The 57,671-nt window shown below is 62.0% G+C and carries 48 protein-coding genes and 1 tRNA gene (2 of these 49 cut by a window edge); 35 read left to right on the top strand and 14 right to left on the bottom strand.

Annotation, left to right across the window (positions count from 1 at the left end; all coding sequences use genetic code 11):
- The 4 genes from QRX41_RS06685 to QRX41_RS06670 form a co-directional block, all read left to right on the top strand.
- Positions 1 to 253, top strand: the 3' portion of a protein-coding gene (locus QRX41_RS06685) for a GNAT family N-acetyltransferase (protein ID WP_313839493.1). It extends 215 nt beyond the left edge of the window; only the last 253 of its 468 coding nucleotides appear in the window; its start codon lies off the left edge, out of view; the stop codon is at positions 251 to 253.
- Positions 250 to 1,170 carry a ribonucleoside hydrolase RihC gene (gene rihC / locus QRX41_RS06680; RefSeq protein WP_198189557.1) on the top strand — a complete coding sequence of 307 codons (921 nt, stop codon included), beginning with the start codon at positions 250 to 252 and terminating at the stop codon, positions 1,168 to 1,170. The genes QRX41_RS06685 and rihC overlap by 4 nt, the downstream gene beginning before the upstream one ends.
- Before the next feature lie 37 nt (positions 1,171 to 1,207).
- Complete coding sequence (dcuC, locus tag QRX41_RS06675) at positions 1,208 to 2,587, top strand: C4-dicarboxylate transporter DcuC (RefSeq protein ID WP_198189556.1); 1,380 nt, start codon at positions 1,208 to 1,210, stop codon at positions 2,585 to 2,587.
- Between the two features lie 350 nt (positions 2,588 to 2,937).
- Entirely contained in the window at positions 2,938 to 3,963 is a 1,026-nt protein-coding gene (locus QRX41_RS06670) for a LacI family DNA-binding transcriptional regulator (protein ID WP_313839490.1), read from the top strand.
- A 183-nt stretch (positions 3,964 to 4,146) separates the two neighbouring features.
- On the opposite strand, the gene QRX41_RS06665 is transcribed toward QRX41_RS06670, so the two are convergent.
- Together QRX41_RS06665 and QRX41_RS06660 are read right to left on the bottom strand one after the other, a co-directional pair.
- Positions 4,147 to 5,574 (bottom strand): MFS transporter, encoded by a 1,428-nt coding sequence (locus QRX41_RS06665; protein WP_396176799.1) that lies wholly within the window; start codon positions 5,572 to 5,574, stop codon positions 4,147 to 4,149.
- 60 nt (positions 5,575 to 5,634) lie between these two features.
- Entirely contained in the window at positions 5,635 to 6,591 is a 957-nt protein-coding gene (locus tag QRX41_RS06660; RefSeq protein ID WP_313839488.1) for a nucleoside hydrolase, read from the bottom strand.
- A gap of 471 nt (positions 6,592 to 7,062) precedes the next feature.
- Here QRX41_RS06660 and ileS point away from each other — a divergent pair, with 471 nt between their 5' ends.
- Positions 7,063 to 10,407 carry a mupirocin-resistant isoleucine--tRNA ligase gene (gene ileS / locus QRX41_RS06655; protein ID WP_313839486.1) on the top strand — a complete coding sequence of 1,115 codons (3,345 nt, stop codon included), beginning with the start codon at positions 7,063 to 7,065 and terminating at the stop codon, positions 10,405 to 10,407.
- 144 nt (positions 10,408 to 10,551) lie between these two features.
- Here the strand turns inward: ileS and QRX41_RS06650 are convergent, their stop codons facing one another.
- Positions 10,552 to 11,499, bottom strand: coding sequence for an aldo/keto reductase (locus tag QRX41_RS06650; RefSeq protein ID WP_313839484.1), 948 nt, complete (start codon positions 11,497 to 11,499; stop codon positions 10,552 to 10,554).
- Between the two features lie 166 nt (positions 11,500 to 11,665).
- Between QRX41_RS06650 and QRX41_RS06645 the strand changes: the two genes are divergently transcribed.
- Complete coding sequence (locus tag QRX41_RS06645; RefSeq protein WP_045924053.1) at positions 11,666 to 12,634, top strand: SPFH domain-containing protein; 969 nt, start codon at positions 11,666 to 11,668, stop codon at positions 12,632 to 12,634.
- 52 nt (positions 12,635 to 12,686) lie between these two features.
- Here the strand turns inward: QRX41_RS06645 and QRX41_RS06640 are convergent, their stop codons facing one another.
- Together QRX41_RS06640 and murI are read right to left on the bottom strand one after the other, a co-directional pair.
- The gene (locus QRX41_RS06640; protein WP_313839482.1) at positions 12,687 to 13,538 is read right to left on the bottom strand and encodes a patatin-like phospholipase family protein; all 852 of its coding nucleotides are present in this window, start codon (positions 13,536 to 13,538) and stop codon (positions 12,687 to 12,689) included.
- A 68-nt stretch (positions 13,539 to 13,606) separates the two neighbouring features.
- Positions 13,607 to 14,392, bottom strand: a complete 786-nt coding sequence (gene murI, locus QRX41_RS06635; protein ID WP_313839480.1) for a glutamate racemase — start codon at positions 14,390 to 14,392, stop codon at positions 13,607 to 13,609.
- 67 nt (positions 14,393 to 14,459) lie between these two features.
- Between murI and dapF the strand changes: the two genes are divergently transcribed.
- Positions 14,460 to 15,425 carry a diaminopimelate epimerase gene (gene dapF, locus QRX41_RS06630; protein WP_306221867.1) on the top strand — a complete coding sequence of 322 codons (966 nt, stop codon included), beginning with the start codon at positions 14,460 to 14,462 and terminating at the stop codon, positions 15,423 to 15,425.
- Here dapF and QRX41_RS06625 read toward each other — a convergent pair whose 3' ends face one another.
- Positions 15,426 to 16,034 (bottom strand): vitamin K epoxide reductase family protein, encoded by a 609-nt coding sequence (locus tag QRX41_RS06625; RefSeq protein ID WP_313839478.1) that lies wholly within the window; start codon positions 16,032 to 16,034, stop codon positions 15,426 to 15,428. It lies immediately after the preceding gene.
- Between the two features lie 71 nt (positions 16,035 to 16,105).
- Between QRX41_RS06625 and QRX41_RS06620 the strand changes: the two genes are divergently transcribed.
- Positions 16,106 to 16,993: a PHP domain-containing protein gene (locus QRX41_RS06620; protein ID WP_313839476.1), complete on the top strand. Its 888-nt coding sequence runs from the start codon at positions 16,106 to 16,108 to the stop codon at positions 16,991 to 16,993.
- 64 nt (positions 16,994 to 17,057) lie between these two features.
- Here QRX41_RS06620 and QRX41_RS06615 read toward each other — a convergent pair whose 3' ends face one another.
- Complete coding sequence (locus tag QRX41_RS06615) at positions 17,058 to 17,297, bottom strand: DUF3107 domain-containing protein (RefSeq protein ID WP_024627268.1); 240 nt, start codon at positions 17,295 to 17,297, stop codon at positions 17,058 to 17,060.
- A gap of 89 nt (positions 17,298 to 17,386) precedes the next feature.
- Positions 17,387 to 19,048: a phosphotransferase gene (locus tag QRX41_RS06610; protein ID WP_313839474.1), complete on the bottom strand. Its 1,662-nt coding sequence runs from the start codon at positions 19,046 to 19,048 to the stop codon at positions 17,387 to 17,389.
- Positions 19,049 to 19,151: 103 nt separating this feature from the next.
- Between QRX41_RS06610 and QRX41_RS06605 the strand changes: the two genes are divergently transcribed.
- Positions 19,152 to 20,642 carry an ATP-dependent helicase gene (locus QRX41_RS06605; RefSeq protein WP_045924060.1) on the top strand — a complete coding sequence of 497 codons (1,491 nt, stop codon included), beginning with the start codon at positions 19,152 to 19,154 and terminating at the stop codon, positions 20,640 to 20,642.
- Between the two features lie 46 nt (positions 20,643 to 20,688).
- On the opposite strand, the gene QRX41_RS06600 is transcribed toward QRX41_RS06605, so the two are convergent.
- Complete coding sequence (locus QRX41_RS06600) at positions 20,689 to 22,326, bottom strand: zinc-dependent metalloprotease (protein WP_313839472.1); 1,638 nt, start codon at positions 22,324 to 22,326, stop codon at positions 20,689 to 20,691.
- 94 nt (positions 22,327 to 22,420) lie between these two features.
- Between QRX41_RS06600 and QRX41_RS06595 the strand changes: the two genes are divergently transcribed.
- Positions 22,421 to 23,287, top strand: coding sequence for a S16 family serine protease (locus QRX41_RS06595; protein WP_313839470.1), 867 nt, complete (start codon positions 22,421 to 22,423; stop codon positions 23,285 to 23,287).
- Positions 23,288 to 23,338: 51 nt separating this feature from the next.
- Positions 23,339 to 23,755 (top strand): DUF3052 domain-containing protein, encoded by a 417-nt coding sequence (locus QRX41_RS06590; protein WP_045924062.1) that lies wholly within the window; start codon positions 23,339 to 23,341, stop codon positions 23,753 to 23,755.
- A gap of 119 nt (positions 23,756 to 23,874) precedes the next feature.
- Here QRX41_RS06590 and QRX41_RS06585 read toward each other — a convergent pair whose 3' ends face one another.
- Positions 23,875 to 25,419 (bottom strand): MDR family MFS transporter, encoded by a 1,545-nt coding sequence (locus QRX41_RS06585; RefSeq protein ID WP_313839469.1) that lies wholly within the window; start codon positions 25,417 to 25,419, stop codon positions 23,875 to 23,877.
- Positions 25,420 to 25,550: 131 nt separating this feature from the next.
- Between QRX41_RS06585 and QRX41_RS06580 the strand changes: the two genes are divergently transcribed.
- The 9 genes from QRX41_RS06580 to QRX41_RS06540 all read left to right on the top strand — a co-directional run bounded on the left by QRX41_RS06580 (position 25,551) and on the right by QRX41_RS06540 (position 36,100).
- Positions 25,551 to 25,624 (top strand) — tRNA-Val (locus tag QRX41_RS06580).
- A 100-nt stretch (positions 25,625 to 25,724) separates the two neighbouring features.
- Positions 25,725 to 27,428 (top strand): DivIVA domain-containing protein, encoded by a 1,704-nt coding sequence (locus tag QRX41_RS06575; protein WP_313839468.1) that lies wholly within the window; start codon positions 25,725 to 25,727, stop codon positions 27,426 to 27,428.
- Positions 27,425 to 28,699, top strand: a complete 1,275-nt coding sequence (gene dxr / locus QRX41_RS06570) for a 1-deoxy-D-xylulose-5-phosphate reductoisomerase (protein WP_313839467.1) — start codon at positions 27,425 to 27,427, stop codon at positions 28,697 to 28,699. Before QRX41_RS06575 ends, dxr begins: the two co-directional genes overlap by 4 nt.
- Positions 28,696 to 29,925 carry a flavodoxin-dependent (E)-4-hydroxy-3-methylbut-2-enyl-diphosphate synthase gene (ispG, locus tag QRX41_RS06565; protein WP_180335377.1) on the top strand — a complete coding sequence of 410 codons (1,230 nt, stop codon included), beginning with the start codon at positions 28,696 to 28,698 and terminating at the stop codon, positions 29,923 to 29,925. Before dxr ends, ispG begins: the two co-directional genes overlap by 4 nt.
- 101 nt (positions 29,926 to 30,026) lie before the next feature.
- The gene (locus QRX41_RS06560) at positions 30,027 to 31,679 is read left to right on the top strand and encodes an alpha/beta hydrolase family protein (protein WP_313839466.1); all 1,653 of its coding nucleotides are present in this window, start codon (positions 30,027 to 30,029) and stop codon (positions 31,677 to 31,679) included.
- 15 nt (positions 31,680 to 31,694) lie between these two features.
- Positions 31,695 to 32,417: a DNA repair protein RecO gene (gene recO / locus QRX41_RS06555; RefSeq protein ID WP_313839464.1), complete on the top strand. Its 723-nt coding sequence runs from the start codon at positions 31,695 to 31,697 to the stop codon at positions 32,415 to 32,417.
- 3 nt (positions 32,418 to 32,420) lie between these two features.
- Positions 32,421 to 33,215: an isoprenyl transferase gene (locus QRX41_RS06550; protein WP_313836876.1), complete on the top strand. Its 795-nt coding sequence runs from the start codon at positions 32,421 to 32,423 to the stop codon at positions 33,213 to 33,215.
- A 168-nt stretch (positions 33,216 to 33,383) separates the two neighbouring features.
- Complete coding sequence (locus tag QRX41_RS06545) at positions 33,384 to 34,814, top strand: amidohydrolase (RefSeq protein ID WP_313839462.1); 1,431 nt, start codon at positions 33,384 to 33,386, stop codon at positions 34,812 to 34,814.
- An 89-nt stretch (positions 34,815 to 34,903) separates the two neighbouring features.
- Positions 34,904 to 36,100, top strand: a complete 1,197-nt coding sequence (locus tag QRX41_RS06540) for an MFS transporter (protein ID WP_229133121.1) — start codon at positions 34,904 to 34,906, stop codon at positions 36,098 to 36,100.
- 241 nt (positions 36,101 to 36,341) lie between these two features.
- Here the strand turns inward: QRX41_RS06540 and QRX41_RS06535 are convergent, their stop codons facing one another.
- The 4 genes from QRX41_RS06535 to QRX41_RS06520 form a co-directional block, all read right to left on the bottom strand.
- A complete protein-coding gene (locus QRX41_RS06535) occupies positions 36,342 to 37,865 on the bottom strand; it encodes a glycoside hydrolase family 32 protein (RefSeq protein ID WP_313839460.1) in 1,524 nt (507 codons plus the stop codon).
- A gap of 50 nt (positions 37,866 to 37,915) precedes the next feature.
- Positions 37,916 to 39,208, bottom strand: a complete 1,293-nt coding sequence (locus tag QRX41_RS06530; protein WP_313839459.1) for an MFS transporter — start codon at positions 39,206 to 39,208, stop codon at positions 37,916 to 37,918.
- Between the two features lie 277 nt (positions 39,209 to 39,485).
- Positions 39,486 to 40,559: a LacI family DNA-binding transcriptional regulator gene (locus QRX41_RS06525; RefSeq protein WP_313839457.1), complete on the bottom strand. Its 1,074-nt coding sequence runs from the start codon at positions 40,557 to 40,559 to the stop codon at positions 39,486 to 39,488.
- Between the two features lie 61 nt (positions 40,560 to 40,620).
- Positions 40,621 to 40,956 (bottom strand): MTH1187 family thiamine-binding protein, encoded by a 336-nt coding sequence (locus tag QRX41_RS06520; RefSeq protein WP_313839455.1) that lies wholly within the window; start codon positions 40,954 to 40,956, stop codon positions 40,621 to 40,623.
- A 198-nt stretch (positions 40,957 to 41,154) separates the two neighbouring features.
- On the opposite strand from QRX41_RS06520, the gene QRX41_RS06515 reads away from it, so the two are divergent.
- From QRX41_RS06515 to priA, 15 genes are all read left to right on the top strand, one after another.
- A complete protein-coding gene (locus tag QRX41_RS06515) occupies positions 41,155 to 42,672 on the top strand; it encodes a glycine--tRNA ligase (RefSeq protein WP_101432105.1) in 1,518 nt (505 codons plus the stop codon).
- Positions 42,659 to 43,837, top strand: a complete 1,179-nt coding sequence (gene dusB / locus QRX41_RS06510) for a tRNA dihydrouridine synthase DusB (protein WP_396176798.1) — start codon at positions 42,659 to 42,661, stop codon at positions 43,835 to 43,837. Before QRX41_RS06515 ends, dusB begins: the two co-directional genes overlap by 14 nt.
- Positions 43,838 to 44,068: 231 nt before the next feature.
- Positions 44,069 to 45,241, top strand: coding sequence for a cell division protein FtsZ (gene ftsZ / locus QRX41_RS06505; RefSeq protein WP_313839454.1), 1,173 nt, complete (start codon positions 44,069 to 44,071; stop codon positions 45,239 to 45,241).
- 18 nt (positions 45,242 to 45,259) lie between these two features.
- Entirely contained in the window at positions 45,260 to 45,727 is a 468-nt protein-coding gene (locus QRX41_RS06500) for a cell division protein SepF (protein WP_029677902.1), read from the top strand.
- A 41-nt stretch (positions 45,728 to 45,768) separates the two neighbouring features.
- On the top strand, positions 45,769 to 46,053 hold the full coding sequence (locus tag QRX41_RS06495) for a YggT family protein (protein ID WP_045924075.1): 285 nt from the start codon (positions 45,769 to 45,771) through the stop codon (positions 46,051 to 46,053).
- A gap of 91 nt (positions 46,054 to 46,144) precedes the next feature.
- Complete coding sequence (locus QRX41_RS06490) at positions 46,145 to 47,449, top strand: DivIVA domain-containing protein (RefSeq protein WP_313839453.1); 1,305 nt, start codon at positions 46,145 to 46,147, stop codon at positions 47,447 to 47,449.
- Positions 47,450 to 47,461: 12 nt separating this feature from the next.
- Positions 47,462 to 47,992, top strand: a complete 531-nt coding sequence (locus QRX41_RS06485; RefSeq protein WP_045924077.1) for a signal peptidase II — start codon at positions 47,462 to 47,464, stop codon at positions 47,990 to 47,992.
- Positions 47,989 to 48,918: an RluA family pseudouridine synthase gene (locus QRX41_RS06480; protein WP_313839451.1), complete on the top strand. Its 930-nt coding sequence runs from the start codon at positions 47,989 to 47,991 to the stop codon at positions 48,916 to 48,918. Before QRX41_RS06485 ends, QRX41_RS06480 begins: the two co-directional genes overlap by 4 nt.
- Positions 48,919 to 48,961: 43 nt before the next feature.
- A complete protein-coding gene (gene dnaE, locus QRX41_RS06475; protein ID WP_313839450.1) occupies positions 48,962 to 52,519 on the top strand; it encodes a DNA polymerase III subunit alpha in 3,558 nt (1,185 codons plus the stop codon).
- Positions 52,520 to 52,601: 82 nt separating this feature from the next.
- A complete protein-coding gene (hisD, locus tag QRX41_RS06470; RefSeq protein WP_313839448.1) occupies positions 52,602 to 53,999 on the top strand; it encodes a histidinol dehydrogenase in 1,398 nt (465 codons plus the stop codon).
- Positions 53,996 to 55,144: a histidinol-phosphate transaminase gene (locus QRX41_RS06465; RefSeq protein ID WP_313839447.1), complete on the top strand. Its 1,149-nt coding sequence runs from the start codon at positions 53,996 to 53,998 to the stop codon at positions 55,142 to 55,144. The genes hisD and QRX41_RS06465 overlap by 4 nt, the downstream gene beginning before the upstream one ends.
- 99 nt (positions 55,145 to 55,243) lie before the next feature.
- Entirely contained in the window at positions 55,244 to 55,846 is a 603-nt protein-coding gene (gene hisB, locus QRX41_RS06460) for an imidazoleglycerol-phosphate dehydratase HisB (protein WP_313839446.1), read from the top strand.
- Entirely contained in the window at positions 55,843 to 56,595 is a 753-nt protein-coding gene (locus QRX41_RS06455; RefSeq protein WP_045924082.1) for a hypothetical protein, read from the top strand. The genes hisB and QRX41_RS06455 overlap by 4 nt, the downstream gene beginning before the upstream one ends.
- Positions 56,596 to 56,626: 31 nt before the next feature.
- Positions 56,627 to 57,376: an imidazole glycerol phosphate synthase subunit HisH gene (gene hisH, locus QRX41_RS06450; RefSeq protein WP_313839443.1), complete on the top strand. Its 750-nt coding sequence runs from the start codon at positions 56,627 to 56,629 to the stop codon at positions 57,374 to 57,376.
- Between the two features lies 1 nt (position 57,377).
- On the top strand, positions 57,378 to 57,671 hold the start of the coding sequence (gene priA, locus QRX41_RS06445; protein ID WP_313839441.1) for a bifunctional 1-(5-phosphoribosyl)-5-((5-phosphoribosylamino)methylideneamino)imidazole-4-carboxamide isomerase/phosphoribosylanthranilate isomerase PriA. 438 nt of this gene lie beyond the right edge of the window; the window shows 294 of its 732 coding nt (coding positions 1-294); the start codon lies at positions 57,378 to 57,380; its stop codon lies beyond the right edge, outside the window.

The raw sequence follows: 57,671 nt of genomic DNA, 5'->3' as shown, positions 1-57,671 counted from the left end.
GCTGCCTCATTATCGCCATCAGGGCGTTGGCAGCGCTGTTCTTCAGGCTCTACTTGGTCGAATTAGTCAAGACGCTTGCGAGCATGCTTACGTGGGGCTTATGGCCACTCCTGGCAAGGAAGGTTTCTACGAGGAACATGGATTTATTCGGCGGCCTGGTCCGGATCTAGGTAGCGGGATGGTCCGCTTCCTGGATGGAGCCTATAGGTCACAGTTATCAACTAGAAGCAAATCAAAGGAGCAGGAATCATGAATCCAACACCAGTCATCATCGATACTGATCCAGGAATTGACGATGCCGTCGCCATTGCCCTGGCGCTATTTTCGCCTCAGCTGGATGTGCGATTGATTACCACAGTGGCCGGCAATGTCGGCTTGGACAAGACGACGCCGAACGCTCTGCGGCTGTTGACGTATTTCGAGCGTCGCGTCCCAGTAGCCCAGGGGGCACCTGCGCCTCTGCTGGAACCTTTCGTGGATGCCAGCGATATACATGGAAAGACGGGAATGGAGGGCTTCGACTTCCCTGAACCTGATCGTTCTCTGTTGCTGAAGGAAAACGCAATCGAGGCCATGCGCAGGGAAATCATGGATTCGTCCGAACCAATCACCCTGGTGACTATCGGACCGTTGACAAATATCGCCCTCCTGCTCAAAGTGTACCCCGAGGTCACCAAGGGAATCGGACGAATCGCTATGATGGGCGGCTCCACAGCCCGCGGCAACCGCGGTGTTATGTCCGAGTTCAATGTGGCCACGGATCCGGAGGCCGCGGCTATCGTATTCGGGGCGGGAATCCCCATCGTCATGGCAGGTTTGGATGTCGGTCTTAAGGCTTTGGTCATGCCTGAGGACAGTGCTCAGCTGCCCGCAATGGGAAAAGTAGGCACAATGACCCATGACCTGTTCAAGAAGTACCGCGGAGGAAGCTTTGCCACAGGTCTGAAGATGTACGATCCCTGCGCAGTCGCATGCATCCTGGCCCCCGAGCTCTTCGAGTTCGCCGAGACCTCTGTTGAGGTGGAGCTTGCGCAAGGTCCGACTCGCGGCTGCACGGTCGTTGACTTGAAGGGTTATCGGAAGCGCACAGCTAACGCTTCCGTGGCTGTCGATGTGGATTCCGAAGGATTCCGGGCCTGGTTCCTGGACGGCATGAGCAAGTGCATTTGATTACAAAGACCAAGATCAAGAAAGAGAGAATCACAAAGTGATTGCGGAAATCGTTCTGGTGCTGGTCGTCCTGGTGGCGATCGGGTACCTAATCATTAAGAAATACAATCCGGCCCTGACTCTGATTATCGGGGGCCTGGTCCTCCTCCTAGGTGCCTGGGCACTGGGACATCCTCTGTATGCAGCGGGCAAGGGAACCGGTTTCGGTCTCTTCGATGTCTTCATGGTTTTCAAGGACACCATTCTGGACCAGCTCAAGGCTGCAGGTCTGGTCATCATGGTGCTGTTCGGCTACTCAGCCTACATGAACACCATTGGGGCTAACCAGGTCGCCGTTAACTACATGGTCAAGCCCCTTCGTCACATCAAGCACAAGGCGCTCATCGTGCCGGCGGTTTTCCTGCTGGGTAATGTTATGTCTCTCGTTATTCCCAGTGCATCCAGCTTGGCAATCATCCTCATGTCCATCCTTTACCCAGTGCTGGTGGGCATGGGGCTTTCCTCGCTGACTGCTGCGGGTGTGATTGCCTGCACAGCCACAATCATGCCCACTCCTCTGGGTGCTGATAATGTTATCGCCGCCAAAACGCTCAAGTACGATCTGATCGAATATGTCGGCAACAACGCCAAGATCGCCATTCCTTCCCTACTGATTATGGCCTTGGCTCACTATATCTGGCAGAAGTGGTGCGATCGTCACGAGGAGAGCACGGGTGTCGCTGACCCCGTCGAGCATGATGCGAAAGCTGTTCGTGACACAACGGGAATCCCTGGATACTACGCTTTTCTGCCCCTGCTACCCCTCATTCTGATCCTTGTCATCGGTATCGCGGCCATGTTTATCAAGGGTCTGACCATGGATATCGTGGTGCTGACTTTCATCTCCTTCTTCATCGCAGTCATCATCGAGGCCGTCCGGCACCGCTCCTTCAAGGAGATCCAGGGATCAGTTGTTGAGATGTTCACCGGTATGGGTCGTGGCTTCAGTCAGGTGGTCATCCTGGTCTGCGGCGGCTCCCTCTTCACCACCGGTGTTCAGAAGCTGGGGCTGATTGATGCTCTGACCCATTCGGTGGAAGGGTCCACCGGGGCCGGCCTGACCGTGGCTCTTATCTTCGCCCTGGCTACTTGCTTGTTCGGCTTCCTGTCCGGTGGCGGTCTGGCCATGTTCTACGCGGTCATCGCCCTGGTGCCTGGAATCGCTGCTGCTGCGGGTGTCAACGGCATCCTTATCGCCATGCCCATGCAGCTGATCGCCAACCTGGCCCGCGGCATATCCCCGGTGGCGGCGGTCATTATGATCGTGGCGGCCAGCATCAAGGTGGAGCCCACCAAGGTGCTCAAGAGGACCAGCGTGCCCAGCATCGTGGGCATCGTCAGCGTACTGATCTTGTCAGTCTTCCTGCTGCCCTACTGATTGCTGTTGTAAACCAAGCAAAGGCCTCCCTTGTGTCGATTCAGTCGATCTTGGGAGGCCTTTAGTCAATTTTGGCATAACCCACTAATTCAGACTGTTTTATTCATATTGATTTACAGAAGTGATGGCCAGTGTAACTATATAATGTCCACAAGAAGAAGCGGATTGTGTTAGGGTCCCTTGTAGGTTTCTAGACATTTACCCTGAATACAGAAATGCACAGTGCCGGTTTACTTTTGACAAAACTGATGAATGAATTCTCAGCTGCTGTCGTGCTCATATGACATTCAACAAAGACTTCGGGTTATGCTTAAACTGTTACACACTTGGTCAATTCAGAAAGAGTCTTTATGGGATTTGTGACTATTCGCGATGTGGCACAAAAGGCAGGCGTATCCATCGCGACCGTTTCGCAGATCTTGCACGGGAAAGGCCGATTTTCCAAGAAAACCAAAAAATTGGTCATGAATACGGTTGACGCTTTGGGGTATATTCCTGACTCAAGGGCCCAAGCCATCCGTATGTCTGATTCTAAGATGGTCGGTTTGTTGGTACCTGATTTGCGAAACAGATATTTTGCGGATCTGGTCAGTTCCATGGAAAATATTCTCTATGAAGAAGGCTTCAACACGCTTATCGGTACTTCTGCTGAAAACGTGGAACGTCAGGACTCATTCATTACCAATATTTTAGGGCAGAGATTTGATGGGTTAATTATTATTCCACAAGGAGTAGAATCCGCAGGTTTGAAGGCTCTGGTAAAGCGAAATATTCCCACGGTCTTTGTAGACCGTCGTGTGCCCGGTATGGACACAATTCCATATGTGGTTTCAGATCCAAGGCCAGGTCTGGTTGAGGCGATGCGTGCCCTTTATGCCGACGGACATAGGAAAATCGCTTATCTTGCTCATCCATCCTTGAAGTCTTTTAGCTTGAATGAACGTGCGGAAGCATTTAAAAAGTTAAGCCCCCAGTTCTTCGGAAAGTCGGGTTCTCTGATTCTGTCGAGTGACGGCAAGAGCGGATCGCTCGAAATGGGACTGAACCGGATTGAAGAATTTGGAGCTACTGCACTCATTTTCGGGTATTCGCCAGATGCTATTAGTTGTTTGGGCATTTTCCATGATCGTGGGATCAAAATAGGTCCCTGCATGTCGCTTATTTCTTTTGATGACATTGATGTCTTCAATCTTATGACGCCCAAAATCTCGATTATCTCCCAGCAGGCCGAGAAAATGGGGCGCAGAGGAGTCGAGATGTTACTTGAAATGATAAGGAATGGAGTAAGTGGTCTGGGGGCTATGATGAGTATTCCCACCATTTTCATTCACCGTGAATCGGTAGGGCCGGCTCCAGCTTCGGGCTCACATCACTGAATGGAATTTGAAAAGCGATTCAAGCCTTGTTTCAGTCCAGTTAATAACTGGATAATATTCCTCGATGCTATTAGAATGACGCTAAATATTAAATGAAACCGGTGCCGATATGCTTATCGACACCGGTTGGTAGTTCATTGGACTCAACAATCGAACAGATCGTGGCCACGAACGTATTGTTTATTACTTGCTCTCGCTATAAATCTTCTTGTTGAAAGCGAAGTAGATAAGAAGGCCAACGACGATCATACCTGCATCAATCAAGAAAAGATTGGAATAATTGGCTGCGAATCCAGTAGTTCCGTTGATGCTGCCTATGGATAGTGTTGGGGAACTCATCAGACCGCCTATGATGGCGATACCAATGGAACTGGAGACGTTCATAGCCAGGTCGTTCATGCCTACGCCGCGTCCAGACTCATCCTTAGACAGGGTGCCAAGAACTGTTGAGACCAGTGGCGAGTAGAGGAAACCGCCTCCACCGTAATAAATGCAGCCTGCAATGGTCAAAGCAATCGGTCCTAGATTGACGCAGAAGACGGCAAGAACAAAGCCGAGTATTTTCATGCAGCCCGCAGTGATGATTGCGGCCCGACGACCGATCTTGCCAACGATCCACCCTGAGCAGATTCCTACAGTGGCCCCTACGACGAAAGCCCAGACGATGTGCAGTGATACCTGTGAAGTGGTCAGGTGGAACACCTTGGTGCTTATTCCGTTAAAGAGCGGGGAGAAGGAATAGTTGGGCAGATAGAAGAGCAGGAGCAGAGATATTGCCATCAGCCAGCGTTTGTTGCGGAAGAAAGCCGGAGTTACGAAGGGATTGCTTGCCTTGTGGATGTATATAGCGAAGACGATGAAGAGAACGGCAGAAGCAGCAAGCATCCACCAGCTCTTGTAGGAGAAGAAGAGGGTAATGAAAGCTGTTGCTAGGCCGAAGATCGTGAAGCCGATCACATCGACTTTTTCACCGTTTCCAGTTTTATTTGGAAGATTCTTAAGAAGAAGGGGTAGGAAGAGGACCGTCACGGCCGGGATCAGGAATAGATACTGCCAATGAATCGAAGTTAAGAAGCCAGCAGCGAAGACGCCGATGGCTGCTGAGATCTGATACCCAGCGGTAAAGATCCCGAAAAATATGACCTTAAGCGAATCTTTAAGATATTTTGTTGCCACTACCAGATAGACGGAGCCGGCTACCTGCTCGCCAGCCGTCTGGATAGCTCGGGCTACAATGACCGTCCATATATTAGCAGTGAAATAGTAGTTGGCTACAAATCCGAGAATCGAACCGAATACCAGCAAGGTAATGCCTACAACTACCAATTTTTTGAGTGAGACGAAATCTCCCAGCGATCCGTAGATGAAGCATACGATGCCGAGAACGATACTGGGAATCGCCGTTATCAAGGAGGCTTGCCCTGGTGCTCCAACGCTTTCTCCAATTTCCTGGAAGACCAGATTGAATCCTTGTAGGCATAAAGTACCCAGGACGAAAGTGATGAGTAGCGGAATTAAGGCTTTGACAGCCATGTCGCTTGTTATCTCCGCTTGTTGAGAGGAACTCTGTGATTGCGAGCCGTTCTTAGCTGCAGTCGTGCTGTCTGACATGATTGCTCTTATTCTCTCTTTATTATCTGTATCAGTTAACGGGTTTACCGCTGTCTGTCTTTATTGCTGTTCAGAGACAACTAGGGAGGTTCTGGTCATGAATTCATCCAGGAAACGTTCCACATCTACCTTGATGGCCACTTGAGTGGTCTTGGTAGCATCGTTGAGCCTATCCTTGTCTCCAATAGTTCTTCCTCTAGTGGCTCCGTCAGTCTCAACTTTCAAGTTGACATCCAAGGTCTTGACCAATGTGGGATCAACGGCTACTGCCACGGCCAGGGGATCATGTAAACCGCAACCTCCCAAGCCCGGAGACGTAAGCTCATAGGCGTGGATGTAGTAATCCGTCATGTCGCTAAGAAAAGCGGCGGCAGGGGTTCCCAGCGCTCGCCATTGCTTGGTTTCATTTGTCGTCAGCAAAGTTTGCAAGGTAACGTCAAGACCCACCATGGTGCATTGGGCTCCGGATGTGAACAGTGCATTAGCTGCTTCGGGATCTTGAGATATGTTGGCTTCACGCCATGGCGCCACATTGCCTGTAACCGTCAGTGCGCCTCCCATGATCACGATTCCTCCCATGATTTCCTTGATGGAAGGGTCCTGTTTCACGGCCGCGGCGATATTGGTCAGTGGTCCCGTAGCTACATAAGTCAGATCTTTGCCGTACTTATGAGCTGAATTGATAATAAAGTCGATCGCTGATGATGCTTCTTGGCAGCGAGGCGAATCAGGTATTGTTACATCGCCGATTCCATTTTTACCATGGATCAGCCGTGATCCCTCCAAGACCTCGAAGGTGTTCTTGTTGGTTGCATGGGGTAGACCAGCGTAAACAGGGACTTCTGCATGACCAAATAAATCGGTGATAGCCAGGTCGTTGCGGATTCCTTGGCTCATGGTTACGTTGCCGTAGGTTGCTGTAATGCCGATCAGTTCTGCCTCTGGGCTTCCAAGAGCGTAGGCGATGGCAAGGGTGTCATCAATTCCGGTATCAAGATCGAGTATGAACTTCCTCAATTGTTAGCCTTTCCAATAGCAGCAATGAGTGAATACAAAGCATCTGCGCTCCCTCTAAGCATCTTTGCCTCACTTGCATTCTTTAAAACAAAGAAGATAAAACCTTTTATCGTCTCTGTGGTGAATAAATTATCAAACTGGATTTAACTTGTCAAATTTCTGGGTGAAAGAGGTGAGGAGCAACAGATCTTCATAGGTGTTTCCGCAAGGTGAATGAGCGGGAAGAAATGGTAGATGGGTGGTGTATTCTTAACAAGCAATGGGCCTTGATCCGTTATCAGCGGGGAGCCTTCGGAAGAACGGGCTCGCTTGCGGCGATCCTCAGTAGAACCGACGGGCGGGCCCGCATAGCCCAGTTCAAGCGGTCCGGCGCAGGTCATTGGCCGGGCAAGCGAGGTGGTACCGCGGTGGGCCCCATAGGTCCCTCGTCCTCGACATGGCGACATGAACGACCAGCGAGGAGCGTGAACGGTGAATCAGACCACTGATACCTCAGATGCGACAAAACGGGATGGCGCAGTCTATCCCAAGGCGGTGGTGGACCCGGCTCTGGCCAAGGTGAAGCCCAATCCCTCCTTCCCCCATATGGAGGAGTCCGTTCTGGACTACTGGGACCATGACGACACCTTCAACAAGTCAGTAGACCGTCGCCCTTCCGGCGATCATGCCGACAATGAGTTCGTCTTCTTCGATGGCCCGCCCTTCGCCAACGGCCTGCCCCACTATGGACACCTGCTGACCGGCTACGTCAAGGATGTCATTCCCCGCTACCAGACCATGAAGGGCCACAAGGTCAAGAGGGTCTTCGGCTGGGACACCCACGGTCTGCCTGCCGAGCTGGAGGCGCAGCGTGAGCTCGGCATTGACAGCGTGGATCAGATCGAGCAGATGGGCATCGAGAAGTTCAACGACGCCTGCCGCGCTTCAGTGCTCAAGTACACCAGCGAGTGGAAGGACTACGTCCACCGTCAGGCCCGCTGGGTGGACTTCGACCACGGATACAAGACCCTTGATGTCTCCTACATGGAGTCGGTCATGTGGGCCTTCAAGACCCTCTACGAGAAGGGCCTGGCCTATGAGGGCTACCGGGTGCTGCCTTACTGCTGGAAGGATCAGACCCCGCTGTCCAACCATGAGCTGCGCATGGATGCCGATGTCTACCAGGACCGCCAGGACACCACCGTCTCCGTGGCCGTCAAGCTCAGGGACGAGGACGCCTATGCCGTCTTCTGGACCACCACCCCCTGGACCGTCCCCACCAACCTGGCCATCGTGGTCGGCGCTGATATCGAGTACTCGGAGGTCAGTCCGGTCTCCGGGCCCTTCGCCGGCAAGCGCTTCTACATCGCCACGGCCCGTCTGGGCGATTACGCCAAGCAGCTGGGGGAGGACTACCAGGTGGTCCGCACCCTCAAGGGGTCAGAGATGGAGGGCTGGCGGTACTGGCCGGTCTTCCCCTACTTCGCCGGAGAGCAGGCTGAATCCGAGGGCGGCACCCCCGGCCCCAATGCCTATACCATCTACACGGCCGATTACGTCGACACCGTGGAGGGTACCGGCCTGGTCCACCAGGCTCCCTATGGCGAGGACGATATGAACACCCTGAACGCCAAGGGCATCCGCAGCGTGGACGTGCTCGATGCAGGCGCGGTCTTCACCGAGCAGTGCCCCGACTACCAGGGCCTGCAGGCCTTCGAGGCCAACATGCCCATCGTCCGCAACCTGCGCGCAGGCGATGGCCCCCTGGCACAGATCCCAGCCGAGCATCGGGCCCTCCTCTTCCAGGAGAAGAGCTACGTCCACTCCTACCCCCACTGCTGGCGTTGCGGCACCCCGCTGATCTACAAGCCGGTCTCCAGCTGGTTCGTCTCCGTGACCAAGATCAAGGGCCGCCTCCTGGAACTCAACCAGCAGATCAACTGGATCCCCGGAAACGTCAAGGACGGCCAGTTCGGCAAGTGGCTGGCCAATGCCCGCGACTGGTCCATCTCCCGCAACAGGTTCTGGGGCTCGCCCATTCCGGTCTGGGTCTCGGACGATCCCAAGTATCCTCGGGTGGACGTCTACGGGTCCTTGGATGAGCTCAAGAAGGACTTCGGCCGCTACCCGACTGATGACAAGGGGCAGATCAACATGCATCGGCCCTGGATCGACCAGCTGACCAGGCCCAACCCTGACGACCCCACCGGCAAATCCACCATGCACAGGATCACCGATGTGCTGGACTGCTGGTTCGAGTCGGGCTCCATGCCCTTCGCCCAGTTCCACTACCCCTTCGAAAACAAGCAGTACTTCGAGGACAGGGATCCCTGTGATTTTGTGGTCGAGTACATCGGCCAGACCCGCGGCTGGTTCTACACCATGCACATCATGTCCACGGCCCTCTTCGACCGCCCGGCCTTCAAGAACGTGATCTGCCATGGCATCGTCCTGGGCTCCGACGGCCAGAAGATGAGCAAGCACCTGCGCAACTACCCGGATGTGAACGAGGTCTTCGACAAGTACGGATCCGACGCCATGCGCTGGTTCCTGATGAGCTCGTCCATCCTGCGCGGCGGCAACCTGGTCGTCACCGCCGATGGCATCCGTGACACGGTCCGCCAGGTCATGCTGCCGGTCTGGAGCTCCTACTACTTCTACACGCTCTATGCCAACGCGGCCAACAAGGGCGCCGGCTACCAGGCCCAGGCGCTGACGCCGGAGCTTGTGGCCGACCTGCCGGAGATGGACCGCTTCCTGCTGGCACGCACCCGTCGTCTGATCCAGTCGGTGCAGAAGGCCCTGGACGACTTCGCCATCTCAGAGGCCTGCGATGCGGTGACCGACTTCATCGATGTGCTGACCAACTGGTACATCCGCAACAACCGCGACCGCTTCTGGGGCGAGGACCACCAAGCCTTCGACACCCTCTACACGGTTCTGGAGGCCTTCGCCCGCCTTCTGGCCCCCCTGGCGCCCATGGAAGCCGAGCAGATCTGGCGGGGCCTGACCGGTGGCGAGTCGGTCCATCTGGCCGACTGGCCCTTCCTGGCCGACGAGGCCACCGGGCAGGAGACCGAACTGGGACAGGTCCTGCGTGACGATCCTGCCCTGGTAGCCGCCATGGAGAAGGTCCGCGAGGTGGTTTCGGCCACCCTGGCCCTGCGCAAGGCCGAGCAGATTCGCGTCCGCCAGCCCCTGTCCCTGCTGACCGTGGTGGTTCGTGACCCCGACGCGGCCCGCTCCTACGTGGACGTGCTCAAGTCCGAGCTCAACATCAAGGACGTGGAGTTCTGCACCCTGGACCAGGCCGGCCGGCATGGTCTGCGGATCATCCACGATCTCAAGGTCAATGCCCGTGCGGCCGGACCCCGGCTGGGCAAGCAGGTCCAGTTCGTCATCAAGGCTTCCAAGCAGGGCGACTGGTCCGAGCAGGACGGCCACGTGGTCGTCACTACCCCCGACGGAGCGGTGGCCCTGGAACCCGGCGAATACGAGCTGGACAACCGGATCGAGCAGGAGGATGGCTCCCAGGCCGACCGGTCGGCCTCCGCGGCCCTGCCCACCGGCGGCTTCGTCATTCTCGACACCCAGCTGGACGACGATCTCCTGGCGGAGGGTTATGCCAGGGATCTGATCCGCCAGGTTCAGGATGCTCGGAAGACCGCTGGCCTGGACATCGCTGACCGGATTCGGCTCACCCTGACCCTCCCCAAGGAGGATGCCTCCAAGGCTCAGCAGTTCAGCGACCTGATCGCCCGAGAGACCCTGGCCACCAGTCTGACCGTCAATGCTGGCAATCTGGACCAGCCGCAGGTCGACCTGGTCAAAGCCTGATCATAGTTGCATAAAAAGGGCTTCAGGGCTTCCATCTGATAGGAGATGGAAGCCCTTTTTCATACGACCTGCCTGGCTAGGTGCTCGTCTGCGCCACGCTTGGCCGTGCGGCTGGCAATATTGCGATGGAGCGCCGGCTGTTGATCAGCCCTTGACCTTGTCGCTGACCTGGTCCAGGGTCTGCATATCCTGGTCGCTCAGTTCCAGATGGGCAGCGGCCAGAAGGGCCGGCAGCTGCTCGGGAGTGCGTGCAGAGGCGATGGGGGCTGCGATCCCAGGCCTATGGTTGAGCCAGGCCAGGGCTACGGTGGCCAGCTCGACCCCGTGGGCCTTGGCGATGCCGTCCATGGCAGCGACCACGTCCAGTCCCTCCTGGGTGAAGAAGTCCTTGACCATGCCCTCGCGCTTTTTGCCCTTGAGGTCGTCCATGGTCCGGTACTTGCCCGTCAGGAAGCCCGAAGCCAGCGAGAAGTAAGGGAAGACCGCCAAATCCTCGTCCTTGGCGACCTGCATAAGGCCGCCCTCATAGGTCTTGCGGTAGACCAGGTTGTATTGGGGCTCCAGGGCTACCGGCAGGGTCAGGCCCTCCTTGCGTGCAATGCTGAACCATTCACGGATCCGGTCCGGCGTGTAGTTGGACACTCCGATGGCCCGGACCTTGCCCTCCTTGACCAGCTTGTCGAAGGCTGCCGCAGTCTCCTCCAAGGGGGTGGAGCTGTCGTCGAAGTGGGCGTAGTAGAGGTCGATCACATCCAGACCCAGCCTGAGCAGGGAGGCGTCGGCGGCGGCCTCGATGTTCTTGGCTGAAAGACCGGAGTACTGGGGGTGCTGGCTGACCTTGGTAGCCACCAGGACCTTGTTGCGGTTGCCGTTCTTGGCCAGCCAGCGGCCTAGGACGATCTCGGACTCGCCGCCGGAGTGGCCTGGGGCCCAGGCCGAGTAGACGTCGGCTGTATCGATCAGGTTGCCCCCGGCTTGCGTGTAAGCGTCCAGGACCTGGTCAGACTCGGATTCGTCGCTGGTCCATCCGAAGGTGTTGCCGCCCAGGATCAGGGGGAAGATTTCGGCGTCGATGCCGCGTAGTTTTGCCATATTCATCCTTTCGGGTTGAAGGCTTGTTAAACCGAGTCTATTACGGCTTATGCGCCCGAACCGATTATCCAGACGAGTCCATCATGTATGGTGATGAGAGGATAGGCCGGAATGGTGCGGTTCTCAGGTCCGGCCCCAAGGGTTTTAAGCTCGAAGGAGAACACTCATGCATCTGGGCATCGCCATTGTGATCGCCGTGCTGGTCCTGGCGCTGATCATCTTCCTTCTGGGGATTTTCGTGGTGCCCCAGCAGCAGGCGGACGTCATTGAGCGCTTCGGCAAGTACCACCGGGTGGCGCTGGCGGGCATCCACGCCAAGATCCCCCTGGTGGACCGGATAGCCGCCAAGACCAACCTGCGGGTCAACCAGCTGAACGTCAAGCTGGAGACCAAGACCAAGGACAACGTCTTCGTCACCGTGGAGGTCTCCACCCAGTTCCGGGTAGAGGCGGCCAACGTGTCTACGGCCTACTACGAGCTGGTCGACCCGGCGGGCCAGCTGCGCTCCTATATGGAGGACGCCCTCAGGTCCGCCATTCCCGCCCTGAGCCTGGACGACGCCTTCGCCCGCAAGGACGATATCGCCTCCGATGTGCAGCAGACCGTGGGCCAGGAGATGCAGCGCTTCGGGTTCTCGGTCATCAAGACCCTGGTCACGGCTATCGACCCCTCCGCCCAGGTCAAGCAGGCCATGGACTCCATCAATGCAGCCCAGCGTGAGAAGGAAGCCACCAGGGAGCGTGCCGAAGCCCGTCGGATCGAGATCGAGACCCAGGCCAGGGCCGATGCCGAGAAGACCAGGATGCAGGGTGAGGGCCAGGCCAACTACCGACGGGAGATCGCCAACGGCATTGTGGACCAGATCAACAGTCTGCGGGCCGTGGGCATGGATATCGATGCGGTCAACAATGTGGTGCTCTTCAACCAATATCTGGATGTGATGCGCTCGCTGGCCGAGTCCGACAATGCCAAGACCCTGGTTCTGCCTGCGGCGACCCCCGGTGGTTACAACGAGCTCTTCAACCAGATGACCGCAGCGCTGATGACCGCCCAGAGCACCCAGGGCAGTGCGGATCCCCGCCACGGCCGCAGGAGTGCGGGCGCAGAGGGCGGGGCCGGGACGCCGGCTCTGTAAGGCCGTGTCCTAAGAAGCAATTTCCGCATGGCAGGTCCTGCGAGGTCGGGTTTCAGCTTTCCAGGAAGTCGGCTATGGTCTCGGCGGCCCGATAGCCCTTGTCGTACATGGCGTTGAGTCCCTTGAGCGACTTGCTCAGCGTGGTCAGTCCGCACAGGCTGTCAGGGGCCAGGATGAGCACCCGACCCTCCTTTTCGGCCTGCTTGGCCAGGGCCACCTCGTCGTTGTAGGTGCGGTAGCGCTCCATCAGGCGCTCGCCGGCCGCCGGATAAGTTCTGGCCAGGATCCGGGCCGGCAGGACATCCTTCTTCTGTTCGCGCAGAATATCCCTCTGGCGGGTCAGGACCAGGACGATGCGCTCGTAGCCCTCGTCCATGGCCTTGCGGACCGGGACCGGGTCGGCGATGCCGCCGTCCAGATAGGGCACCCCATCGATCATGTAGGGCTTGTTGGCCACCGGCACGGTGGATGAGGCCTTGAGGATGTCATAGTTGTCCTGGGCCAGGTCGGACTTGTCAAAGTAGACGGTGGATCCGTCAGTGGCCTTGCAGGCGACTACGGTGAACAGGGCCGGATTGGCCTTCAGAGCCTGGTAATCCAGCGGGCATTCCCCGTCGTGGGCCGACAGTTTGCCATAGACGTAGTCCAGGTCGACGAAGGTGTGCTTGGTCAGGAAGTTGCTCACGCTCGCGTACTCCTTGCGGGAGGAGTAGACGGTGTAGAAGCGGTAGCAGCGTCTGAGCTGGCCTGACAGGAATGAGGCCAGATTGGCGCTGCCGGCCGAGACCCCGTAGCAGTGATCGAAGGTGATGCCCTGCTCCATGCAGCGGTCGAAGACGCCGGCGCCGAAGATGGACCGGTAGCCGCCGCCTACGTCGATGACGGCTGTTCTTTTGCGTGCCATGGGCACCTCGTTTTCTGACAGATATCCGAGCTTGATGACAGCTTATGCGTGAACGTTGGACAAGCCGTTCAGGGGCGGCAGGAGGCCAGCAGCCGCTTGGACAGATCCAGCATGGCCGGTGAGGGATCGGAGTTGGCGATCTCTACTCTGCCGGTGCCGGGGCCCGGGTTGAGGGCATCGGCCTGGGCCAGCAGATCCTTGAGGTGGCGGGCCGTCCCAGGGTTGCCGTCGATCAGCGCCAGGCCTGGCGGGCAGATGCGGGCGATGGACTGGCGGAAGAAGACGAAGTGGGTGCAGCCCAGGACCAGGGCATCCAGGGTCTGCAGGTCATAGGGATCCAAATAACGGTGCAGGGTGGCATCGACCAGGGCCTGGTCATTCAGCCTGTCAGACTCCACAATGGTCACCAGGTCTGGGCAGGGCTGGGTCAGGATGGTGTGCCTGTCGGAGAACCGTGCCATCAGGCGTGAGAACTTGGCCTCCTTCAAGGTCAGCGGGGTGGCCGTGACCAGTACCCGCTGGGGTCGGCCTCCGCCACGTGTGCAAGCCAGCTTCAGGGCCGGCTCCATGCCGATGACCGGGACCGGGTAGCGTCGGCGCATTTCATCCACGCAGACGCTGGTGGCGGTGTTGCAGGCGATGACCATGGCCTTGACGCCCTGGTCCATGAACCGGTCGCCAATGACCTGGCAGCGCTGGGTGATCTGATCCGGCTTCTTGATGCCGTAGGGGGCGTAGGCGGAATCGCCAAAGTAGAGCAGGTTTTCTTGAGGAAGGAGGTTGCGGATGGCTGCAGTGACGCTCAGACCGCCGAGTCCGGAGTCGAAGATCCCGATCGGTGCATCTGATGTCATCTGATCCGCTCCTTTCGCAGCCGAAGAACCACCCTAGCCTGTCGCCGAAGGGCCGTACGCTACAAGCATGAGTATTCCCCGGACTGTTTACAAAATGCAAGCCACCGGCAACGATTTCGTGGTCTACGCCGATCCCCGGGGGGATCTGGAGCCTACGGCCGACCAGGTGCGCTGGCTGTGCGACCGTCATTTCGGAGTCGGAGCCGACGGGGTCATCCGGCTGACCCACCCGGCCGATGTCAGCGACCTGAACCAGGAGCAGGTGGATGCCTGCGACCGTTTCGGCTGCCAGTGGTTCATGGACTACCGCAATGCGGACGGTTCCTTGGCTCAGATGTGCGGCAACGGGACCCGGGCCATCACCCTCTTCGCCCAGAAGCAGGGGCTGACGCCGACTATGGAAGGCGCCTCCTTCCTGCTGGGGACCCGGGCCGGGGTCAAGCGGATCGTCTCGCGCAGTCCGATGAAGTGCGACGGCGATCATGTGTTCAAGGTCAAGGTCGGGGCCTGGCGGATGGGGCCGGTGGGGCAACAGCTGGTCGACGGCGGAGCCCTGGGAGGCTCGGCTCCTGGCACCATGGTGGATATGGGCAATCCTCATGCAGTCGTCCTGACTGCAGTCGCTGCCGAATTGGAGGCCGGTGGACTGCCCGGGACCGTGACCGAACTGCTGGCTAGGACCGACCTGCCCGATCCGGGCGATCTGGACCTGTCGGCCCCGCCGCGGGTCAGGCCCGGGCTGGCTGAGGGGCAGAATGTGGAATTCCTGCGTCTGGATGCCCTGGATGCCGACAATGGCAGCGGTCGGGCCACCATGAGGGTCTATGAGCGTGGGGTGGGCGAGACCCTGTCCTGCGGTACCGGTCTGTGCGCCAGCGGCGTGCTCTTGCGAGCCCTGACCGGGGTCGACCATTGGACCATCCAGGTGGGCGGGGGCCGTCTGAAGGTGGACGTGGATTCGCAGGATGTGTGGCTGACCGGACCGGCCAGAATGGTCGCCCGTCTGACCCTGGAGCATGTGCCAGACTGCTGATCAGCTGAAGAGGGCGGATCCTTCCACAGCCAGGACGGTAGTGGCCAGGGCGACCAGCCAGACCAGGTCGACCATCAGATCGAAGTGCTGCTGATAGTAGGTCAGCAGCCATCCCGACCTCTTGCGCGGCAGACCCTGCTGGATGACCGTGGCGTGGCTGAAGGCCATGAACTGCAGGCTGGTGGCGAAGGTCATGACCAGGCACCAGGGGCAGAGGGCGTGGATGACGAAGAGCGACTGGGCGAACAGCCAGAGCGCATAGGCCAGGGCGGCAAGCGAGGCCAGCCAGGTCCCTGCCGCCAGCAGCGCAGGCATTTTGATTCGGCACAGACCCACTACGGCCAGCGTCAGGAAGACAGCCTCAGCGACCAGCCCCAGAAAGGCATTGGGGATAGGCAGTGTGCCCAGGCGGATCAGCTCGGCTTGGGGGGACAGGGCCACGGCTGAGCAGGAGACCACCGAGTTGATGTCACAGCTGAGCTGGCCCTGGGGGTGACGCGCCAGTTGCAGGGTTTCCGCTGACAGGACCAGGCTGGCGTAGAGCGCCGCAAACGAGGTCAGGGCGGCGATCAGATAGCTGGAAGGGGCTGACGAGGTCGGTTCGCTCATGGGGTCCATCACCTCAATGGTCGGGAGGGTTCTCTGAGACGGGAACGCGTTCACGAGTTTAGGATGGAGGCATGACGCATGAGGATACTGCCACGGTCTCCGGCTGGGACCTGCACTGCCACACCGTCTTCTCCGACGGCACCGTGACGCCCCGGGGGATGGTCGAGCAGGCGCAGCAGCTGGGTCTGGAGGGTCTGGCCATCACCGACCATGACACCAATGCGGGCTGGGATGAGGCCCGTCAGGCGGCCCAGGACCTGGGAATGCCCCTGCTGCCAGGCACCGAAATCACCGCCCAGGACGGCCATGTCTCGGTTCACATGCTGGCCTACCTCTATGATCCTGAGGATCCGGTCATCGCCGGGCTCTTCGCCAAGACCAGGGAGGCCAGGCTGACCAGGACCAGGACCATGGTCGAGCGGATCTCCCGGGATTACCCGATCACCTGGCAGGATGTGCTGGATCAGGTCAAGGAGGGGTCGAAGACCACGGTGGGCCGCCCGCATATCGCCGATGCCCTGGTCAAGGCCGGTGTCTATGCCGACCGCAGCCAGGCCTTCGCCGGGGTCTGCTCCTCCGGAAGCGCCTACTACCTGCCGACGCCCTCGCCGACCACCCACCAGGTGCTGGCAGCCGTCAACCATGCAGGCGGTGTCCTGGTCGTCGCCCACCCCGGTGCAGTCAGTCGCAATCCCGTCCTGCTCTCCGACCAGCAGATCGCCGCCCTGGCCGGGGAGGGACTGGGAGGCCTGGAGGTCTGGCATCGGGACAATCCGCCCGAGCAGCGCCGACGGCTGCTGGCCCTGGCACAGCGCTGGGGGCTGCTGGTGACCGGAGGATCGGACTGGCACGGCCAAGGCAAGCCCAATCGCATGGGGGAGAACAGCACCAGTGACGAGGTGGTGGCCCGAATCGTGGACAGGGCCCGGGGGAGCCGTCCGGTGGCCTGGAAGGGTTAGCGGATACGAATCGGGGGCGGTCGGACCACAAGGACCCGGCCGCCCCCGTCAGGCGATCACAGCCTCAGTCGGAGGAGCCTCCCAGGACACCGAAGCCGACCGGATGGGTGGTGTCCGAACCGACCACTGCGTAGCCCAGGGACTCCTTAGGAACAATGATGTGCCGGCCCTTGTCGTCCACCAGATCGATGGGTCCGCCCTCGTTCAGGGCCTGGGCGATGTGGGCAGCCACCTCGTCCGCCTTGGCATTGGTGCTGAAGTTGACCGTCCGGGCCACATTTTTGATGCCGAATTCGATATCCATTGCTACCTCCAAGGTTGTTTTCCGTCGCCCAGACCTGCCGGCCCACGGTTCTTCCGGTCTCATTATTCGCTGGCCCGGGTGATTACGCTCTAAGCGTCTCCCTGATGCTCCTCCTGGGAAGAGCCGCTTTCCGGCGGTGATGCCGATGCCTGTCCGTCTGCAGTGAGCGTGGGGGTCTGCTCGGGCAGGGGCTTTCTGGGAATGACGACGGTCTCAGCCTGATCGCTGGCGAGGGCTTGAGCTGACGAGGCATCATGCGGCTGGGAAGCGGCCTCTCCTGCCCCAGCGGGGTTCGAGGACTGGCTGTCTACGGACGGGTCGCTCGTTGCAGCCTTTGGATTCACCTCGCCATCCGTATCGTCGTCGCTGGTGGCTGGACTGCCGATGCCGCGGAAGTGATCGCTCAGGCCTGATTCCTCTTCTTGGGCAACAGGAGCAACAGCTGGTGGCTTGGGTTGATTGTCGCTGCCAAGGTTTGTGCTCTGGGCCTGTCTGATGGGCTTATTCCTGGCTTCGGAATGGTCCATGGCGGTCTGGGTCTGAGCCAGGTCAGCCATTTCTGCCCTGCTGATGGCGATGGTGGCCGAGCTCTCATCCGAGGGTTCAAAGGAGGGTTCCTTAGGTGAGGTTGCCGCATTTGCCGCGCCGGGGTCCTGTTCTGATGCCGGATTCTCCTGTATTTTCGCTGCGGAGGGATCTTCAGCTTTGTCGTCGCCGAGCAGGGTGCCCACGGTGATGGTGGAGGGTGCCCCAGTGGGTGACGAACCGGAAGTCTGCTGCTGACGACGGGCGCGCTGGTTCTGCTCGTGGTCGCCCAACTGCTGGGCCAGACGCTCCACCTGGGCCTTGAATTGGATGATCTGTTCGTTGTCGGCATGATCCAGGGCGGTGATGAAGTCGCCCACCTGCTCCATCTGCAGCCAGAGATTGGCTCGGAGCATGATCAGGTCGTCCAGCCGAGCCCCCATCATCCTGCCGTAGGCTGCAATGACTGCGTTGCGGCGGGATCCATCCAGCTTGGCGAAGATCCAGGCCAGGTCACGGGCAGGATCGTTGACCTGCATGTCCTGCCAACCGTAGACCCCGCTCAGCCCGGAGCCTGCATAGAGTAGGTCGCCGTCGGAAAAGCCTCCGTGCACGGTGCATGTTTCAAAGGACCAGAGTCCGTCGGTCGCCACGATGGATGCCCAGGAATCGGTGATTTCCTTGGGCACGTGGCCGTCCATGCGCAGCCGCTTGATCCATCCCCGCAGTTGGGCCGCGATCTGGGCAGTGGAGAAGGCTGGGTATCCGTGGGTTTTCAGAAAATCAGGGCGCACCCGGTGGATGGCGCCGATGGCGGTGCCTGCGGCGGTGCATTCGTTCAACGTCAGCAGATGGAGGGGACGGATTCGGCCTGGGCAGTGGGTCATGACGGCAACAGCTGTGGTGCCGGTCGGGCTATCGGCCTTCTCGCCGGGCTGGTAGGCCAGGATGTGCTCGACCCTGAAGCCCATGGCCGCCATCTCCTTGGCATCGGCCAGAGCCTGAGCCGCCTTGACCCGAGCGGCCAACCGGCGCTTGCCGGCTTCCGAGCTGGTGGCCCAGACGTCGTAGACGTTGCCGGTCGCGTCCTGGACCACCGCACAGTCCACGCCCTGTGCGCGGTCAAGGCTGCTGAGCTGGTCGCAGTCCCGCGCGCCGGTCATGGGCACCTCGGGCATGGCGGCCGACGCCAGGGCAGCCAGGGTCAGCTTCGTTCGTTCACTCACATTCTCAAGGATAATACAAGGACTGTTGTGAATACGGTTGTCCACTTGACCACATGGGCACGCCGCAGCGGGTTCCGGTACCGGCCTTTGACACAATGGGGGTGTGCATGAGGATGAGGAACGATTGCTGCAGGGTCTGGATCCTGCCCAGCGGCAGGCGGCCACTGTGCTTGACGGGCCTGTGCGGATCGTAGCAGGGGCCGGGGCTGGCAAGACCAGGACCATCACCCGGCGTATGGCCTATGCCTGCGCCAGTGGCAGCTGGGAGCCCTCCAGAACCTTGGCAGTGACTTTTTCGGTCCGTGCCGCAGCCGAGATGCGTGATCGTCTGACCAAGCTTGGCGTGTCGGCCTCCCTGCAGGCGGCGACCTTTCACTCGGCGGCCCTGCGCCAGCTCAGGCGGGTCTGGCCCCAGGTCAGCGAGACCTATCTTCCGGATCTGATCGAGGATGTGGCCCCCCTGGTGTCCTCCGCCTGCCAGCGGGTCTGCGGTGAGGAGGCCGACCCGGGCCAGGTCAGGGACCTGACTGCGGAGATCAACTGGGCCAAGGTGGGGCTGATCGCCCCTCAGGACTACGTTCGGGTCTGCGCGGCCAGTCACCGTCTGCCGCCGGCTGGTCTGGAGGCTGATCGGATGGCCGACCTGTACACGGTCTTCGAGAGCTCCAAGGCCGCCCATAATCAGATGGACTTTAACGATATCCTTCTGCTGGTTTGCCACATTTTGGAAGAGGGCGGCCAGGCTGCTGCTGACATTCGAGACCGCATCGGCTGGCTGACCGTGGACGAGTACCAGGATGTCTCGCCCCTGCAGCATCGGTTGCTCAAGCTCTGGCTCAACGGCAGACAGAACCTGTGCGTGGTGGGGGACCCGGCCCAGACCATTTACTCCTTTGCGGGGGCCACCTCCTACTATCTGCTGAACTTTCCCCAGGAATTCCCGGGAATCAAGGCCGATCTGGACCTGACCACCGACTACCGGTCCACGGGAAGAGTGGTTCACTACGCTAATGGCATTCTGGCTCGCTCGCCGGTGCGTGACGACTACCTGAAGCTGGCATCAGCCCGCCAGGAGGGCAGCAGGGTCGCGATGACCCGTTACGAGGACGATGGTGAAGAGGCTGGGGCAGTGGCCTCCCGTATATCCTCCATGATCCGGAAGGGGGCCCGTCCCGGCCAGTTTGCAATCCTGACCCGGATCAACGCCCAGCAGACCCTGATCTGCCGTGCCCTGCACGAATGCGGGATCGGCTACCGGGTGCGCACGGAGTCGGGCTGGCAGAACCAGTCGGTCGATCTGAGCAAACATGAGGTGCTGGAGCAGCTGGAGAGCGGCATGGGCCAGGGGAGGGTCACGGTCTCCACCATTCATGCTGCCAAGGGGTTGGAGTTCGCCCATGTCTTCATCGTGGGCTGTGCCGAGGGGCTGATTCCCTTTGGCTCACCGCCCGAGGGGGATGCTCTGGAGGAGGAACGCCGCCTTATGTATGTAGGGGTGACCCGAGCAGAGGACACCCTGCATCTTTCCTATGCGGAGCACAAGGACGGCAGCGCCTTTGCCCGGCGCGCTCCCAGCCGGTTCATTCACCGCTGAGCGCTATCGATTCGGCCCCTCGGCACGCGGGGAGAGGGAGTGCGATTCAAGCTTGGTTGCCGTCCGAATCGCCCTTGTCTGAGTTGTTCTGGTCCGGGTGACCGCTGTCGGGGTCCTTGGGATCGGTGCCGGCGCTTTTTTGATTGCCGGGAGCTTCGTGTTCTGAATGCTCCTGGTCATTTGAAGCGTCGGAATCGGGAGCGTCGGAGTCTGCAGGGGTGGCCAGATCGGCAGAGGAATCCTTGTCTTCGGCATTCAGCAGTTTGTCCAGCTCGGCATCCCAGTCCACCGAGGTGGCGGAAGTGGAGGCCTTCTGCTCGGATTGCCCATCTGCAGAGGTAGATGCTCCGCCCTGGCCGCCTTCGTCCTTGACAGGCAGGGAAGGCAGCAGGTCAGGATGGGACCAGTGGCCGTCACGGCCCTGGACTCCCTCCTCGGCGGTGATGCGCTCCCAGAGGTCGGCGGCCTCGCGCAGCCGCTTGGGGTGAAGATGCAGGCCCAGCAGGGACTCGAAGGTCTGCTCGGCCGGCCCCCCCACGGCGCGCTCGCGTCGGGTCATCTCCCGCAGCTGCTCCAGGTGGGGCAGGTGGGCCATGCCGGCATTCCAGACCACGCAATCCACCCAGCCGTCCACCAGGGCCAGCAGGTCGCCCAGGCTGTGCAGGGCCTCCTTCTGCTCAGGGGTGTCCTCGATGCCGACATTGCTGAGGTTGATGGCGCCGGCGATGGATTCGGGATTGATCTGGTCGGCGTCGCGCAGCTGATCCTCCACCGCGTCCAGGTCGATGGAGACCCCCCGGGCGTACTTGCCGATCAGGGCCTCGAAGCGCGGCATCAGCCAGGGGACGGCGGCGTAGAGCCGGGCGTGGGCGGCTTCCTTGAGGGCCATGTAACGGGCGACCTCGTCCAGATCCAGTTCCAATGATTTGGCGTAGGCCTTGATGTTCTGAGGTATGAGGGCTCCGGCGGGGTTCTTCAGCAACGGGATGCCCTGGTCGAATCCTCCGCGGACCTCCTTGGCCAGCTCGCCGGCGGCCTGCCCCAGCTGCATGGCGAATGAGGTGTTCCCCAGCAGTCTCATCAGCGTGGTCGGATCCTTGAGATTGTCGGGCAGGGGGATGGGCACAGGTCCGGCGAACATCCCCGAAATCTCGCCCTGGTCGAAACCTTGGAAGCGCTGGTTGATGACGGAGGTCAGGGCCTCGCTGACCGCCTGGGCCACCGGCGAGGCGAACTGGACCCAGGCGTCTATGCTGCCCTCGATCCATCCGGCACGGGTCAAGGCTTCGGTCTGGCCTGGGGCGGGGTCGAAGGAGCAGACGGTGTCCAGCCAGAGGTTGGCCTCGCTCATGACCCGGGCCACGCGGTCGCTGTCCTCGGCTGTGACGGTGGTATCGGACTGGTCGGCCCTGGTGCGTCCCAGGGCGATGTTCTTGGCCAGCACAAGGTTGATGGGCCCCCGGTCGGCCTGGGCCTGCATGTCAGCCGGCGTGTTCAGCCCTCCGGCCGTGAAAGCCTGAATCAGGGCCTGAACCTCGGCGGGTTTGGGCAACTGATCGGCTCCCTGGGCCGCCATCTGCGAGCGGATGGACTCAGGCAGCTGTGAGAACTGACTCCAGGCCAGCTCGCCCTGCACCGGGCCGAAGCACTCGATGAGCCATTGGTGGATTGCATTCTCGTCCATTGCTTTGATTCCAGTCCTCGCCAAGGCAGGCCGTCCGCCATCGAGGTCGACGTCTGCCGGGATTATCGTCTTCATCAACCATAATATTGGAGCTATGACACTTCCGCACGGGAAATCGGATCACTGCGCCACAGGCGCACCCGAAAGGCAAATCGGGACGCTTGGCGGGCCCACCCGCAAAATGCTGGTCGGCGGTCTTCTGATCATTCTGGCCCTCCTGGTGCTTTTCCTCCCCTCGCCCTATACCATCGAGACGCCCGGACCCACCCAGGATGTGCTGGGAAGTTCAAAAGGCTCACCGGTCATCAAGGTCAAGGGCGGCCAGGTCCACCATGACAAGGGCCGTCTGCTGATGACCACGGTCAATGCCCGCGGAATCCCCGGTTATCCGGCCTCCAATCTGGATGCCCTGGTGGGCTGGGCCGACCCCCACGCCACGGTGCTTCCCCAGGAGGCCGTGGTGCCTCCCGGGCAGAGTGTGGAGGAGTACAGGCGCCAGGAGCAGGGTGATATGCACGGCTCCCAGAAGGCTGCCTCGGCCCAGGCTCTGGCCTTCCTCAAGGCCCGGAGATATGACGTCTCAGGCCTGCAGTTCAGCATGAGGGTGGCCGACATCGGCGGTCCCTCGGCCGGGCTCATGTACACCCTGGGGGCCATCGACAAGATCACTCCGGAGCAGGAGACAGGCGGTCTGACCATCGCAGGTACCGGCACTATGGACCAGAAGGGACGGGTCGGTGCCATCGGCGGCATCCAGCTGAAGATGCTGGGCGCCAGGCGGGACGGCGCCACCTGGTTCCTGGCCCCGGCGGCTAATTGCCCACAGGTGGCGGGCCATGTGCCAGAGGGACTGCGCGACGTGCGGGTATCCACCTTGGACGAGGCCTACAAGGCCCTGGTGGCCATCGGCCATGGCCAGGGGGAGGGGCTGCCCCGCTGCACAACCGCCAAGGGCAGATAAGACAAGGCCGGTCCAATTGGTGAATTCCGGCAGTCTTGTTATGCTGAAGCCGTGGCTGAGACTACAACCTATACAGCGGAAGAGTTCGGTTTCCATCCCGGCGATATCGTTCAGGAATGGATGTGGGACGACGATGTCGACGACGGGATCCGGACCAGGATCGAGGATCTGACCGGCGAAGAGCTGGTGGACGAGGACTATGACGCAGCCGTGGATGGGGTCATCATCTGGTGGCGGGACGGCGATGCCGAGGACGATTTGGCAGATACCATCATGGATGCCTCGGCCATGGTCAACAAGGGTGCGCCGTTCTGGGTGCTGACTCCCAAACCCGGCAGACCGGGGGCATCGGCTCCAGGGGTCGTCTCCAATGCGGCCAAGACCGCGGGCATGAACGCCCTGATGCCCACTACCGCCAGCAAGGATTGGAACGCCACCCAGCTGCGGGCTTTCGGCAAGGGCAAGTAAGTTTTCTGGCTGCAGAAGCGCCAATGAACGAGGTGGTGGGCATCAGGATCAACCGATGCCCACCACCTCGCTGTCTTTCATAAGGGATTCCCCGGAGGAATCCGTCTGCCCAGCGGCCTTTACTGCACGCTCTTCTCAGCAATGGAGGGATCCGTCGTCGTGGCCTTGTTCTGATATTCGGCCAGCAGGGTGCGCGAGCGGATGTCGCAGAGGTTGGCCACCAGGGCCATGATCAGAATGACCAGGCCCACCAGGAAGATCCAATGCAGGCCGTCGAAGACGATGGTGCGGGCCGGGCCCAGCAGACGCGATGGAATGCTCCCTGCCGTGGCCGGGTTGATCATGCTGTTCATCATGTCCTCGGTCAGTCCCTTATGCTGAGGCACCTCGCGGGCGATGACCGTGTTCATGACGATGCCGAAGATGGAGACCATCAGGGTTTGCCCCAGGGAGCGAGCCAGGGTGTTGAAGCTGGTCGAGGCGCCCACATCGCCTGCTGGCACCACGCTCTGGGCGGTGATGGTCGAGGTGGTGATGGTCAGGCCGAAGCCGAAGCCGACCACGGCGGAGATGACCAGGAAGACCCAGTAGGCGGTGGCTTGGGGGACGGCTATGTAGCAGATGCAGGCCGTCAGGATGAAGGCCAGGCCGATGTTGGTGGCCCGGTGCGGCGGGTGGTGCATGGTCAGCGGTCCGGCCACGTAGGCGCCCAGGAGCCAAAGAATGGAGGAGGGGGTGACCACAAAGCCGCCCAGGGAGGGGTTCATTCCCAAAACAGACTGCATCCAGATGGGCATGTAGGTGTCGAAGCCCATCAGGAATCCGGCCACCAGGAGCATGCAGATGTTTTGGATGACAAAGGTTCTGATGCGGAAGAGCCGCAGAGGCAGGATGGGGTCCTCCTGGCGGCCCTCCACATGAAGCAGCAGGGCAAAGGTGACCACGGTGGCTGCAGCCAGGATCAGGGTAATTCGCGTATCGCCCGCCGATCCCAGGCTCTGCAGGCAGAGCATCAGGCAGATCAGGCAGACGCTGAGCAGCCCGATGCCGATGTAGTCGACGCGGGTTTCACGCGCCTTGATATGCTCGCTCAGGAAAATCTGGATCATGATGATGACCAGCAGGCCGATGGGCACGTTGATGGCGAAGACCCAGTGCCAGCTTATCTGCTGGACGATGAAGCCTCCCAGCAGGGGGGCGATGATGGAGGCGATGCCCCAGGCCGAGCCGTTCAGGCCGATCATGCCCGCCCGCTTGTCCAGGGGATAGATGTCGGCCAGGACCGTGTAGGTCAGCGGCTGGATGGCGCCGGCCCCCAGGCCCTGCAGAAAACGGGCGCCGATCAGCTGGGGCATGGACTGGGAGAGGGCGCACAGGGTGGATCCGATCACGAAGACCAGCAGTCCGATGGTCAGCAGCGGCTTGCGGCCAAAGCGGTCCGAAAGCTTGCCGTAGATGGGCGTGGTGACCGCTGTCATGAGCAGATAGATGGAGTAGACCCAGTTCATGATGGACAGCCCATGCAGGTCCCCGATGATGGTGGGCATGGCGGTGGAGACGATGGTCCCCTCGATGGCCGTCATGAAGGTGGCGATGAAGACCGCCACCGTCACCAGGGTGCGGTTGGTCTTCCTGCCGCTGCCTGTATCGACTGTCTGTGACAATCCGAACCCCCCTTTATACGGTGTATATGGTGTGTTTCTCTTCTTTTTGCGGACAAGGCCCGCGAATTCCTAGTGGATTATAGCCGCACCGTGCGGCCTTGTCACCGTGTATTCTGCTAAGGTAGTGTGCTGGTCCCGTGGCTCAGTTGGTTAGAGCGCCACCTTTACACGGTGGATGTCCCCGGTTCGAGTCCGGGCGGGACCACAGGGGTTTTTGGGGGGCGTGCCCGAAGTCGCGTCTTAGCGCTCACGTAGAATCGATGCACGACGATCGTTGGCAAGAAAGGTCAGGAGGTCGATGCCTGATGTCAGCTAAGCCTGATGCCCGTGGAACCGAGGCGACCATCGCGCGCTCGGGCAAGCGCAAGTGGGGGTATGACACCAAGCAGGTGGACGCCTTCCTGGAGCGGGCACACTCGCTCTATGAGAGCCAGGATCCTGATCTGACCCAGGAGGAGATAGCCAACGCCTCCTTTGACCTGTGCAAGAACGGCTACATCATCACCCAGGTGGATGCAGCCCTCTCCCGACTGGAGAGGGTGATTTCCGACAGGCAGACCAGCTTGGAGATAGCCCGGGTGGGCGTGGATGGTTGGACGACCAGAATGGTCAGTCTGCAATCGGAGCTGACCACTCATGCCGGCAGGCCCTCAGGCAGCGTCTTCAAGCGCGGGGATCCCGGCATGCCCTCATACGACTGCAAGCAGGTGGAGCGGCTGATCGAGCAGGTCCTCAACAAGACTTCTGACCAGCTCAACCTGCAGGAGGGGCGGAAGACGGACTCGGGCAAGTCGAAGAACACCGACATCACGGCTGACCGCGTCTCCAACGTCATCTTCACCCAGCGGCGGGGGCCCAAGGGTTATGACGAGCGCCAGGTGGACTTCTTCCTGGCCAAGGCCGTCGAGCTTCTGGAGCAGCTGGAGTCCTTCGCCAGGGTCAGCGAGAGGGCCAAGAGAGCAAGCGCGAGTTCAACGGCGCCTGCCGCTGTTCCTGCGCAATCGCAGCTTCCTGTGCAGGACTCTTCAGCCTCGGGCGTTCAGCCGCTGATCGGACAGAGCCAGGAACCCGCTTGGAGCATCCCCAATGCTTCCCCTGTTGCGGAGGACCAAAGCAGTCAGGACGATTTCGCTCAACTGCATCAGGCGGAACGGGCCATCTTCGATGCTCCCACTGCCAGCACGCAGACGGTGCCGACGGCCCAGCCCAACAGCTCCCTGAGTGCCCTGGCTTCAGCGGTCAACCAGCGACTGGCTCAGGACGGCGCTGGAGCGGCTGTGGATACCGGTGTTGATACACCTTCAACAGCTTCAGCCCGGTCTGCATCCTCGGTCGATGTCGGCGGCGGAGCAGCCGCTGCTCCTGCAAATCCGGCTGTCTCCGGTCGGCCTGAATCAGTCATGCCCACCTCTGCGCCAGCCAGCTATACACCTGCAGTCCCCGCTGCAGGATCAGCTGCACCTGCGTCGGCTGCGCAATCCATGCCTGTCAACTCGACGGCCTCTTCTTCGCCTTCCCCAGCACCGCAGACTCCTGAGCCGACGGTATTCCAGCCGACCCCTTCGACACTTGCCGCATCCGCCCCGTCCACATCGACAGGGGCTACGTTCGTTCCTTCCACAGGTCCGGCATCGCCGGTGCCTCCCTCAACCGATGCTGACGCTCACAACTCGTCTGTGCCAGGATCCACCTCAGTTATCTCTTCGCCTTTCGTCGACGGCCCTCTGGGCGCAGGCGGGCCCTTGGGCAGCTACGAGGAGCCGGCACCTGCAGCATCTGAGACCCAGGAGCGTCCTTGGGTCGAAACAGCCGAAAGCAGCACGGATACGCCCGACTGGGCCAAGCCTCGGTACTCACAAAACACGCAGGGGAACAAGCAGGACCAGGATCCGGATTCCTACCTGAACTCCCTGCTCAACCAGGATCTGCCCAAGATGGATCTGGACATCCCTGATATTTCATTCCCGGCCTTCGGCGACGAGGGGGAGCAGGATAAAGGCGGTCGATGAGTCGGTTGGCAGTGATGAGCGAAGGCGTGCAGGCCGGTTTGCCGGTCGAGCGTGAACGTACCCTGGCGGATTGGTCGCCTAGGGACGATGCCGACCAATCTCGCAGTCTGGTTATCCTGGGATCCACAGGATCCATCGGTACCCAGGCCTTGGATCTGATCAGTCGTCATAGGGATCGGTTCCAGGTGACTGGATTGGCCGCTGGTGGTGCGCATGTTGAGCTCCTGGCCCGTCAAGCCCGTGATTTTGGCGTGACCCGTCTGGCTCTGGCCGACAGGGCCCAGGTTCCGGCCCTGCAGCAGGCGCTCAAGGCCCTGGGGCTGACTGGTATCCAAGTAGAAGCAGGCATGGAGGCGGTCCAGGCTCTGGCCGGCTCCGGCAGTGATCTGGTCCTCAACGGCATCACCGGATCAGTCGGTCTGCGCCCGTCCATTGCGGCCCTGCAGGCCGGATCCCAGCTGGCTCTGGCCAACAAGGAGTCCGTGGTGGCCGGCGGCCATCTGCTCTTTGATGCCGAGATACGGCCGGGTCAGATCAACCCGGTCGACTCCGAGCATTCAGCCATCTGGCAGTCTCTGCGTTCGGGGCAGCATGGAGAGGTGGCCCGTCTGGTGGTCACCGCATCGGGAGGTCCTTTCCGGGGCTGGAGCCGCCAAGCCATGCGCGAGGTCACCCCTGAGCAGGCCCTGAATCATCCGACCTGGTCCATGGGTCCGGTGGTCACCATCAACTCATCCACTATGGTCAACAAGGGGCTGGAGGTCATCGAGGCCAGCCGGCTCTTCCGGATCGAGCCCGAGCGGATCACCGTGGTGGTTCACCCCCAGTCCGTGGTCCACTCCATGGTCCAGTTCCAGGACGGGGCCACCATAAGCCAGGCATCCCCTCCGGATATGCGTCTGCCCATCGCCCTGGGCCTGTCGGCGCCCGTCCGTCTCGACCATGTGGCTGCGGCCTGCGACTGGTCCAAGCCCAATACCTGGACTTTCGAGCCCCTGGATGATGAGGCCTTTCCGGCGGTCAATCTGGCCAGGCGGGCCCTGGGCAGCTGCGAGCCCATGACCGCGGTCTTCAATGCCGCCAACGAGCAGGCGGTCAGGGCCTTCCTGGATCACCGGCTGCCCTACCTGGGCATCGTCGAAACCATCCGTTCGGTCATGGATGCCATGGAAACGCATCTTCCGGGAACATTCACATCCGTGGAGGTAATGGAGCAAGTCGAGCATGAGGCACGCCAAAGGGCTGATGCTTTGATAGACATGACAGCGTGAGTAGCATTCCCAAGACCGAACAGTCAACATCCTCTCAGGGGTTCCGCAAGACAGGCGAGCAGGCCATCAGCCAGACTCCGCTGCATCCTCGTCGCCGCTCCCGTCGGATCATGGTGGGGCCTGTGCCGGTCGGCGGGGGAGCCCCCATATCGGTGCAGTCCATGACCAACACGGTCACTGCTGACATCAATGCCACCCTGCAGCAGATCGCCGAGCTGGCCGCCGCCGGCTGCGACATCGTACGGGTAGCTGTGCCCAGCCAGGACGATGCCGACGCGCTTCCCATCATTGCCAAGAAGTCGCCCATCCCGGTCATCGCCGACATTCACTTCCAGAGCAAGTACGTCTTCCAGGCCATCGATGCGGGCTGCGCAGCCGTCAGGGTCAACCCGGGCAACATCCGCAAGTTTGACCAGGTCGGCCCCGAGATCTGCAAGGCCGCCACCGATGCAGGCATCTCCCTGCGCATCGGGGTCAATGCCGGCAGCCTTGACAAGGACATCTACGCCCGCTACGGCGGACCCACCCCTGAGGCCCTGGTCGCCTCGGCTTTGAAAGAGGCCCACATGTTCGAGGACGTGGGCTTCCATGACTTCAAGATCTCCGTCAAGCACCACGATCCCGTTACCACGGTCCAGACCTACAGGCTTCTGGCCTCCAAGGGCGACTGGCCCCTGCACCTGGGCGTGACCGAGGCCGGGCCCTCCTGGCAGGGGACCATCAAGTCCTGTCTGGCCTTCGGCGCGCTTCTGGCCGAGGGCATCGGCGACACCATTCGTGTTTCCCTGTCCGCACCGCCTGTGGAAGAGGTCAAGGTGGGCTGCAAGATCCTGGAGTACCTGGGGCTGCGCCAGCGCCACTTCGACATCATCTCCTGCCCCTCCTGCGGCAGGGCCCAGGTGGACGTGATCGAGCTGGCCAAGGAGGTCACCGAGGGGCTCAAGGACATCACCGCCCCCATCCGGGTGGCCGTCATGGGCTGCATCGTCAACGGACCTGGCGAGGCCAGGGAGGCCGATCTGGGGGTGGCTTCAGGCAACGGCAAGGGCCAGATCATCATCAAGGGCAAGGTGGTGCAGACCGTGCCCGAGGATCAGATTGTCCCCACGCTGCTGGAACGGGCCAAGGAAATCGCCGCCCAGATGGATGCCAAGGCGGCGGCCCAGGGTGAAACCCTGCCGGAGGCAGGGCCCATGGTGGTCCCGGTCACCGGCCGCGCCAGCTGAGGGCGTAAGCGCCATCCCCGCCACCGGCTACAATGGCCGACGTGTCCCAAGAGGTTGAGCGTTCCCTCCCTGCAAGCGGGTGGAGCAGGGTCAGGCGGCTCATGACCAGCCTGCCCGTCTTCATCATTCTCATGGGTCTGCTGGCCTCGGTCTCCCACTTGACCGCCGTCCCCTGGAAATACGAACCAGTGGATCAGAATTTTCCCACGCTGACTCCGGACACCGCGGTCACCTTCGACTGGCCTGCCGGGGTTGACAGGGATGCCGTGGGGCAGTACCAGGTCGAATCCCGTCACCAGGAACTGAGCGTGGAACGGCCAGCCACTGGCGAGCACCAACGCATCCGAATACTGATCCGCGCCCCCAAGGAGGCCTCAGGGCATCGGCCAGCCGTAGTCTTCATGCACGGCGCCGGTTACGGCACCTGCGACAACTCCTTCGGGGATGTGGCCCGAACCCTGGCCTCTGCCGGTTTCGTCACCGCCGTGCTGGACAAGCCGGTCTGGTCCACCAATGATGCCGACCGGGACTATCCCGCCTCGGCCAAGGCCTACGAGCGGGTTGCCAATCTGCTGCGCGACCGCGCAGATGTGGATGCATCCAAGGTAGGCATCTATGCCACCAGCGAGAGCACTTGGATCGCCGCCATGCTGCTGACCATGGACCACCGGATCGCCTTCCAGATCCTGTTGAGCCCCATGGTCTATTCGCCGCGGCACGCGATGGGCTTCTTCGTAGCCCAGGATTTCGCCATTGCCGGAGCCAACCAGGGCTACCAGTCGGTGGTCCGTCGGCTCTTCAGCACCGATGCCTCCCTCTTGGGCCTGAATAATCTGGACATCGACCCCACCGACCGCAGCACCTATGCCATTCCCACCCTGCTGGCCTACGGGGCCAAGGATGTCATGACCGCCCAGGTGGAGGGGGTGCAACGCGTGCTCGCCCAGGCCCACGCCTCGGGCAACGAGAACGTCACTGTGCGTTCCTACCCGGTCTCCAACCATGTGCTGCGTTTGGGAGATGAGGCCCGGACCGGCACGCCCCTGGCCGACCACTACCAGCAGGACATGGTCGACTGGGCGGTGGGTCAGGTCCATGGCCTGCATCAGACCAGCCCCAGCGTGGGTGGGGCCACCATCCATCAGTCCATCGCCGTGCCTACTGACCTGCGGGGGCGACGCTCGCTGACCATCTATATGCTGGTCCTGCACCTGCTGACCCTGGTGCTTTTGCTGGCGGCCTTGATTATGGCTTTGGCGGCCGGTCTGATGAAATTATTCCGCCTGCGCCGGCGCAAGGACCCGGTCCTGGGCTTCAGCCATGGCTTCGGCGGCACCTTGGTCACCATCACCGGCACCACCCTGGCCACCCTGGTCCTTTTCGGAGCTGGTCTGGGCCAGGTCATCATGGCCGTGGTACGCCTGGGCTGGGGCGGCGTGCCTGACCAGGCTGGGGTCAGCTACTGGAGCTGGCCGGTCATCCAGGTGGTCTGTGCCCTGGTCATCTGGGCCTGGTCGCGCACCTTCGCCCGTATGGTCGAGGTAGCCTCACTCAGGGGATTGGACCGGCTGCCCGACCAGGTGCGCACAAGCAAGGCCGGCGGCCCCAGTCTGCGCCAGCAGATGCGGAGCATGGATCCCAGGCCTGTGCTGGCCTCCACCCGCTTTGGCGTCGCGCTCTTCACCGTCACCACCCTGGCCATGTTCGGAGTCCTGCTGATCTTCGCTTTCTGGGGCCTGTTCATCTACCAATGAAAGGACGGGGCCGTCGTGGCTATCTATCGTGACGAGGGCCTGGTCCTCAGAACGGTCAAACTGGGCGAGGCAGACCGGATCGTCACCATGCTGACCAGGGGACACGGCAAGGTCAGGGCCGTGGCCAAGGGGGTGCGACGGACCAAGTCCCGCTTCGGCGCGCGTCTGGAGCCATTCATGCGTGACGACCTGCTCATCTCCCGTGGCCGCAACCTGGACATCGTCTCCCAGGCCGTCTGCATAGCCGCCTATGCGGATGCCATATGCGCCGACTATGACCTCTATGCCAACGGGGGCGTCATGCTTGAGACCGCCGACAAGCTGGTGGTGGGCGAGCACGAGCCGGCCCCTGAGCAATACCGTCTGCTGGCCTCCGCCCTGGCCAGTCTGGCTGGTCACCGGCATGGACCCCGTGACATCGGCGCCTCCTACCTGCTGCGGTCCCTGGCGCTGGCTGGCTGGAGGCCCCGGCTGGATTCCTGCATCGTCTGCGGCCGGACCGACCAGCTGACCCACTTTTCGGTGCCTGGCGGCGGGGTGGTCTGCAGCCGGGACAGGCCTACCGACGCCGTGGCAGTGGATTCCGCCACCCTGGCCCGCTTCCGGGCGCTGAGCAGCGGGGACTGGTCCAAGCTGGACGGCAAGGACTCCACCCCCCTCTGCGACGGTCTTGTTGAGAAATGGGGCGAATATTACCTGGAGCGGCCCATCAGGTCTCTGCGGCTATTAGATTCTTGAAGCATGAGCTTTGACCCCGTCGACTACACTTCTCTGGATGTGCCTGCAGCCCCCTTCTCCGACCCCGCGCGTATCCCGCAGTTCCCCAAGGGCTCAGTCCCGCGGCACCTGGGTGTGATCATGGATGGGAATGGCCGCTGGGCCAAGCAGAGGGGCATGGAGCGCACCCAGGGTCACCGGGCTGCCGAGCCGGTGGTCTTCGACACCATAGCCGGGGCCATTGAGGCCGGGGTCCGCTACCTGAGCCTGTACACCTTTTCCACGGAGAACTGGAAACGCTCGCCGGCTGAGGTCCGCTTTCTGATGGGCTTCTCCCGGGACATCATCCACCGCCGGGTGGCCCAGATGGACGACTGGGGAGTGCGCGTGCGCTGGGCGGGTCGTCGGCCCCGGCTCTGGAAGTCGGTCATCGACGAGCTGGAGGCGGCCATGGAGCGCACCCGCCACAACACCAGGATCGATGTGATCTTCTGCATCAACTACGGGGGCAGGGCTGAGCTGGCCGATGCAGCCACAGACATCGCCCGAGAAGTCGCGGCTGGGCGAATCAAGGGCTCCAAGGTGACTGAAAAGATGATCGCCCAGCACCTCTACAACCCCGACATTCCGGATTGCGACCTGGTCATGCGCACCTCTGGGGAGCAGCGCACCTCTAACTTTCTGCCCTGGCAGGCAGCCTATGCGGAGCTGGATTTCGTCCCTGAGCTCTTCCCGGACTGCGGGCGTGAGGTGCTCTGGCGGGCCATCGACGATTACATCCACCGGGACAGGCGCTTTGGCGGCGTGGAGAATGCCTGAGAAGACAGAACCTCCAATTTTGTGAGGTTACCCATAGTCGTCCAAATTTACACGTCTGAACACCCTCGTAACGCCCATGAAAGGTAGTCTGTGACTTATCACAGCGGAGCAGGCCATGTGTCCGCCGTGGAAATCAGCGCAGCAAACGAAACGAAGGAGTCGACAGGCGTGGACGACAAGCAACGCATCATGCAGATCATCGAGGACAAGTCACAGGAGTTCATCGAGGCAGCCGATCATATTTGGGGCACCCCCGAGACCAGGTTTGCCGTCAAGGAGTCGGTCCAGCAGCATTATAAGGTGCTGGAGCAGGAGGGCTTCGAGATCGAGAAGGGCGTGGGCCATATGGACTACGCCTACGTGGCGACCTGGGGTTCGGGCCGTCCGGTGATCGGCATCACCGGCGAATACGATGCCCTGGGAGGGCTCAGCCAGGTGGCCGACCTGGGCGAGCACAAGCCCTTGGTCGAAGGCGGCAACGGGCAAGGCTGCGGCCACAACATCCTGGGCATGGCCGCCGTCGCGGCAGGCGTGGGCATCAAGACCTTCATGCAGGAGAAGGGCCTCAAGGGGACCATCAAGGTCTTCGGCTGCCCGGCTGAGGAGTCGGGTTACGGCAAGGCCTTCATGGCCAGGGACGGGGTCTTCGACGGGCTGGATCTGGCCCTGTCCTGGCATCCCTCGGATGTGACCCAGGCCTGGGGGTCCTCCAGCCTGGCGGTCCTGCAGGCCTACTTCGACTTCACCGGCGTGCCGGCCCACGCGGCTGCGGCTCCCGAGCTGGGCCGGAGCGCCCTGGATGCCGCGGAGCTGATGAATGTGGGCGTGCAGTTCCTGCGCGAGCACATGATCGATCAGGCCCGCGTGCACTACGCCTTCATCGACGCAGGCGGCGAGTCGGCCAACGTGGTGCAGTCCCACGCCCGTCTCTACTACTTCGTGCGCGCCCCCAGGATGGACCAGGCTCAGGATCTGTTCAAGCGTGTGGAGAAGATCGCCCAGGGTGCGGCCCTGATGACCGAGACCCAGGTCAAGGAGGAGTTCGACGCGGCCTGCTACAACTTCATTCCCAACCATCCGCTGACCGAGGCCATAGACAGGAACCTGGACCTCGTCGGCCCACTGCCCCTGGACCAGCAGGAGCTGGACTACGAGCGCCGCTACACGGACACGGTCCCCGAGGCGGGCAAGCAGCGGGTGCTCAGCCGCACCAAGGAGGCCTTCCCTGATCTGACGGATGAGGAAGTCAGGAAGATGGCCGAGTCGACCATGGCCCTGAAGAAGTATCCACTGGTCTTCACCGATACGGCATCGGGATCCACCGACGTCGGCGATGTCAGCTGGCAGACGCCCACCGCCCAGTTCAGCGGCGGGTTCGAGCCCCAGGGCACCTCTGCTCACTCTTGGCAGTGGGCGGCCAACGGCAAGTCCTCAGTGGCCCACAAGGGCCTGCTGGCTGCGGGCAAGACCCTGGCTCTGACCGCCTATGATGCGTTTACCGACCCGGATCTGGTCAAGGCCGCCAAGGAGGACTTTGGCAAGACCTTCGCCGGCCAGGAGTACAAGGTCGTCATCCCTGACGATGTGATGCCCCACTGACCCACTGTTCGGCTGCCGCCAGGCCCTGTGATCTTTGCGGGATCACCTTGCCCGGCGGCGGCCGGTTTCTACTGAAGGATGACAGACCAATGGCAATCAAGCAATCCTCAAAAACGGCGAGCGGAACGCTGATCTTCTCCCTGATGGCCGGTTACTCGATCGTGTACATGGACAAGAACATGATCTCGACCGCGATCATCCCCATCTCCGAGCAGTTCCACCTGGACTCGGGGCAGACAGGCATCATCATGTCGGCCTTCTTCCTGGGCTACTCGCTCATGCAGATACCCAGCGGCTGGCTGGCCGACCGGCTTGGGGCCAAGCGTGTGCTGATGGCCTCCATGATCATCATCGGTCTGTTCAGCTACTTGTTCGGCCTGGCCAATGGTCTGGCCTTCTTCATCATCGTCCGGTTCTTCGCTGGCATGGGCCACGGCGGCTACCCGCCCTCCTGCTCCAAGTCGATCGCGGAGAACTTCCCCCAGGAACGGCGTACCTTCGTCCAGTCGCTGATCCTGTCGACCTCGGGCATAGGCGGCATTCTGGCCTTCGTCCTGGGCGCCAACCTGGTCGCCATCAATTGGCATCTGGCCTACGCTGTGCTGGGCACCCTCTACCTGCTGGCCTTTGTCTGCATCCTGATCTTCGTGCCCTCCAAGCCCCGCCAGCCCGAGGCTGACCAGAAGCCCGGAGCCAAGGGGGCAGGGTTCCTCGAGGTTCTGAAGAACAGGAACGTGCTGGTCCTCTTCGTGGCCATGCTGCTGCTGAACATCCTCCTGTACGGCAATATCTCCTGGATGCCCACCTTCATCAAAAACACCTTCGGCCTTACGATTGGCCAGGCCGGCATCCTGCTGGCGGTCAACGCGGTCTTCACGACCGTCGCCACCATCTACGCCGGTCAGTTGCTCTCGAAGCTCTTCCTGGGCAGGGAGAAGCTGGCCATTCTGGGCGCCGGGGTGATCAGCGCTGTCCTGGTCGTATGCTTCGTCTTCTCGCGCAACATCTGGCTCTCCCTCCTGCTGCTGATCCTGGTATCCTGCGTCTCCGTGGTGGCCTTCACCGGCATCTTCACCTGGCCACACAAAATCATGGACCCGCACATCATCGGCTCCGCCATCGGCATCATCAACACCGGCGGCACCCTGGGCGGATTCCTTGCCCCCATGATCATCGGCTACCTGGTCAAGGCGGCCGGCGGTTCCTTCGTCGGAGCCTTCCTCTTCATGGGCGCGGCGGCCATCGCCTCCGGGCTGATGGCTCTGCTGGTCAAGGTCGGCAAGTAAAGCCGAAGTCGGATCGGCCGCACCAGTGGCTTCCGGTCCCGCAGATCAAAGGCCTGAGACCGAGTCATGACTGGCGGTCTCCGGCAAGGAGTCAGTGCCAAAGGACCGGTACTTCCTCTAGGATTTCCGATTCATCGGTTCTGACCATGGATGCTTGAAGGCGATGCTTGCAAAACAAAAAGGCCTGCCCTCTGAGTGATTCAGAGGGCAGGCCTTTCCTGTGCCGACCAGGACAGCGGGATCAGCGATCCGGCTCTTCCCAGATGGTGCCCAGCCTGGCGATCGCGAGGGAGTCGATCAGGGCCTTGCCCTCGCCGGACTCGGCGATCAGACGGATGCCCCGCGGTCCTTGGGCGGGGAAGGAGTAGGAGGACATGATCTCCAGCCCGTCGTTGACGACAACCTCGATCGAGCCCCGGTCCACGATGATGCGCAGTTTGAGTTTGCCCGAGGACTTGTCGACGGGTGCTGTGCGGTAACCCCGATCCCCGTAGGTGTTGCAGTGGCGGTCCAGCACCACGCGGCCCAGCTGGTCGTCATAGCAGACCAGCGTGTGGTCGCCGGATTGAGTCCGGTGAATCTCCAGACCGATGCGCTCTGCCTGGGACTTGGCCAGGTCGATTTCCATAGTGATGTCGGCGGTCTGCGCGTCGTCAACCAGATCCTGGCTGCCGTTGACCTCCAGCTCGATGGAACCGAAGTCCTGCCTGTCCTGGTCCAGGTCGGAGAACTCGCGCACCGGCAGGCAGCGCAGATGATCACCGGCCAGGGAGACCTCGCGGGGTACCGTGAACTGGCCGCACCAGCCGTCCTCCTGCATGGGGATGGGCTCGGTGAAGGGGCTCATCCAGCCGAAGACCAGCCGACGGCCGTCAGGGGCCTGGAAGGTCTGCGGGGCATAGAAGTTATGGCCGTCGTCCCAGAGGTGGAATTCAGTCTCCTGATGGAAGTCGCCGCCGGGCTGCCAGCTGCCGATCACATAGCCGGCGTTGTTGTGGTTGCGGGCTTCGAACCCGTGGGGCTTCAGGCCCATGGCCGAGTAGCAGATCACCCACTTGTCCTCCAGGGGGAACATGTCGGGGCATTCCAGCATGAAGACCTCAGGGTCGGGGTGCCGGTAGATGACCCGGTCGAAGGTCCAGTGCTCCATGTCATTGGATGTGTACATCCAGATCTCGCCGCGTTGTGCGGGGGTGCTGACTCCGAAGACCATGTACCAGAGCCCGCCCATCTTCCACACCTTGGGATCGCGGAAGTGCAGGATCTTGTCGTCCGGGCAGGGGATCACCACCCCCTTCTTTTCGAAGTGGATCCCGTCTGAGGAGACAGCCATGCACTGCTCCTGGAGGTTGCCGTCGTCATCGTTGACCCCATTGCGCCAGCGGTGACCGGTGTAGTAGATGGTCAGGCGGCCGTCGTCGCCCACCACGGCCGATCCGGAGAAGACCCCGTCCTTCTCGACCTCCAGGGTGGGCGCCATGGCCAGGGGCTCGCGCCGCCAGGTGACCAGATCCGCGCTGGATACGTGCCCCCAGTGCATGTTTCCCCACTCGCTCCCATAGGGGTTGAGCTGGAAGTAGGCATGGTAGCGGCCCTTGTAATAGCTCAGGCCGTTGGGGTCGTTGATCCATCCGGCCTTGGAGGCGATGTGGCACTGGGGATACCAGCGGTCATTGCGGGTGGCGAAGAGCCTATCGATGCTCTTCTGGGCCTTGTCCAGCTGAGCGCTCATATCGGCGTTTTCCTTGGTTACTGACTGGTTCATCCTTGAATCCTTTCGGGTCGGATGGAAGCTAATGATGGTTGATGTGGGGATCAGCCCTGGGTTACGGCGGACTTCTGCGAATCCCTGATGAAGGGATCGCCGTCAACCTGCTGGTCGTCGCGCTTGAGCACGAAGATGCCGTAGATCAGGGCCGCGAGCACCACCAGGGAGATGGTGTAGAAGGTGACCCGGTCGCCGGCCCGGTCGTGGAGCATGCCCAGCGGGGTGGACAGGACCACCTGGCCGACCTGGGAGGCGATCTGGAAGCCCACCATGTAGAGGGTGGCGGACAGCTTGGGGTTGAAGTGCAGGGTGAAGTAGCGGAAGGCCGGCAGGCTGAAGAGCGGAACCTCGATGGAGTGGAAGAGCTTGACGATGGAGACCATGACCGGATCGTGGAAGAAGCCGCACAGGCCGATCCTGGCGAACATGACCGTAGCGCCCAGCAGGAGGGAGTTGCGAACGCCGATCTTGCGCATGATGACGGGCACGACACCCATCATGGCCGATTCCAGGAAGACCTGGAAGGAGTTGAGGATGCCGTAGACCTGGTTGCCCAGCTGCGGCGTGGCGAAGAGGTTGGCGTAGTAAGTGGGGAACATCTGCTGGTCGAAGACCGTGTAGAAGGTGTTGGTGAAGATCATGAAGACGATCAGCAGCCAGAGGGCCGGCATGCCCAGTACATGGAGCATGTCCCTCAGTGAAGGCTGGGACTTCTCGCCCTCGGGGGTCGATTCGCGGCGGATCTCGTCACGCTGCTCGTCCGGGATCCAGAAGGCGTAGACCAGCAGCATGCACAGGCCGAAGGCGGACCCCAGCCAGAAGTTGATCATGGGGTTGATGTTGAAGACGAAGCCGGCGATCAGGGCCACGATGGCATAGCCGAAGGAGCCCCAGGCCCGGGACTGTCCATACTCGAAGCCGAACTTGCGCGAGTAACGCTCGGTGATGGCCTCGATCAGGGAGCAGCCGGACATGAAGCCGGCAGAGAGAACCACGGCGCCAAGCATGGCGCCCAGCATGATGTTGGAGCGCATGAGCGGAGCATAGATGAATTGGACGAAGGGCCCCACCAGTGCGGCGATGGCGGCGATGAAGACGGCCAGACGGCGCTTGACGCCCAGTTCGTCCTGGATCACCCCGTAGACAAACATGATGATCAGGGTGGCCACGGAATTGATGGAGTAGATGTTGCCCACCTGGGTGTTGGTCATGCCAAGCCCCGTTACCAGCCATCGCTGGTAGAAGGACCACCAGATGCCCCAGGCGCAGAAGAAGAAGAATATTCCGGTGGAGGATTCCAAATATGATGGATTCCTCCATGCTGATGATTTGGCGGCCATGCTGCCCCTCTCTCCTTGTTGTGCACCGCTTCTCCGCAGTGCCTCCAGGTCCGATGCACTTCCTATGTGCAGAGTGGATCCTTGTAGGTATAGTAGGTCGTCAATCGATTTACGTCAAACGATTGACTATTGATGTGCGTTCCTACGATCACGATGAGCGATTGGCAGGGGATGCTGGCTGATTGGCTATCGGCTATTGGTGATTGGAACCAATCCAGCCAGAATTGGACCTTGGTTCACCATCTTGCGACAGCAAAGGGGGAAGGGTGATTCTGGCTTAGCGACTGGTTGAGGCCGGGGCCGAGGCGGCATCGAGGCGGGTGGAGCCCTTGCGGATCAGGGCGCAATGGATGCGCACTCCCTCGTCGTGATCAAGCGGCGGCAGGGCGGCACGGGTTTTGGGCAGGGGCAGAGCGAGGCGACGTGGATTGATTTGCGCAAGCAGCCGCCGCACCGCCCAGAAGCCCATCTCGTAGTGGGGCAGTTCGACCGTGGTCAGGGGAGGCGCTGTGGTTTCGGCTATGACCTGGTGGTTGTCCACGCCCACCAGATTAAGGTCCTGGCCGATGATCAGATGGCGGGCCGCGGCGGCCTGGTAGAGGTAGAAGGACCGCGAGTCATTGAAGCAAAAGACCCCGTCGGGATGCTGGTCGTCCATGAGGTCGTTTGTCTGATCCATGGCCTCCTGGTTGAATCCGACCAGTCGGATCAAGGCCTGACTTGTGGGTAACCCAGCTTCCTTGAGGGCTGCGTGATATCCGCGCATTCTGTCTTCTTGCGCGGGCAGATCCTGTGTGGTGCCCAGGTAGGCCACCCGGCGGCAGCCTGATTCGATCAGGTGGCGGGTGGCATCGTAGCCGATCAGGAACTCGTCAGGGGCGATGCTCGGACAGCGGTCGGCCCGCTCCACCGCGTTGACCACCACGGCAGGGCAGGAGCGCAGAGCCTGGGGCAGGTCGACATCCTGGTCATACATCTTGGCGAAGAGGAAACCGTCCACCCCATAGCGCTTCAGGGCCTGGATCTGCTCGGCTTCCCGGATGCCTCCATCGGTGGAGACGGTGAGAAGCACATAGCCGCGCTCGGCTGCCGCATCCTGCGCGCCCCGAATAATGGCGCCAGCGTAGGGCGTAGTGGCCACTTCTTCGCTGATGAAGCCCAGCATGCCGGTCTTGCTGGTGCGCAGCGACCGAGCCATGGGATTGGGCCGATAGCCCAGGGTCTTGGCTGTGCTGCGCACTTTCCGGGCGGTCTCCGACTTGACTCTGCCCTTGTCGCGGCCGTTGAGCACCAGAGAGACTGTGGAGACGGATACGCCTGTGCGTTCGGCGATCTGCTTCATCGTGATCATGGGCACACCTTAACTTGCTCAGGCGATTTCAGCCCGGCTGATCTTCAGTGACAGGGTGCTTTCAGCGGTTTTCCCCGCCTAGGATTTGGTTGACCCGCTCCACCTTCTCGTGGATCTGATCCCGCTTGCCTGGACGGATGTCCAGCCTGAGGCTAACGCCTGTCCTATATCCCTGCTCGGCCAGAACCCGTGTGGCCTCTTCCACAACCTCCATGACCCGATGCAGATCCCCTTCGATGACGGTGCTCATGGCGTTGGTCTGGTTGGGCAGCCCCGAATCCCTGATGACCTTGATGACCTGGGCCACATAGGTGGACAGCTCCTCACCCTGACCAGAGGGCGCAATGGTGACCTCGGCTACGGTGTTCAGATAGGATGAGTCGTTCACATTAGGCATATCGGGAACCTTTCCTCGTCGACTGGGGTTGGCAGGCAGGATGCCCGGTGTCCCCCTGCGGTCACCTGCGCGGCCTCCCGCACCTTCCTCAAGGGTAGGCCTCTGCGCTGACAGCAGGTCACCCGCCGAAGGTATGCTGGAGGCCGGTCATCAGGTCGTATGTCCCCAGGAGGGGCTCCCGAGCAGAAGGTGTGATCAGTGGCAGTATCGAAACTGGATGAGGTCATCTCCCTGGCCAAGCGCCGAGGATTCGTCTTTCCCGCAGGGGAGATCTACGGCGGGACACGCTCGGCCTGGGACTATGGCCCCTTGGGCGTGGCCCTCAAGGACAACATCAAGCGTGAGTGGTGGCGGACCATGGTGGTCACCCGCGACGATGTGGTCGGCGTGGATACCTCGGTCATCCTGCCCACGGCGGTCTGGGAGGCCTCGGGCCATGTGTCCGTATTTAATGATCCCCTGATCGAGTGCCTGAACTGCCACAAGCGGCACCGGGCCGACACCCTGGAGGAGGCCTACGTCGAGAAGCACGGCCACGATCCGGAAAACGGCCTCAAGGACATCCCTTGCCCGGACTGCGGCACCAAGGGCCAGTGGACCGAGCCGCGCGACTTCAACATGATGCTGCAGACCCACCTGGGACCTGTCCAGGACGAGAAGAGCCTGCACTACCTGCGTCCCGAGACCGCCCAGGGCATCTTCGTGGACTTCAAGTCCGTCATGGCCTCCTCCCGCTCCAAGCCTCCCTTCGGCATCGCCAACATGGGCAAGAGCTTCCGCAACGAGATAACCCCCGGCAATTTCATCTTCCGCACCCGCGAGTTCGAGCAGATGGAGATGGAGTTCTTCGTCCACCCCGGCACCGACGAGCAGTGGCATCAGTACTGGATCGACGCCAGGACCCGCTGGTACGTGGACCTGGGCGTCAAGCCCGAGAACCTGCGCCACTACGAGCACCCCAAGGAGAAGCTGGCCCACTATTCCAAGCGAACCGTGGACATCGAGTACCGGTTCGGCTTCCAGGGCTCCGAGTGGGGCGAGCTGGAGGGCGTGGCCAATCGCACCGACTACGACCTCAAGGCCCATGCCGAGCACTCGGGTGAGGATCTGAGCTACTTCGACCAGGCCAGCGGGGAACGCTACATCCCCTACGTGATCGAGCCCGCTGCCGGCCTGACGCGCTCGCTGATGGCCTTCCTGGTGGATGCCTATGACGTGGACGAGGCCCCCAACACCAAGGGCGGGGTCGACCGGCGCACCGTGCTGCGCCTGGATCCGAGGCTGGCCCCGGTCAAGGCAGCCGTCCTGCCCCTGTCCAAGAAGCCTGATCTGCAGCGGATCGCCCATGACCTGGCTGCCGACCTGCGCCAGAACGAGTGGATGGTGGACTACGACGAGTCCGGCGCCATCGGTCGTCGCTACCGTCGCCAGGACGAGATCGGCACGCCTTTGTGCATCACCGTGGACTTCGACACCTTGGACGACAAGGCGGTCACCATCCGCAACCGAGACTCCATGCAGCAGGATCGGGTGGCCCTGGACCAGGTGGAGGACTATGTGCGCCGGGTCGTCGGCGAGCGGCGGGTGCGCTACCCCATGGGGCCGTCTGACCTGACCGGAGCGCGTGCCGCTGACGGCTACACGGACCTGGCCAGCGAGCCGGGCACGGACGAGAGCGAACCCATCAAGGTGGCCGAGGCCGGTGGCCGGTACTGAGACTGATCGCCCGACCCCGAAGGCTGCCCCGGTGCAGCTGGGCCCGATAACCGTGCCTGTGCCGGTCATGCTTTCGCCTATGGCGGGCGTGACCAACTGGCCCTTCCGCCTGCTCTGCCGGCAGTACGGTCCCGACGGACTGTATGTGGGGGAGATGGTGACGGCCCGGGCCCTGGTGGCGCGCAACCCCAAGGCCTTCCGGCTCTGTCGCTTCGCCCCGCAGGAGAAGGTGCGCTCCCTGCAGCTGTACGGGGTGGACCCGCAGATCATGGAACAGGCCACCCGGATGGTGGTTGATGCGGGCTGGGCCGATCATATCGACATGAACTTCGGCTGCCCGGTTCCCAAGGTCACCAGACATGGCGGCGGATCCGCCCTGCCATGGAAGACCGACCTCTTCGCCGAACTGGTCCATCGGGTGGTCGCCGTCTGCTCGCCTGCCGGGATCCCGGTCACCGCAAAGATCCGTGTGGGCATCGATCACCAGCACGAGACCTTCCTGGAGGCGGCGCACATCGCCCAGGAGGAGGGATGCGCCGCCGTGACCCTGCACGCCAGAACCACGGCTGAGTACTATGGCGGCCATGCCGACTGGGACCGGATCGCTCAGCTGGTCCAGGCCGTTGATATCCCCGTCTTCGGCAACGGCGACATCTGGACCGCCGAGGATGCCCTGGACATGTTCGCCCAGACCGGCTGCGCAGGCGTGGCCATCGGCCGGGGCTGCCAGGGCCGTCCCTGGCTCTTTGCCGACATAGCGGCGGCCCTGGCTGGCTCCCCGGAACGGCAGGAGCCCACCCTGGGCCAGGTGGGGGCCATCATGGCCCGCCATGCCCGGCTTCTGGCCGAGTTCTACGACGGCGACGAGCGCATGGCCGTCCACGACATGCGCAAGCACGTGGCCTGGTATTTGAAGGGTTTCGCGGTGGGAGGCCAGGTGCGCCGCGACTTCATGGCCTGCGAGAGCCTGGAGGAGCTGGACCGCTGCATCGCCGATCTGGATCAGGACATGCCCTATCCACGAGCCGTGGCCGGCAAGCCCCGTGGCCGGGTCCGCTATGCCAAGAAGGTCCGTCTTCCCTATGGCTGGCTGGATTCGCGGACCACCACCCATCAGGAGCGCGAGACGCTCTTCGGCAACGACCCCATGGATGCCTCCTACTGAAGCCGGAAATATTCCTGTCGCCAACCGTGCGCATCCGGGTCTAGAATCAGGGTTTAGAATACGGACAGAACGGCGTGGAGGTTCTCTCGGAAGGCCAGGGCGGTTGGCTCTGTCCTCCCGGACCCTAGGCCCACGGCCGTCAGGGAGGGTCGGAACGCCTGTGGGCAAATGCGTGTTGGCGTATACGACCTGCGCTAGAGTTGAGCGTAACGTGAGTGACGGGAGCATACTGTGAGCGAGATTGCCCAGAATGACAATTTCAACGACAAGACCAACATCAAGGTCGTTGGTGTTGGTGGAGCCGGTGGCAATGCTGTCAATCGCATGATCGCCGAGGGTCTGCAGAATGTCGAGTTTGTTGCCATCAATACCGATGCCAAGGATCTCCTGCGCTCAGAAGCCGATGTAAAGATCTCCCTTTCCGATGCCAACAGCCGCGGCCTGGGGGCCGGAGCCGATCCAGAGAAGGGCGCCAAGGCTGCCCAGGACCATCAGTCCGACATTGAAGAGGTTCTCAAGGGCGCCGACATGGTCTTCGTCACTGCAGGGGAGGGCGGCGGCACAGGCACTGGCGCCAGCCCCTTGGTTGCGCGTGCAGCCCGTCAGCAAGGCGCGCTGACCATCGCCGTAGTCACCCGGCCGTTTACCTTTGAGGGACCCAGGCGCTCCGCTTCCGCCGAATCGGGCATCGAGAACCTGCGCAAGGAGGTCGATGCCCTTATCGTTATCCCCAATGACCGGCTTCTGGACCTCTCGGATCGCACAGTCTCGGTCATGGATGCCTTCAAGACCGCCGACACGGCCCTGCTGGCTGGTGTTCAGGGCATCACTGACCTGATCACCATGAACTCCTACATTCACGTGGACTTCTCCGATGTCACCGCCATCTTGAAGGATGCAGGCACCGCCCTCTTCGGCATCGGCGCAGCCAGGGGCGAGGATCGAGCCACCCAGGCCGCCGAGATCGCCATCTCCTCCCCGCTCCTGGAGGAGAGCATCGAGGGTGCCCACGGGGCCCTGATCAACGTGGCCGGCCCCACCGACCTGAGCATGCAGGAGGCATCTGCCGCCGCCCAGCTGGTTCAGGATGCCATCCACCCCGAGGCGCAGATCATCTGGGGCCTGGCCTTGGACGACGCCTACGGGGACGAGGTGCGGGTCACGGTCATCGCTGCCGGATTCGATCCCACACCAAAGAAGGAAGAGACCCCGGCCCCTGCAGTGGACACGACCACCACGCCGGCAGCGGCCGCCCCAGTCCAGCAGCCCCAGCAGCCGCTGACGACCCCTTCCGCCCAGGCGGAGTCAGATGAGACTTCCGAACACGATGTGGTGCCCCCCGCCTCCGGCGACGACGGCACCTCCGACCCGGGATATCTGGATATCCCTGACTTTCTGCGGTAATCAGGCGAAGGAGCAGGTATGGCAGGATTGATGAAGAACGCAATGTCCTTTTTCGGCATGTCGGACGTCGTAGACGACGATGACGACGACCTGGCCGACGATGACGAGGCCCGCGATGGCTTCGACACCGATCACTCTGTGACTCCCATGGCTCCGCAATCCACGTCCAGCAGCCAGGAGGCCGAGTCCACGCCCTTCCAGAGCCGGATCAACCGCATCACCACCATCCATCCCAAGTCCTATGAGGATGCCCAGATGGTCGGCAGGGCCCTGCGGGACGGAGTGCCGGTGGTCCTCAACCTGACTGGCGTGTCCGAGTCGGTGGCCTACAGGATCGTCGACTTCTCGGCAGGCGTGGTCTTCGGGGTACGCGGGTCCATCGAGCGGGTCACTCCCAGGGTCTTTCTGCTCAGTCCTGCGCAGGTCAACATCAAGGTGGAGGAGCCCGAGTCAGGCTCTTCGGCCAAGGGGCTTTTCGCCCAGTGAGCGATGCCCTGGCAGCCGTGTCTGCAGGAGCCTAAAGACGCATGCTTCTTCTTTTTATTCGATATCTGATAGACATCTGCATTGAGACCTACCTGCTGATCCTCTTCGTGCGGATGATTCTGGACTGGGTCCTGGTTCTGTCGCCTCGCTGGTACCCTCGTGGCTTCGTGGCCTCGCTCATTCGGGTCATCTATGCCTTGACTGAGCCGCCCCTGCGCTGGCTGCGCCGGTACATTCCGCCTCTGCCCATGGGCAGGATCCAGCTTGACGTCTCCTTCATGGTGCTCTACGCGGCCCTGATCATCATCCAGGTGCTGTTGGGGTAAGAGCAAGACCGTGGATACGGCAGACTCCGTGCTAGCATGCAGTAAGAGAACACAATCGGGCTGGTTGGCCTGAAGCGAGGTGGAGAAACATATGGCTCTATTGACGCCTAATGACATAAGGGAGCATACCTTCCAGACAGTGCGGTTTAAGGAAGGCTACGACGTCGACGAGGTCGACGACTTCCTGGATCAGGTCACCGATACGGTTGAAGCTCTGGGTAAGCAGGCCATGCAAGGCAACGCCGCTTCCACCCAGTCCCTGGGTACCGATGTGGCCTCGCTGAACTCGAAGATTTCCGACCTGACGGCTCAGGTCGAATCCCTGCAGAAGGAGAACCGGGATCTGAAGCAGGCCCAGGGGTCCGCCGCCCAACAGCCTGCCGTGGATGCCCAGACCAAGCGACTGCTGGCCGAGTCCCAGAGCCAGGTCAAGACCCTGGCCTCCCAGAACGACCAGCTCAAGCGTCAGGTCGAGCAGCTCAACTCCCAAATCGACCAGCTTACCGCCCAGGCCGCCGCGGGCAACAACACCCAGGCGCTGACCAACCAGCTGACGGCCATGCAAAAGGAGCGCGACCAGGCCCGCCAGCAGGTCCAGGCTCTGACCAACCAGCTCAATGCCTCCCAGCAGGGCATGGCCACGGCCCGCCAGCAGGTCACCCAGGCCCAGAAGGCTTCTCAGGAGCAGCAACAGCGCACCGAACAGCTGAACAAGGAGCTGGAAGAGTCCCGCAAGCGCGAGGAGCAGCTGCGCCAGCAGGTCTCCAAGGCCGAGCCCTCCACCGAAACGGGCAGCCTGCAACGGATCGCGGGCGCTGGCGCCGAGGCCAGCAGCGAACCCGAGAGGGCCACCGCCATGCTCACCCTGGCCATGCAACTGCACGATCAGTACGTCGACAAGGGCAAGGCCAACGCCTCCCAGCTGGTGGCCGAGGGCCACGCGCAGCACGACGACATCGTCAAGAAGGCGGAGGACTACTCCAAGAGGACCCGCGCCGAAGTGGACGAGTATTCCAAGCGCGTGCACTCCGAGGCCGATGGCTACTCACAGCGCGTACGCTCCCAGGCTGACGAGTACTCGGTCAAGACCCGTTCCGATGCCGACGCCTATTCCAAGCGCCAGCACAACCAGGCCGACGAGTACGAGACCCAGGTGCAGACCCGTGCCCAGGAGTACGACAAGAACACCCGCGACAGCGCCGACCGCTATGCCGCCGATGTCAAGAACAAGCTCATGGATCAGTCCAAGGTTCTGGAGGAGAACATCCAGGGTCTCAAGCAGTTCGAGGCGGGCTACCGCAGCAAGCTGACCGAGTTCCTCAACCAGCTCATCAACCAGATCTCGGACACCAGCAATTACCAGTCCATGGAAAAGAAGTCCGAACAGGCCCACTGATTCCATCCGGTAATGACCAAGAACACATACAAGAGACGGCTGCGCGGGCGCGTGGCCGTCTTCGTCGCTCTGGCGGCAGTGGCCATAGCGTTGGATCAGGTGACCAAGGCCTTGGCCTTGGCTCGGCTGGGCAAGGGGGTCAGTGTAGCACTGCCGGGTCCTCTCCATGGTCTGCGACTGGTGCGCAACCCTGGGGCTTCTCTTGGATTGGGATCCGGGAGTACCTGGGTCATATCCCTGATCGCCCTGGCCGCCTGCCTGCTCATCATTGTTCTGGCCCTGCGGACCACCTCCATGGCCTGGACCCTGGCCCTCTCCCTGGCCTTCTCAGGGGCGGCAGGCAATCTGATCGACCGGGTGGCCTATGCATCAGGCTTTCTTGACGGTGCCGTGGTCGACTTTCTGGACTACGGATGGTCGGTGGGCAATGTGGCCGACATCTATCTGACTCTGGCCGGTGTTGCCGTGGTGGCGCTCATTGCCTGCAATGTGCAGTTCAGCGACAGATCCCAACCCAAAGAACATGGGGGAGCAGCCAAGTGACCCGGCTTCTTCCCACGCCGGATGCCCTGGTGGGTCGGCGCCTGGATATGGCCCTGTCCAAGATGCTGGGCCTGTCCAGGGCCAAGGCCAGCGATCTGGTGGCCCAGGGCCATGTGCGGATCATGGGTCGTCGGGTGAACAAGGCCACCACCCTGATGAGCGGCGATCTGATAGAGCTGGACGAACCCGAGCCGGCCACACAGGTGGAGCCGGTGGCTGAGGACATGCCCGTGGTCTACGAGGACGAGGACGTGGTCGTCGTTGACAAGCCGGTTGGGGTGGCGGCACATCCCTCCATAGGCTGGACCGGACCAACTGTTCTGGGCAGCCTCCTGCAGCGGGGCACCCACATCACCTCCATGGGGGCCCAGGGCCGTCAGGGCATCGTCTCCCGCCTGGACGCAGGCACCAGCGGCCTTATGCTGGTCTGCAAGTCCGACCTGGCCTACAAGGAGATGCGCCGGCAGTTCGCTCGGCATGAGGTGGTCAAGATATACCACGCCCTGGTCCAGGGCAACCTTTCCCAGGACAAGGCCACCATCGAGGCCCCCATCGGCCGGGCCCGGGTCTCGGACTTCCGCTTCACCGTCACCCCCGCAGGCAAGGAGGCCATCACCCACTGGGACGTACTGGAGCGCTTCGGCTCGGCCACCCTGGTCAGCGTCAATCTGGAGACCGGGCGCACCCATCAGATACGCGTGCACTTCTCTTCCATAGGCCACCCCCTGGTGGGCGACCACATGTATGGGGCCAGCCCCGACCTGGCGGACAGGCTGGGCCTGAAGCGGCAGTGGCTGCACGCCATGCGCCTGGAATTCCGCCATCCCCGCACCAAGATCTGGACCAAGGTGGTCTCCTCCTATCCGGCTGATCTGCGCCGCGCCCTGCAGATCGAACGCCAGAGCGCCGCTGGTATACGCAGCTAGCGGACTCCGGCGATTCGGCCAGGGTCCTGGGTAAGTTGGAGATATGTCCTCAACCCGGTCAGACTTCGTTCACCTTCACACCCATACCCACTATTCCACCCTGGACGGGGCCAGCAGGATCCCCGACCTGGTTGCCGAGGTGGGGCGGCTGGGGCAGCCGGCCGTGGCCATCACCGACCACGGCAACATGCACGGGGCCTACGAGCTCTGGCGGACGGCCGTGGATGCCGACATCAAGCCCATCATCGGCATCGAGGCCTACGTGACCCCTGAGACTGCCCGCCAAGACAAGAGCCGGGTCCACTGGGGAACCGACGAGCAGCGTTCCGACGATGTCTCCGGCGGCGGCTTCATCACCCACATGACCCTCTGGGCCAGCGACGACACGGGTCTGGTCAACCTGATCAAGGCCTCCTCGGTGGCCAACCTGGAGGGTCTGGTCGGCAAGTGGCCCCGCATGGACAAGGACCTGCTGTCCACCTACCACCAGGGGGTCATCGCCACCACCGGCTGCCCCTCGGGCATCGTCCAGACCAGGCTGAGGCTGGGCCAGTTCGACGAGGCCCTGCGTGCCGCAGGTGAGTTCCAGGACATCTTCGGCAAGGAGAACTACTACGTGGAGCTGATGGACCACGGGCTGGAGATCGAGCATCGGGTGACCAAGGAACTGCTGGAGATCGCCCGTCGTCTGGATGCCCCCCTGGTGGCCACCAACGACTCGCACTATGTGCGCAAGGAGGACGCCTCGGCCCAGGATGCCCTGCTCTGCATCAACTCGGGATCCCGGCTGACCGACCCTGGACGCTTCAAGTTCGACGGCACCGGCTACTACATCCGCTCGGCCCAGGAGATGCGGGAGATCTTCAAGGAGTTCCCTGAAGCCTGCGACAATACCCTGGAGATCGCGGAACGCTGCAACGTCATGTTCGACGATCACGAGGACGGGGCCTTCATGCCCCGCTTCGACTGCCCGGAGGGCTGGGACGAGACCTCCCTCTTCCTGAAGAAGGTGGACGAGGGGTTGAAGAACCGCTACCCGGACGGGGTGCCCGAGGAGGTCTCCCACCAGGCCGACTACGAGTGCGGGGTCATCTGCCAGATGCAGTTCACCGGATACTTCCTGGTGGTGGCCGATTACATCAACTGGGCCAAGCAGCATGGCATCATGGTGGGGCCGGGCCGTGGATCGGCGGCAGGATCCATGGTGGCCTACGCCATGGGCATCACCGAGCTGGATCCACTCAAGCACGGGCTGATCTTCGAGCGCTTCCTCAACCCCGAGCGCGTCTCCCTGCCCGATATCGACGTGGACTTCGACCCCGAGGGGCGCATGAAGGTCCTGGACTACGTGGGCCGCAAGTACGGCTCCGACAAGGTGGCCCAGTGCGTGACCTACGGCACCATCAAGACCAAGCAGGCCCTGAAGGACTCGGCCAGGATCATGGACTACGAGTACTCGGTGGGCGACCAGGTCACCAAGGCCCTGCCGCCCACGGTCAACGGCAAGGACATGAGCCTCAAGGAGATCTTCGATCCCCAGTCCAAGCGCTACCCGGAGGCCAAGGAGTTCCGTGACCTGTACGAGTCCAACCCGGACGTCAAGCGGATCACCGAGGAAGCCAAGGGCATCGAGGGCATCATCCGCCAGACCGGCGTGCACGCCTGCGCCACCATCATGGCCTCCAACCCCATCACCAACACCTCGCCGCTGATGGAACGCACCGACGGCACGGTGACCACCACCTTCGAATACCACACCTGCGAAACCCTGGGGCTGGTCAAGATGGACTTCCTGGGGCTGTCCAACCTGACGGTCATCAGGGACACGGTCGCCAACATCAAGCGCAATGGCAAGGAGCCCATCAGCATCGAGAAGGTCCCCCTGGACGACAAGGAGACCTACCAGCTGCTCTCCCGGGGCGACACCCTGGGCGTCTTCCAGCTCGATGGCGACGGGATGCGATCCCTGCTGCGCATGCTCAAGCCCGACAACTTCAACGACATCTCCGCCCTGATCGCCCTCTACCGGCCAGGGCCCATGGATATGAACTCGCATATCAACTATGCCAAGCGCAAGAACGGGCTGCAGAAGATCGAGCCCATTCATCCGGAGGTGGCCAAGCCCCTGGCGGGCGTGCTTGACGAGACCTACGGCCTGATCGTCTACCAGGAGCAGGTCCAGTCCGCAGCCCGGATTCTGGCCGGTTACTCCCTGGGCCGAGCCGATGTGCTCCGAAGGGCCATGGGCAAGAAAAAGCCCGATGTCCTGGCCAAGGAGCAGGTGCCCTTCTTCCAGGGCATGAAGGAGCACGGCTACTCCCAGGAGGCCGCCCAAGCGGTCTGGGACGTCCTGGTGCCCTTCTCCGGCTACGCCTTCAACAAGGCGCACTCCGCGGCCTACGCCCTGATCGCATACTGGACCGCCTACCTGAAGACCCACTATCCGGTGGAGTTCATGGCCGCTCTGCTGCAGAACGAGAAGACCAACAAGGACAAGACCGCCCTCTACCTAGGTGAGGCCAGAAGGATGGGCATCCGCATCCTGGCGCCTGACATCAACGAGTCTGTGGCCGAGTACTCCGCTGTCGGCGACGTGGTCCGCTTCGGCCTGGGAGCCATCCGCAATGTGGGCGACAAGGTGGTGGCGGACATCATCAAGGAACGCCAGGGGCCCCGGGGCAAGTACGTCAACTTCATGGACTTCGTCAAGCGGGTGCCCATGGAGGTGCTCAACAAGCGAACCGTGGAATCCCTGATCAAGGGCGGCGCCTTCGACGGCATCGACCCCAACAGGAGGGCCCTCTTCCAGATCCATGACGAGGCCGTCGACCAGGTCATGCCCATCAAGCGCAAGCAGGCCGAGGGCCAGTTCGATCTCTTCGCCGACCCCGATGACGATCTGCCCCAGCAGGATGCCTTGGGCGACGCCCAGGTGACCGTGCCTGACATCGACGAGTGGGACAAGTCCACCAAACTCAACTTCGAGCGGCAGATGCTGGGTCTGTACGTGTCCGACCATCCCTTGAGCGGCATGACTTCGGTTCTGGCTGGCATGCGTGACATGTCCATCGCCCAGCTGCTCAACCGGTCCAAGGGCATGGACGGCAAGGCGGTGACCCTGGCTGGGCTGGTCACGGCTGTGGACCGACGGGTCTCCAAGAAGGGCAATCCTTGGGCCATCGTCACCATCGAGGATCTGGAAAGCTCCATCCAGTGCATGTTCTTTGGCAAGATTTACGACGCCCACTCCGACGACCTGGTCCTGGACTCGGTCATCCGGGTGAAGGGTGTGGTTGAGCTGCGGGACGAGGCCACCAACATCCGCGTCACCGATATGGAGGTGCCCGTCCTGGAGTCGGCGGACGAGCGGCCTTTGACCATCACCCTGCCCAGGCAGGCCCTGGATCGGGGGCACATGGAGCGGCTGGCCCGGATACTCAAGTCCCACCCCGGCTACTGCCAGGTTCGTCTGGCGGTCACCGACGACCGGGGCAACGTCCGCCTGCTGACCTTTGGCGACGGATTCCGCACCAGGCACGACACCTCCATGATGGCCGAGATCAAGTCGGTCTTCGGGCCCTCCTGCCTGCCGTCGGCCTAGGATGCGCCCGGAACCGTCTCACCATATGGGACGGCGGTGAGTCGCTGGCTTTGGCGACACAAAAGTTCACTACCATCAAAGTATGTCAAAGCTCATGATGAGAACCATGGATCTGCGCGGGAAAACCATGTCCCGCGCCCAACTCCTCGCCGCCATGCCCCGAGCCGATATGGGTACCCGGGAGGCCAGCGCCCAGGTGCGGCCCATACTGGACCAGGTGCGCGAGCATGGGGCTGCGGCCCTGCGCGACCTGGAGGAGAGGTTCGACCATGTGCGTCCCCATGATCTGAGGGTTCCGGCATCGGCCATGCAGGAGGCCTTGGATGGGCTGGACCCCAAGGTCAGGGCGGCAATCGAGGAGTCCGTCACCCGCATCCGCAAGGTCTGCACCACCCAGGTGCCCAAGCCCATGGCCACCGACCTGGCACCCGGCGCCCGGGTTAGCGAGCGGTGGATCCCGGTTCAACGGGTGGGTCTGTACGTGCCTGGAGGCAAGGCCCTGTACCCCTCATCGGTCATCATGAACGCGGTCCCCGCCCAGATTGCCGGTGTCGATTCCCTGGCTGTGGCCACTCCGCCCGCCTCTGACGATCCCTGCGGTCTGCCAGCGGCCATCATCCTGGCTACCTGCGCCATCCTGGGGGTGGACGAGGTCTATGCCGTGGGCGGCGCCCAGGCCGTGGCCATGTTCGCATACGGGGCCAAGGGGTCCGAGCCCCAGGACGGAGAGATTCTCTGCGATCCGGTTGACAAGATCACCGGCCCGGGCAACATCTTCGTGGCGACAGCCAAGCAGATGGTCTCCGGCATGGTGGGCATCGACGCCGTGGCCGGCCCCACGGAAATCGCTATTCTGGCTGACGGGCAGGCCAACCCCGACTGGGTTGCGGCAGACCTGATCGGCCAGGCCGAGCATGACGAGCTGGCCGGCTCGGTGCTGATCACCGACAGCCAGGATCTGGCCCAGGGTGTTCAGGAGGCTCTGGGGCGCAGGGTGCCTCGGACCGAGCATGCCGACCGGGTGCGCACCTCTCTGGGCGGCAACCAGTCGGGAATCATCCTGACCGACGGGATCGACCAGTCCATCGACGTGGCCAATGCCTATGCAGCCGAACATCTGGAGGTTCAGACGGCCGATCCTGATGCCGTCATCGACCGGATTCGAAACGCGGGCGCCATCTTCCGAGGCCCATACTCTCCTGTTCCCCTGGGCGACTACATGTCCGGGTCCAACCACGTCCTGCCCACCGGCGGAACCGCCCGGTTCGACGTCGCCCTGGGCGTCCACACCTTCATGAAGCCTGTCGAAGTCATCGAATATGACGAGGAGGGGCTCAAGCCCATCGCGGCCAAGATCAACGATTTCGCCGTAGCCGAGGACCTGCCCGCCCACGGCGAGTGCATCCTGAGCCGGTTCCTGGACGACCCCTATGACAAGGCCGACCTGGAAGCCAACGAAGAGAAGGCCGGTCTGCGGTGAGTGCCATACCAGCCGATCTGCCCCTGCGCACGGACCTGGTAGGGGAGGAGCCCTACGGCGCCCCCCAGCTGGATGTCCCGGTCTGCCTGAACGTCAACGAGAACCCTTACCCCCTGGACCAGGAGGTGGTCGAGGCTATCTGCCAGCGTGTGCGCCAGGTGGCCCCCGGCCTCAATCGCTATCCGGACAGGGAGCATGAGGATCTGCGGCGGGCTCTGGCGGCTTACCTGAAGAAGGAATCAGGGACCTCGCTCCAACCCCAGCAGATCTGGGCGGCCAACGGGTCCAATGAGATTATGCTCCAGCTCTTCCAGGCCTTCGGCGGACCGGGCAGGACCGCCTTGGGCTGCGACCCGACCTACTCCATGTATCCCGAGTACGCCAGGGACACCTTCACCGACTGGGAACTGGCCCACCGGCTGCCTGATTTCAGCCTGGACATGGATACGACCATCGAACGCATCAAGGCTTTGAGGCCAGCCATGGTTCTGGTGACCAGCCCCAACAATCCCACGGGGACGCCTCTGCCCATGGATCAGCTGACCAGGCTTCTTGAGGCCTGCTCCAAGGTTCCTGTAGCAGGCGCGGATCAGTCCGCCCGACCCATCGTGGTCGTGGACGAGGCCTACATCGAGTTCCGCGACCCGGGCACGCCCTCGGCGGTCAGCCTGATCGGGCAGTACGACCATCTGGCAGTCAGCCGGACCATGTCCAAGGCCTTCGCCTTCGCCGGCGCCAGGGTGGGCTATTTGGCCGCATCCAGGGGCATAGTCGACGCGGTCCGCATCGTCCGAATGCCCTACCACCTGAGTGCCCTGACCCAGGCTGCGGCCCTGGCTGCCCTGGAGCACACGGACCTCCAGCTGGCCCGGGTGGATCAGCTTCGCCAGACCCGTCGGCAGACTGCCGAGTGGCTGGCCGGGCAGAAGTTCCATGGTCGGCCCTTGACCGTGGTGCCATCGGCGTCCAACTTCATCCTCTTCGGCATCTTCCCCGACCGTGATGCCGTCTTTGAGGCCATGAAGGATGAAGGCGTGCTGATCCGGGCCGTGGGCCCCCAGGGCTACCTGAGGGTCTGCATGGGCACGGGCGCGGAGATGGATCGATTCCGCCAAACCCTGGTCCATGTCCTCAAGCGGTTCTAGGAGGATGCAGACCAGCCGAACGGCTATGCTGGTGGTCTAGACGCCGTGCAGAAGACACAGTGCGAACTGGAGAGCGCGGCAGAAAGCGGAGGAGCAGCAATGGCAGGCAGAACAGCCACCATCACCCGCCAGACCAGTGAATCCAAGGTGAGCCTGAGTCTGGACCTGGATGGCACCGGAGTGACCGATATCGACACCTCGGTTCCTTTTTATGACCATATGATGACGGCCCTGGGCAGGCATTCCCTGATCGACCTGACCATCAAGGCCAGCGGGGACACCCAGATCGACGTGCATCACACCGTCGAGGACGTGGCCATCGTCTTTGGCGAGGCCCTGGCCCAGGCCCTGGGCGACAAGCGGGGCATCAAGCGCTTCGCCGACGCCACCGTTCCCCTGGACGAGGCCCTGGCACGAGCCGTGGTCGACATTTCCGGCAGGCCCTATGCGGTCTGCACCGGCGAGCCTGAGGGGTTCGAGTACGCCATGATCGGCGGGCACTTCATCGGCTCCCTGGTCAGGCACGTCATGGAGTCCATCGCCCTGCATGCCGGCATCTGCCTGCACCTGACCCTCTTGTCGGGTAGGGATCCGCACCACATCGCCGAGGCTGAGTTCAAGGCCCTGGCCAGGGCTCTGCGCTTCGCCGTGGAGCCTGATCCCAGGGTGAAGGGGATCCCCAGCACCAAGGGGTCGCTATGAGTGCTGATGAACACGACAACAATGACAGTGAGGATCAGGGCTTGCCGGATTCCGGCCACCATCTGAGCGAGGAGGAGGTCGAGCGGGCCCTGGCCAGCTTTGAGGCCGAGTTCAATGAAGGCCAGAATCAGGCGGATCAGCCTGTTGGCCATACCGAATCAGGCGTGGCTGACGAGGCCGGTTTGGATTCCGGGCCCGCTGACGAATCGTCGGTGGAACCGGATGAGGCTGATGGCGTTGCTGCCGATTTCGATCAAGAGCTGGAAGGCCTGATCGGCAATCGGGCCAAGGCCGCCGTCATGGTGACCCGTCTGGCTTCGGCAGAGCTTTTGGCGGCCTTCTGCCAGATATCCGATATCTCAGCTTGGTGCATCCAGGCCCGTGAGGGTGCCGTGGCCGTCCTGAGAAACCTGGACGGGGACGGACCCGAGGCGGCCATCCGCGATCTGACCACGGTCGTATCCGGGCTCAGCGCCATCCTGGCGGTCAACCGGGCCGACAAACTCGAAGTGACCCTCTGGATCAGCGGGCAGTCGGGGCAGACGCTCGCGCCGCCCATCCTCTTTGCCGCCACCGCCGATTTCGTGGAGGACCTGATGATCGGGACTACCACGGTGGACAGGCTGCGCCAGGATGGGGCCGCCATCTTCGACTCGGGGGAGTACAACCGCGAGAAGGCCATGGGCATCATCGCCTCGCACACCAGGTTCGGAGCCGGCGGATCGACTCGCCAGGGCCGCGTCGAGTAAACGTTCAGGCAAAAGACCTGCTAGGAGGAACATGACCAGGATACAGGTGCTTGACTATGGGTTCGGCAATGTCAGATCCATGGTGCATGCCCTCTCCCAGCTGGGGGTCGATGCGCAAATCAGCGCCGACCCGGACCTGGCCATGAAGGCCGACGGCCTGGTCATCCCCGGCGTGGGGGCCTACGGGGCCTGCATGGCAGGGTTGCGCGCCGTCGGCGGTGACCGCATCATCCTGGATCGCCTGGCCCAAGGGCTGCCGGTCCTGGGGGTCTGCATAGGCCTTCAGATCATGTTCCAGTTCGGGGACGAGGACGGCCGCAGCGAGCCCGGCCTGGGCCTGATCCCCGGTCGGGTGACCAGGCTGGACGCTGACGTGGTGCCCCATATGGGTTGGGACCATGTCCAGGCGCCACAGGGAACACGGCTGTTGGCAGGGGTCCAGGACCAGCGCTTCTATTTCGTCCACTCCTATGCCGCCATGGCGGTGCAGGGGGATGAACGGGCCGACGTGGCGCAGCCCGATCTGTCCCTACGAGTATCGGCGTTGAATGAACACAGCGACAGGCAGCCAGGGTCAACAGAGGGCGCATTGTTCGGCGAACCGCTGGTTACCTGGGCCACCTATGGGCGCAGCAGATTCGTAGCCGCCTATGAATGCGGTCCCTTGAGCGCCACCCAGTTCCATCCTGAAAAGTCCGGTCAGGCCGGGGCGCGGCTGCTGACCAATTGGGTGCGGACCCTTCCCGGGGCTTCCGGGATCCCCTCCGAGAAAGGTGAATGAGATGCTGACGCTCCTACCCGCTGTCGATGTCCGCGACGGAAAGGCGGTCCGCCTCAGGCAAGGGGTCTCCGGCTCCGAGAAGGTCTACGGTGAGCCTGCCGATGCAGCCAAGGCCTGGGTCGACCAGGGTGCCCAGTGGCTCCACCTGGTGGATCTGGATGCGGCCTTCGGCACCGGAGACAACCGTGACAAGCTGGCCGCCCTGGTCAGCCAGCTGGGCGATCGCGTCAAGGTGGAGCTCAGCGGCGGCATCCGCGACGATGCCAGCCTGGAGGCCGCCCTGGATGCAGGTGCC

This window comes from Bifidobacterium kimbladii (genome assembly GCF_032193675.1).
Classification (GTDB): domain Bacteria; phylum Actinomycetota; class Actinomycetes; order Actinomycetales; family Bifidobacteriaceae; genus Bombiscardovia; species Bombiscardovia kimbladii.
The sequence above is the reverse complement of the archived record's forward strand: the minus strand, read 5'-3'. Positions and strand labels throughout refer to the sequence as shown.

Coding starts and splice junctions, on each gene's coding strand:
- QRX41_RS06495 (WP_045924075.1), top strand. CDS start 45,769: ATGCTTCTTCTTTTTATTCGATATCTGATAGACATCTGCATTGAGACC.
- QRX41_RS06650 (WP_313839484.1), bottom strand. CDS start 11,499: ATGGCAAAACTACGCGGCATCGACGCCGAAATCTTCCCCCTGATCCTG.
- hisB (WP_313839446.1), top strand. CDS start 55,244: ATGGCAGGCAGAACAGCCACCATCACCCGCCAGACCAGTGAATCCAAG.
- QRX41_RS06540 (WP_229133121.1), top strand. CDS start 34,904: ATGGCAATCAAGCAATCCTCAAAAACGGCGAGCGGAACGCTGATCTTC.
- QRX41_RS06665 (WP_396176799.1), bottom strand. CDS start 5,574: ATGTCAGACAGCACGACTGCAGCTAAGAACGGCTCGCAATCACAGAGT.
- rihC (WP_198189557.1), top strand. CDS start 250: ATGAATCCAACACCAGTCATCATCGATACTGATCCAGGAATTGACGAT.
- hisD (WP_313839448.1), top strand. CDS start 52,602: ATGTCAAAGCTCATGATGAGAACCATGGATCTGCGCGGGAAAACCATG.
- QRX41_RS06670 (WP_313839490.1), top strand. CDS start 2,938: ATGGGATTTGTGACTATTCGCGATGTGGCACAAAAGGCAGGCGTATCC.
- QRX41_RS06530 (WP_313839459.1), bottom strand. CDS start 39,208: ATGGCCGCCAAATCATCAGCATGGAGGAATCCATCATATTTGGAATCC.
- QRX41_RS06525 (WP_313839457.1), bottom strand. CDS start 40,559: ATGATCACGATGAAGCAGATCGCCGAACGCACAGGCGTATCCGTCTCC.
- murI (WP_313839480.1), bottom strand. CDS start 14,392: ATGACATCAGATGCACCGATCGGGATCTTCGACTCCGGACTCGGCGGT.
- QRX41_RS06575 (WP_313839468.1), top strand. CDS start 25,725: ATGTCAGCTAAGCCTGATGCCCGTGGAACCGAGGCGACCATCGCGCGC.
- QRX41_RS06600 (WP_313839472.1), bottom strand. CDS start 22,326: ATGGACGAGAATGCAATCCACCAATGGCTCATCGAGTGCTTCGGCCCG.
- QRX41_RS06625 (WP_313839478.1), bottom strand. CDS start 16,034: ATGAGCGAACCGACCTCGTCAGCCCCTTCCAGCTATCTGATCGCCGCC.
- QRX41_RS06535 (WP_313839460.1), bottom strand. CDS start 37,865: ATGAACCAGTCAGTAACCAAGGAAAACGCCGATATGAGCGCTCAGCTG.
- dxr (WP_313839467.1), top strand. CDS start 27,425: ATGAGTCGGTTGGCAGTGATGAGCGAAGGCGTGCAGGCCGGTTTGCCG.
- QRX41_RS06550 (WP_313836876.1), top strand. CDS start 32,421: ATGAGCTTTGACCCCGTCGACTACACTTCTCTGGATGTGCCTGCAGCC.
- QRX41_RS06520 (WP_313839455.1), bottom strand. CDS start 40,956: ATGCCTAATGTGAACGACTCATCCTATCTGAACACCGTAGCCGAGGTC.
- QRX41_RS06615 (WP_024627268.1), bottom strand. CDS start 17,297: ATGGATATCGAATTCGGCATCAAAAATGTGGCCCGGACGGTCAACTTC.
- QRX41_RS06620 (WP_313839476.1), top strand. CDS start 16,106: ATGACGCATGAGGATACTGCCACGGTCTCCGGCTGGGACCTGCACTGC.
- QRX41_RS06595 (WP_313839470.1), top strand. CDS start 22,421: ATGACACTTCCGCACGGGAAATCGGATCACTGCGCCACAGGCGCACCC.
- QRX41_RS06560 (WP_313839466.1), top strand. CDS start 30,027: ATGACCAGCCTGCCCGTCTTCATCATTCTCATGGGTCTGCTGGCCTCG.
- QRX41_RS06645 (WP_045924053.1), top strand. CDS start 11,666: ATGCATCTGGGCATCGCCATTGTGATCGCCGTGCTGGTCCTGGCGCTG.
- dapF (WP_306221867.1), top strand. CDS start 14,460: ATGAGTATTCCCCGGACTGTTTACAAAATGCAAGCCACCGGCAACGAT.
- QRX41_RS06500 (WP_029677902.1), top strand. CDS start 45,260: ATGGCAGGATTGATGAAGAACGCAATGTCCTTTTTCGGCATGTCGGAC.
- QRX41_RS06490 (WP_313839453.1), top strand. CDS start 46,145: ATGGCTCTATTGACGCCTAATGACATAAGGGAGCATACCTTCCAGACA.
- dnaE (WP_313839450.1), top strand. CDS start 48,962: ATGTCCTCAACCCGGTCAGACTTCGTTCACCTTCACACCCATACCCAC.
- QRX41_RS06640 (WP_313839482.1), bottom strand. CDS start 13,538: ATGGCACGCAAAAGAACAGCCGTCATCGACGTAGGCGGCGGCTACCGG.
- QRX41_RS06455 (WP_045924082.1), top strand. CDS start 55,843: ATGAGTGCTGATGAACACGACAACAATGACAGTGAGGATCAGGGCTTG.
- hisH (WP_313839443.1), top strand. CDS start 56,627: ATGACCAGGATACAGGTGCTTGACTATGGGTTCGGCAATGTCAGATCC.
- QRX41_RS06485 (WP_045924077.1), top strand. CDS start 47,462: ATGACCAAGAACACATACAAGAGACGGCTGCGCGGGCGCGTGGCCGTC.